At 69.2% G+C, this 55694-nt stretch carries 54 protein-coding genes and 1 tRNA gene (1 of these 55 running past the window's edge); 21 read left to right on the top strand and 34 right to left on the bottom strand.

Features of this window, described 5'->3' with window-relative positions:
- The 6 genes from BGO20_RS01320 to BGO20_RS01345 all read right to left on the bottom strand — a co-directional run.
- Positions 1–281, bottom strand: partial view of a CpaE/TadZ family protein gene (locus BGO20_RS01320; protein WP_291662860.1) — the start only. 985 nt of this gene lie to the left of the window's left edge; 281 of the gene's 1266 nt are visible here — the first part of the coding sequence; it begins with the start codon at positions 279–281; its stop codon lies off the left edge, out of view.
- Positions 278–1021, bottom strand: coding sequence for a CpaD family pilus assembly protein (locus BGO20_RS01325; RefSeq protein WP_291662861.1), 744 nt, complete (start codon positions 1019–1021; stop codon positions 278–280). The genes BGO20_RS01320 and BGO20_RS01325 overlap by 4 nt, the downstream gene beginning before the upstream one ends.
- Before the next feature lie 30 nt (positions 1022–1051).
- A complete protein-coding gene (locus BGO20_RS01330) occupies positions 1052–2509 on the bottom strand; it encodes a type II and III secretion system protein family protein (protein ID WP_291662862.1) in 1458 nt (485 codons plus the stop codon).
- Positions 2506–3291, bottom strand: coding sequence for a Flp pilus assembly protein CpaB (gene cpaB / locus BGO20_RS01335; protein ID WP_291662863.1), 786 nt, complete (start codon positions 3289–3291; stop codon positions 2506–2508). Before cpaB ends, BGO20_RS01330 begins: the two co-directional genes overlap by 4 nt.
- 124 nt (positions 3292–3415) lie before the next feature.
- A complete protein-coding gene (locus tag BGO20_RS01340; protein ID WP_291662864.1) occupies positions 3416–3928 on the bottom strand; it encodes an A24 family peptidase in 513 nt (170 codons plus the stop codon).
- Positions 3929–4073: 145 nt separating this feature from the next.
- A complete protein-coding gene (locus tag BGO20_RS01345; protein WP_291662865.1) occupies positions 4074–4241 on the bottom strand; it encodes a Flp family type IVb pilin in 168 nt (55 codons plus the stop codon).
- Positions 4242–4656: 415 nt separating this feature from the next.
- Here BGO20_RS01345 and BGO20_RS01350 point away from each other — a divergent pair, with 415 nt between their 5' ends.
- From BGO20_RS01350 to BGO20_RS01360, 3 genes are all read left to right on the top strand, one after another.
- Complete coding sequence (locus BGO20_RS01350) at positions 4657–5175, top strand: pilus assembly protein N-terminal domain-containing protein (protein WP_291662866.1); 519 nt, start codon at positions 4657–4659, stop codon at positions 5173–5175.
- A 170-nt stretch (positions 5176–5345) separates the two neighbouring features.
- A complete protein-coding gene (locus BGO20_RS01355) occupies positions 5346–5957 on the top strand; it encodes a TadE/TadG family type IV pilus assembly protein (RefSeq protein WP_291662868.1) in 612 nt (203 codons plus the stop codon).
- Complete coding sequence (locus BGO20_RS01360; RefSeq protein ID WP_291662869.1) at positions 5954–6550, top strand: TadE/TadG family type IV pilus assembly protein; 597 nt, start codon at positions 5954–5956, stop codon at positions 6548–6550. Before BGO20_RS01355 ends, BGO20_RS01360 begins: the two co-directional genes overlap by 4 nt.
- Before the next feature lie 40 nt (positions 6551–6590).
- Here BGO20_RS01360 and BGO20_RS01365 read toward each other — a convergent pair whose 3' ends face one another.
- From BGO20_RS01365 to BGO20_RS01375, 3 genes are all read right to left on the bottom strand, one after another.
- Positions 6591–7115, bottom strand: coding sequence for a retropepsin-like aspartic protease family protein (locus BGO20_RS01365; RefSeq protein ID WP_291662870.1), 525 nt, complete (start codon positions 7113–7115; stop codon positions 6591–6593).
- A gap of 173 nt (positions 7116–7288) precedes the next feature.
- Positions 7289–8206, bottom strand: a complete 918-nt coding sequence (locus BGO20_RS01370; RefSeq protein ID WP_291662872.1) for a ribokinase — start codon at positions 8204–8206, stop codon at positions 7289–7291.
- Positions 8203–9099 (bottom strand): 2-dehydro-3-deoxygalactonokinase, encoded by an 897-nt coding sequence (locus BGO20_RS01375; RefSeq protein WP_291662874.1) that lies wholly within the window; start codon positions 9097–9099, stop codon positions 8203–8205. Before BGO20_RS01375 ends, BGO20_RS01370 begins: the two co-directional genes overlap by 4 nt.
- A 156-nt stretch (positions 9100–9255) precedes the next feature.
- Here BGO20_RS01375 and BGO20_RS01380 point away from each other — a divergent pair, with 156 nt between their 5' ends.
- Positions 9256–10140 (top strand): aldose epimerase family protein, encoded by an 885-nt coding sequence (locus tag BGO20_RS01380; protein ID WP_291662876.1) that lies wholly within the window; start codon positions 9256–9258, stop codon positions 10138–10140.
- Positions 10141–10143: 3 nt separating this feature from the next.
- Here the strand turns inward: BGO20_RS01380 and BGO20_RS01385 are convergent, their stop codons facing one another.
- From BGO20_RS01385 to trpA, 5 genes are all read right to left on the bottom strand, one after another.
- Entirely contained in the window at positions 10144–10863 is a 720-nt protein-coding gene (locus BGO20_RS01385) for a L,D-transpeptidase (RefSeq protein WP_291662878.1), read from the bottom strand.
- Positions 10864–10993: 130 nt separating this feature from the next.
- Positions 10994–11836: an aldo/keto reductase gene (locus tag BGO20_RS01390; RefSeq protein WP_291662879.1), complete on the bottom strand. Its 843-nt coding sequence runs from the start codon at positions 11834–11836 to the stop codon at positions 10994–10996.
- Positions 11837–11907: 71 nt separating this feature from the next.
- Positions 11908–13230, bottom strand: coding sequence for a bifunctional folylpolyglutamate synthase/dihydrofolate synthase (locus BGO20_RS01395; protein ID WP_291662880.1), 1323 nt, complete (start codon positions 13228–13230; stop codon positions 11908–11910).
- Between the two features lie 126 nt (positions 13231–13356).
- Positions 13357–14262 (bottom strand): acetyl-CoA carboxylase, carboxyltransferase subunit beta, encoded by a 906-nt coding sequence (gene accD, locus BGO20_RS01400; protein WP_291662882.1) that lies wholly within the window; start codon positions 14260–14262, stop codon positions 13357–13359.
- 97 nt (positions 14263–14359) lie between these two features.
- Positions 14360–15205 carry a tryptophan synthase subunit alpha gene (trpA, locus tag BGO20_RS01405; RefSeq protein WP_291662883.1) on the bottom strand — a complete coding sequence of 282 codons (846 nt, stop codon included), beginning with the start codon at positions 15203–15205 and terminating at the stop codon, positions 14360–14362.
- 78 nt (positions 15206–15283) lie between these two features.
- Here trpA and hrpB point away from each other — a divergent pair, with 78 nt between their 5' ends.
- Positions 15284–17788: an ATP-dependent helicase HrpB gene (gene hrpB / locus BGO20_RS01410; protein WP_291662885.1), complete on the top strand. Its 2505-nt coding sequence runs from the start codon at positions 15284–15286 to the stop codon at positions 17786–17788.
- Between the two features lie 9 nt (positions 17789–17797).
- On the opposite strand, the gene BGO20_RS01415 is transcribed toward hrpB, so the two are convergent.
- From BGO20_RS01415 to aroA, 3 genes are all read right to left on the bottom strand, one after another.
- Positions 17798–18607: a DUF1194 domain-containing protein gene (locus BGO20_RS01415; protein WP_291662887.1), complete on the bottom strand. Its 810-nt coding sequence runs from the start codon at positions 18605–18607 to the stop codon at positions 17798–17800.
- A 125-nt stretch (positions 18608–18732) separates the two neighbouring features.
- The gene (gene cmk / locus BGO20_RS01420; RefSeq protein ID WP_291662888.1) at positions 18733–19380 is read right to left on the bottom strand and encodes a (d)CMP kinase; all 648 of its coding nucleotides are present in this window, start codon (positions 19378–19380) and stop codon (positions 18733–18735) included.
- Positions 19377–20720 (bottom strand): 3-phosphoshikimate 1-carboxyvinyltransferase, encoded by a 1344-nt coding sequence (aroA, locus tag BGO20_RS01425; RefSeq protein ID WP_291662889.1) that lies wholly within the window; start codon positions 20718–20720, stop codon positions 19377–19379. Before aroA ends, cmk begins: the two co-directional genes overlap by 4 nt.
- 228 nt (positions 20721–20948) lie before the next feature.
- Between aroA and BGO20_RS01430 the strand changes: the two genes are divergently transcribed.
- Both BGO20_RS01430 and BGO20_RS01435 read left to right on the top strand, forming a co-directional pair.
- Positions 20949–21341, top strand: a complete 393-nt coding sequence (locus BGO20_RS01430) for a TIGR02300 family protein (RefSeq protein ID WP_291662891.1) — start codon at positions 20949–20951, stop codon at positions 21339–21341.
- Positions 21342–21506: 165 nt separating this feature from the next.
- Positions 21507–21582: transfer RNA gene (locus BGO20_RS01435), tRNA-Ala, on the top strand.
- Positions 21583–21645: 63 nt separating this feature from the next.
- Here BGO20_RS01435 and BGO20_RS01440 read toward each other — a convergent pair.
- Together BGO20_RS01440 and BGO20_RS01445 are read right to left on the bottom strand one after the other, a co-directional pair.
- A complete protein-coding gene (locus BGO20_RS01440; RefSeq protein WP_291662892.1) occupies positions 21646–22854 on the bottom strand; it encodes an MFS transporter in 1209 nt (402 codons plus the stop codon).
- Positions 22855–22944: 90 nt separating this feature from the next.
- Complete coding sequence (locus BGO20_RS01445; protein WP_291662894.1) at positions 22945–23391, bottom strand: VOC family protein; 447 nt, start codon at positions 23389–23391, stop codon at positions 22945–22947.
- Between the two features lie 450 nt (positions 23392–23841).
- On the opposite strand from BGO20_RS01445, the gene BGO20_RS01450 reads away from it, so the two are divergent.
- The 11 genes from BGO20_RS01450 (at position 23842) to BGO20_RS01500 (ending at position 35111) form a co-directional block, all read left to right on the top strand.
- On the top strand, positions 23842–23931 hold the full coding sequence (locus tag BGO20_RS01450; protein WP_291662896.1) for a K(+)-transporting ATPase subunit F: 90 nt from the start codon (positions 23842–23844) through the stop codon (positions 23929–23931).
- A 30-nt stretch (positions 23932–23961) separates the two neighbouring features.
- Complete coding sequence (gene kdpA, locus BGO20_RS01455; protein ID WP_291663484.1) at positions 23962–25665, top strand: potassium-transporting ATPase subunit KdpA; 1704 nt, start codon at positions 23962–23964, stop codon at positions 25663–25665.
- A gap of 11 nt (positions 25666–25676) precedes the next feature.
- Positions 25677–25853: a hypothetical protein gene (locus BGO20_RS01460; protein ID WP_291662898.1), complete on the top strand. Its 177-nt coding sequence runs from the start codon at positions 25677–25679 to the stop codon at positions 25851–25853.
- 35 nt (positions 25854–25888) lie between these two features.
- The gene (gene kdpB, locus BGO20_RS01465; protein WP_291662900.1) at positions 25889–27952 is read left to right on the top strand and encodes a potassium-transporting ATPase subunit KdpB; all 2064 of its coding nucleotides are present in this window, start codon (positions 25889–25891) and stop codon (positions 27950–27952) included.
- Between the two features lie 12 nt (positions 27953–27964).
- The gene (locus BGO20_RS01470; protein WP_291662902.1) at positions 27965–28570 is read left to right on the top strand and encodes a K(+)-transporting ATPase subunit C; all 606 of its coding nucleotides are present in this window, start codon (positions 27965–27967) and stop codon (positions 28568–28570) included.
- A 50-nt stretch (positions 28571–28620) separates the two neighbouring features.
- Positions 28621–31326 (top strand): sensor histidine kinase, encoded by a 2706-nt coding sequence (locus BGO20_RS01475; RefSeq protein WP_291662904.1) that lies wholly within the window; start codon positions 28621–28623, stop codon positions 31324–31326.
- Positions 31323–32015, top strand: coding sequence for a response regulator transcription factor (locus BGO20_RS01480; RefSeq protein WP_291662905.1), 693 nt, complete (start codon positions 31323–31325; stop codon positions 32013–32015). The genes BGO20_RS01475 and BGO20_RS01480 overlap by 4 nt, the downstream gene beginning before the upstream one ends.
- Before the next feature lie 42 nt (positions 32016–32057).
- Positions 32058–32504: a PTS sugar transporter subunit IIA gene (locus tag BGO20_RS01485; protein WP_291662907.1), complete on the top strand. Its 447-nt coding sequence runs from the start codon at positions 32058–32060 to the stop codon at positions 32502–32504.
- A gap of 136 nt (positions 32505–32640) precedes the next feature.
- Positions 32641–33096, top strand: a complete 456-nt coding sequence (locus tag BGO20_RS01490) for a hypothetical protein (protein ID WP_291662909.1) — start codon at positions 32641–32643, stop codon at positions 33094–33096.
- A gap of 73 nt (positions 33097–33169) precedes the next feature.
- Positions 33170–34189 carry an MraY family glycosyltransferase gene (locus tag BGO20_RS01495; RefSeq protein WP_291663485.1) on the top strand — a complete coding sequence of 340 codons (1020 nt, stop codon included), beginning with the start codon at positions 33170–33172 and terminating at the stop codon, positions 34187–34189.
- Positions 34182–35111: an NAD-dependent epimerase/dehydratase family protein gene (locus tag BGO20_RS01500; protein WP_291662911.1), complete on the top strand. Its 930-nt coding sequence runs from the start codon at positions 34182–34184 to the stop codon at positions 35109–35111. The genes BGO20_RS01495 and BGO20_RS01500 overlap by 8 nt, the downstream gene beginning before the upstream one ends.
- On the opposite strand, the gene BGO20_RS01505 is transcribed toward BGO20_RS01500, so the two are convergent.
- The 3 genes from BGO20_RS01505 to BGO20_RS01515 form a co-directional block, all read right to left on the bottom strand.
- Positions 35035–36990, bottom strand: a complete 1956-nt coding sequence (locus tag BGO20_RS01505) for an SDR family NAD(P)-dependent oxidoreductase (protein WP_291663486.1) — start codon at positions 36988–36990, stop codon at positions 35035–35037. The two genes, BGO20_RS01500 and BGO20_RS01505, sit on opposite strands and share 77 nt — an antisense overlap.
- 191 nt (positions 36991–37181) lie before the next feature.
- Complete coding sequence (locus BGO20_RS01510; protein WP_291662912.1) at positions 37182–37778, bottom strand: TetR/AcrR family transcriptional regulator; 597 nt, start codon at positions 37776–37778, stop codon at positions 37182–37184.
- 153 nt (positions 37779–37931) lie between these two features.
- Positions 37932–39398: a cobyric acid synthase gene (locus tag BGO20_RS01515; protein ID WP_291662913.1), complete on the bottom strand. Its 1467-nt coding sequence runs from the start codon at positions 39396–39398 to the stop codon at positions 37932–37934.
- Positions 39399–39730: 332 nt separating this feature from the next.
- Between BGO20_RS01515 and BGO20_RS01520 the strand changes: the two genes are divergently transcribed.
- Positions 39731–40882: an aminotransferase gene (locus BGO20_RS01520; protein ID WP_291662914.1), complete on the top strand. Its 1152-nt coding sequence runs from the start codon at positions 39731–39733 to the stop codon at positions 40880–40882.
- A 10-nt stretch (positions 40883–40892) separates the two neighbouring features.
- On the opposite strand, the gene BGO20_RS01525 is transcribed toward BGO20_RS01520, so the two are convergent.
- From BGO20_RS01525 to mutS, 11 genes are all read right to left on the bottom strand, one after another.
- Positions 40893–42320, bottom strand: coding sequence for a hypothetical protein (locus BGO20_RS01525; protein ID WP_291662915.1), 1428 nt, complete (start codon positions 42318–42320; stop codon positions 40893–40895).
- Between the two features lie 78 nt (positions 42321–42398).
- Positions 42399–42749, bottom strand: a complete 351-nt coding sequence (locus BGO20_RS01530; protein WP_291663488.1) for a RidA family protein — start codon at positions 42747–42749, stop codon at positions 42399–42401.
- A gap of 132 nt (positions 42750–42881) precedes the next feature.
- A complete protein-coding gene (locus BGO20_RS01535; RefSeq protein WP_291662916.1) occupies positions 42882–43328 on the bottom strand; it encodes a YqaA family protein in 447 nt (148 codons plus the stop codon).
- A 59-nt stretch (positions 43329–43387) separates the two neighbouring features.
- Positions 43388–44362 carry a type I pantothenate kinase gene (coaA, locus tag BGO20_RS01540; protein WP_291663490.1) on the bottom strand — a complete coding sequence of 325 codons (975 nt, stop codon included), beginning with the start codon at positions 44360–44362 and terminating at the stop codon, positions 43388–43390.
- An 81-nt stretch (positions 44363–44443) separates the two neighbouring features.
- Entirely contained in the window at positions 44444–44764 is a 321-nt protein-coding gene (locus tag BGO20_RS01545) for a phosphoribosyl-ATP diphosphatase (protein WP_291662917.1), read from the bottom strand.
- Positions 44764–45528, bottom strand: a complete 765-nt coding sequence (hisF, locus tag BGO20_RS01550) for an imidazole glycerol phosphate synthase subunit HisF (RefSeq protein ID WP_291662918.1) — start codon at positions 45526–45528, stop codon at positions 44764–44766. The genes BGO20_RS01545 and hisF overlap by 1 nt, the downstream gene beginning before the upstream one ends.
- Entirely contained in the window at positions 45525–46271 is a 747-nt protein-coding gene (gene hisA / locus BGO20_RS01555) for a 1-(5-phosphoribosyl)-5-[(5-phosphoribosylamino)methylideneamino]imidazole-4-carboxamide isomerase (protein WP_465245981.1), read from the bottom strand. Before hisA ends, hisF begins: the two co-directional genes overlap by 4 nt.
- Positions 46268–46924, bottom strand: coding sequence for an imidazole glycerol phosphate synthase subunit HisH (gene hisH, locus BGO20_RS01560; protein ID WP_291662919.1), 657 nt, complete (start codon positions 46922–46924; stop codon positions 46268–46270). Before hisH ends, hisA begins: the two co-directional genes overlap by 4 nt.
- Positions 46921–47403, bottom strand: a complete 483-nt coding sequence (locus BGO20_RS01565; protein WP_291662920.1) for a DUF2628 domain-containing protein — start codon at positions 47401–47403, stop codon at positions 46921–46923. The genes hisH and BGO20_RS01565 overlap by 4 nt, the downstream gene beginning before the upstream one ends.
- A gap of 10 nt (positions 47404–47413) precedes the next feature.
- On the bottom strand, positions 47414–48001 hold the full coding sequence (gene hisB, locus BGO20_RS01570) for an imidazoleglycerol-phosphate dehydratase HisB (protein ID WP_291662921.1): 588 nt from the start codon (positions 47999–48001) through the stop codon (positions 47414–47416).
- Positions 48002–48181: 180 nt separating this feature from the next.
- A complete protein-coding gene (mutS, locus tag BGO20_RS01575; protein ID WP_291662922.1) occupies positions 48182–50908 on the bottom strand; it encodes a DNA mismatch repair protein MutS in 2727 nt (908 codons plus the stop codon).
- Positions 50909–51014: 106 nt separating this feature from the next.
- On the opposite strand from mutS, the gene BGO20_RS01580 reads away from it, so the two are divergent.
- Complete coding sequence (locus BGO20_RS01580) at positions 51015–52838, top strand: methyl-accepting chemotaxis protein (RefSeq protein WP_291662923.1); 1824 nt, start codon at positions 51015–51017, stop codon at positions 52836–52838.
- Between the two features lie 123 nt (positions 52839–52961).
- Positions 52962–55244 (top strand): NADP-dependent malic enzyme, encoded by a 2283-nt coding sequence (locus tag BGO20_RS01585; protein WP_291662924.1) that lies wholly within the window; start codon positions 52962–52964, stop codon positions 55242–55244.
- Positions 55245–55271: 27 nt separating this feature from the next.
- Here BGO20_RS01585 and BGO20_RS01590 read toward each other — a convergent pair whose 3' ends face one another.
- Positions 55272–55574, bottom strand: coding sequence for a plasmid stabilization protein (locus tag BGO20_RS01590; protein ID WP_291662926.1), 303 nt, complete (start codon positions 55572–55574; stop codon positions 55272–55274).
- Positions 55575–55694 lie beyond the last annotated feature (120 nt).

A 55694-nucleotide genomic window follows, 5' to 3' on the forward strand; every position in this document is an offset into this window, starting at 1 on the left:
GCATCGAGATTGGCGACCAGCGTCGCCGGGTCCGACACCGTCTCGAGAACGATGATGTTGGGCGTCGGCGCGGCCCGGAAGGCTTCCACAGCTGCCGCCGGCCCGCCCATCTGGATGCGGGCATGAGCCTTGTCCATCCGGCGATCGGCGACGACCGCCTGCATCGCGGCGGCCACCGCCGGGGTCTCGCAGAAGGCCTGGAGCGTGATGCGCGGCAGCGGCGCGATGACTTCCTCGCTGCCGGCGAAGGCCGGATGCCGCTCTGATTCCGGCAGCGTCATGTCCCGCCTCCGACCGTGGCGTTGATCTGGGGCGTCGTCGACCGGTATTCCGTCGAGGGATCCTTGCCCTGGCGGATCTTGGCGATGGCGTTCATGCGCTTGACGATGTCGGGCCGGCCCTCGTCGCGGGCGCGGACCAGATCGACCGGATCGGCGACCTGGGCGGCGAGCGTCGCCTGCGTCGAACAGCCGAAGTTCCAGTAGGGCTCGTTCGAGGCCGAGAACTTGAAGTCCGAGCTGCCGAGATCGGTCGGCCACTGCCCGCATTCATGCGGCAGCCTGGCCTGCAGCGAGGCGAAGGTCAGCCGGATCGGCGAGGCGAGCTCCGGGTCCTGGACGGGATAGCCGCGGACCGAGAGCGCGCGGGGCGAGACGCCGCCTTGCGCCAGCGCGTGGCGGATGCCCGCGAGCGTGTCGCGCGTCGCGCGTCCGCGCCGGTCCCCGGTCGGAACCTCGGCGACCAGCCCGCCGCGGCCGCTGCGCCGATATTCCTGCGCGAAGGCGACGACATCCTGGTTCTGCCGGGGGTCGAGTGCCGCGCCGCTGCGGCCGACGAAGACGTCTAGCGAGCGCGGCGCGTCCTTGAGCACGATCGGGTGCCGCTCGCGCACATCGTCGGGGGCGAACGAGGCGGTGGTGTCGCCCTTGCTGGCGCAGCCGCCGGCGAGCGCCGCCGCGACGAGCAGCCCGGCAGCCAATGCGGCGGAGGTCCGGGAGCGCGATGGGGGATATGCGGTCATCGTCAAGCCATCCATGTGTCCCTGCCGCGCTCAGTCGGTGATGAAGCCGACCCGGCCCTTGTAGGCCTGGGGGGCCGCGCCGCCGCCGCTGCCGTAGATCTTGTTCAGGCGCCCGAGCAGGATCGCCTGCGTGTCGTGCGACTCGACGAAACCGTCATCGGGGCGCTGGACCTGCGTCGGCTGCATCGGCTTGGCGATGTAGGGCGTCGCCGTGATCATCAGCTCGGTCTCCTCGCGCTGGTAGTCGCGCGAGCGGAACAGCGTGCCGATGATCGGCAGGTTCATCAGGCCGGGCAGCCCGTTCAGCGACTGCTTGGTGACGCGCTGGATCAGGCCCGCCGTCGCCAGCGTGCCGCCGGAGGGCAGCTCGACGGTCGTATCCGACTTGCGGACCCGGAAGGCCGGCATGTTGAGGCCGGCGTCTTCGGAGCCGCTGAGCCGGAGCTGGTTCTCGAAGTCGAGCTCGGTGACCTCGGTGGCGATCCGCATGCTGATCTTGTTGTCGGACAGCACGATCGGCGTGAAGTTGAGGGTGACGCCGACCGGCTTGTATTCGATCTGGATCGAGCAGCTCCGGCGGTTGAAGGTATCGTAGGAGCAGTTCTGGCCCTTCGGGATCGGGACCTCGCCGCCGGCGGTGAACTTTGCGGTCTCGCCGGAGATCGCCGTCACGGTCGGCTCTGCCAGCACGCGGGCCAGGCCGGCGCGCTCGAGCGCGCGCAGCGTGAAGTTCTGGGCATTGCCGAGGCCGGCCGTGATCGCCGTGGCGGAGAGCGCCTGCGGCTGGAGCGGCAGCGGGTTGTCGATCGACGGGGTGACGGAGAACTTGCCGAGCTTCCATTCGCCGGTCGAGTTGATGCCGAGCTGCTTGATCGCCTTGCGCTGGACCTCGGAGACGACGACCTTGACCATGACCTGGTCGCGGTCGCGGATCGTCAGCGAGTTGATCACCGCTCCCTTCTTGTCCGATTTCTCGGAGACGCCGACGAAGGCGTTGGCGATGTCGACCGCCTGGGTGGCTTCCGAGGCGTTCGGCACCGAGCCGATCAGCAGGATCGAGTCTCCCGCCGGCTTGATCTCGATCTGCGAGTTCGGCAGAGCGGTCCTGAGGGTCTGGCGCAGCACGTTGAGATCGCGCCCGACATTGATCTCGAGGGCGGTGATCTGGCGGCCTTCGCCATCCATCACGAACATCGAGGTCGCGCCGTCGGCGATGCCGATGATGAAGAGCTTCCGGGCGGTGCGAACCACGGCGTTCGCAACCTTCGGATTGGCGACGAAGACTTCCTTGGCGTCCCGCGGCAGCTCCACCACCAGCGACCGGCCGATGGAGAGGTCGAGCTTGCGCGAAATCGCGTACTCGCTGCTTCCGACATTGAGGACCGGCGCAGGCCCCGTCGACTGAGCGAGCGCTGCCTGGGACGATGCGCAGAGCAAGAGGGCCGCGGCGAGACCGGCGGAGGCGAGATGGGCGGGGAAACGGGTCATGGCTTAACGCTCTTGGTCGTGACGCCGTAGCGCACCAGGGTCATCGCGTTGTCGTTGCGGGCCGGCGCCGCGGCATTGTCGCCGGCATCCTTGAGGCTGCGGAGCGCGAGTGAGAGCGTGCCGGTCTTCTGGCCCTGGATCAGGACCTCGACCTGGCCCGGGTCGACCTCGAGCGTGGCGGTCTCGCCCACGACGACCTTTTCGCCGTTGCGCTCCTGGACGTTCTGGCCGATGGCGAGGACCCGGATGTTCCGCAGCAGCGTCTCGCTGACGAAGGCTTCGCCGCCGCGCCCGTTCGCGGATTCGCCGCGCCAGGTGCAGATCACGTCGACGCGGTCGTTGGGCAGGATGAAGCCGCCGGCGGTGCTGGCGCCGCGGCTGTCGGTGGAGATCGCCACCGCCCGCATGCCGGAGGGCAAGACGGCCGAGAGGAAGCCGGTCCCGTCGGTCTTGATCAGCTTCTCGCGGCGGATCGGCTCGGCGGCGAGCAGGGCGTAGCGCGCAACCTGCCCGGTGATTTCCTTTTCGGCATCGGGCGCTTCATCCTTGCGGATGACGCCGGTCGGCACGCTGGCCAGCGGCCAGTCGAGCCAGCGCAGGTCGTTGCCGGAAACGGTGTTGCCGATCGGGATGTCGCTGGCTGCGACCAGGACGGGCACGGTCGGAGCCGGCTCGACCTTCGCGGCCGGCGCAGGAGCCCGCGACGGCCTCTGCACGAGCACGGCGGCCCCCAGCCCGGCTGCCAGCGCGACGACGAGAATGATGATGCGTGCAGGGCTCATTGACGTCCGATCCCTGGCCAGTCGAAGCTGGCCCTCGCCGAGGATCGTCTTCGGGAAACGTCAATTTATAGTTAATGGGTCGTATACTTTTCGATCATGTTGCCGCAGCGGAAGCGGGGCGTCGTCACAGACCCAGGGCGGCCCGCCAGATCGAGGTCTCCGGCAGCACGAACAGGGCGGAGAAGGCCAGCGCGATGCCATAGGGCACGCCCTGGTTCGCGGCGTGAAGGCGCTGCGCCCAGCCCCAGTTCGCCGCCGGCGACGGCAGGGGGCGCGCCCGGAGCATCAGGATCAACCCGGTGAGCACGCCGCCGAAGATGGCGGCGAACAGCAGGTAGGGCATCAGCTGGTCGAAGCCGAACCACAATGCAGTGGCGGCGACCAGCTTCGCATCCCCTCCTCCGATCCAGCCCGCGGCGAAGAGGCCGAAGGCGACGACCAGGACAAGCCCGCCGGCGGCCAGATGCTGGCCGATCTCCGCAAGGCTGAGCCCCAGCACCATCGCGCAGGCCGCGAACCCGCCGGCCAATGCCAGGCACAGCCGGTTCGAGATCGTCATCGAGACGAGGTCGCTGGCGGCCGCATAGGCCATGGCGAGCGGGAACAGGCCGAGGACGAGAATGAGGGACGGCGACATGGAAGCAGGCTCCGGATACGCGTCATTCTGGCGGCGATTGGTCACCGAAAGCTTTATGCGGATCGCAAAAGGCTTCGTGCAAAGACAAAAAAGGGCGCTCCGGATCGACCGGAGCGCCCTGACGGCCGTCAATCGACGGCAGCGATTACTGGTTCAGCGTCGTGGCGATGGTCGTGAACTTCCCGATCAGGGCAGTGCCGACGCTGGTCATCGCGGTGATCGCGGCGACGGCGATCAGGGCGGCGATCAGGCCGTATTCGATGGCGGTGGCGCCGGACTCGTCCTTGGCGAAGCGAGCGAAGATCTTGGTCATGTTGGAAACTCCTCTTACCACGGTTTGACTGCTGCCTTCGCTCTGAGCGGCTTCGGTCAGCGACAGGACCGACATTAGCGGCGGCGTCTTGCCGAACTGTTAAACGAACTGAAGAATTGGGCCGATTGCGCAGGGGTTTATTCTGTGGTTAATGGCCAATTTACGAGCAAAAATCGAGATATAACTTAGTAAGATTGTCCGTATCCGAAGTCGATTACGGTAAACAACTCATTTAGGCAATTCCGGAAACGGAGTTGATTTGTGCGGGCCGCGTATCCGACCGGGTGCTGGGCGACGTAATTCCCCTTGGTTAGATCGGCATCATTACAGCGCAAGCCGTCGATTCCGACAGTTTAGGGTTTGATTCATCATTTTGGGCTTTGTTGCTGAGGTCGCAAACTTCGAGGCGCCGCCCATGTCCATTCTCCGGAGCTTGGCAGGACATCGTTCCCGCATCTCGCGGACCCTTGCGGGCCTGTCGCTGGTGCCGTTCCTGGCGGCCGGCGCCGCGTCCGCCGCCCAGCCGTCCGGGGCACCGGAAAGCGTCGTCGTGCTGGTCGATCAGGCCAAGGTCGTCCGCCTGCCGGAAAACGCGCAGACGGTCATCGTCGGCAACCCGGCCATTGCGGATGTCGCCGTCCAGCGCAACGGCGTGATGGTCGTGACCGGGAAGAGCTTCGGCGTCACCAATCTGATCGCGCTCGATGCGGGTGGCACCCTCCTGGCGGAATCGCTCGTGCGCGTGAGCGCGGCTTCCGATTCCGTCCTGACCGTCCAGCGCGGCATGGACCGCGAGAGCTATTCCTGCACGCCCCAGTGCCAGCCTTCGGTGCAATTGGGCGATGCGCAGAAATATTTCGGCGAGGTCGGGGCTCAGTCTACCGCCCGAAACGCGCTCGCTGTCGGCGGCCGCGCCGGCCCCGCGCCGCAATAGGCGGAAGTCCGGCCCGGCATTGCCGATGGGGGCGCGGGTCGTTGGTAAACAAAGCCTTGCGGGTGCCGTTGAGTAAGGCAGGGCCCCTCTAACCGATCCGAAATTCTTTCGCGGTAAGGCTGTGCTCCATCGGGCGCCGTGCCCGTAAGCAACAATGGATTGCGCATCGGATGACGGCCAATCTCCAGACCGGCGACAGCCCGCGAAAGCGCGGGAAGAGGCGATCGCTGCTGACATTCGGTCGCGCCCAGGAGGGGGCCGCGGCCATCGAGTTCGGCATCGTCGCCGTGCCGTTCTTCGCGCTGCTGTTCGCGATCTTCGAGACCGCCCTGATGTTCTGGACGAACGAGGTGCTCGAGGAATCTCTCTCCCAGGCGTCGCGGCGCCTGCTCACCGGCCAGGCGGTCAGCCGCTATACTTCGTCGAATCCGGCCGTGAACGCCCAGGCCTTCCGCGACGACATCTGCGCGGTCGCGCCGATGGGCCTGATCGACTGTTCCAAGCTCTATGTCGACGTCAAGATCTATACGAACTTTGCCGGCGCGAACTCCGGAACGGGCAATCCGGTGGCCAACGGGGCGCTGAACACCAACGGCTTCTCCTACAATCAGCCGCAGCCGGGGCAGATCGTCGTGGCGCGGGCGGTGCTGGACTATCACCTGTTCCTGACGGCCTGGGCTTCGAGTGCGCTGGCCAATATCGGTTCCGGCCATCGGGCGCTGGTCGCGACGACCACCTTCCGGGCAGAGCCGTTCACGACCGGTTCGGGAGCCGGCACATGAGGCGGATTGGCCACGGCCGCCGCTGGCGCGGCTTCCGGCGCGACGACAAGGGCTTCGCGCTGGTCGAGTTCGCGATGGCCCTGCCGGTCATGCTCGTCGCCTATTGCGGCATGGTCGATGTCGTCCAGATGGTGATGGCGAACCGCAAGGTGACGCAGCTGACGCTGGCGCTCGCCGACCTGACCGCCCGCGCCGCCGCCGTCGCGCCTGCCGATGTCGAGAACATCTTCGACGCGGCGCAGAGCGTACTGATGCCGTTCGACGCCTCCAATGCGAGCATGGTGATCTCCAGCGTGGTCGTTGATGCGAACGGCAATGCGCGGGTGTGCTGGAGCAACCAGCGCAACGGCCAGGCACTCGTGCGCGGCGCGACGGTGCTCCTGCCCGACAGCATCCGCGTGCCCAGCACGTCGGTGATCATGGCGACCGCCAGCTATCGCTACACGCCGCAGACGGGCTACGTCCTGACCGGCAGCTTCACGCTCGGCGACAATCCGATCTATTCGCGTCCGCGCGCCGGGCAGGCGGTCGGGACCGGCAATATCGAGCAGGTCGTCCGGACGGGAACGAAACCCTGCCCGGACTTCAACTAGAAACGGTCACCGGCGGCCCGGCGGATTCGCCGCCGGCCCGTCAGCCGCGCAGCACCATCCGCCCGGTCTGGACCTCGTAGCCGCGCAGCTTGCCGAGGAAGGAGTTCCCGAGCAGGCTCACCGACAGCGCGCCCGGCGGCATCACCACCGCATCGACGTTGCGCACGACGATGTCGCCGAGCCGGACCTCGCGCAGCGTGGTGCGCGTTGCCGTCACCGTGCCGTTGGCGGTGCTCAGCAGCATCTGGCGCGCGCCCCTCTCGGGCCTGATCCCGAGCGCCCTGGCATCGTCGGCCGTGAGCGCGACGATGCTGGCGCCCGTATCGACCATCATCTTGATCCGGTAGTTGTCGATCGTCGGGTGGACGACGTAATGGCCGCGATAATCGGCCGCGACGGCGAGCAGGGCGGGGCCGCGGCGCTCCGGCTGGGCCGGCGACGTTGCCACGGACGCCGCGCGCGCAGGCTCGGCATCGACCCGCGGGGCGAGCCACTGCGTGTAGCCGAGCGCGACGCCGATCACGGTTGCCGCCACGCCCAGGGCCCAACTCGACGGATTCGCCACCTTGCCCCGCTCCGGTTGTCGCGTGTCGTCGAGCGCGGCGGATGGCGCTCGCGACGACGCTGCTCGCTCGAAGCCTGGCCGGTCAGGCCTGACGAAGCGTGAACGTCATGCCCGGGATTGGCGACAAATCGGGTTGAGCACCGTCGTTCCGTGCCCTCAGCCTTAATCGAGCCTTACCCCGCTTGCGAAAAGGAGCGTTCGACGAGCGCTGCGATGTCCTGGGCATAGGGAATGCTCGGCTGCGCCCCGGCGCGCATGCAGGCGAGCGAGCCGGCAGCCAGCCCCCGACGCAACGCATCGGGCAGGCTCGCTCCGGCCGCGAGTGCGGCGGCGAAGGCGCCCGTGAAGCTGTCGCCCGCCGCAACGGTGTCGACGACCGCGACCTGCGGCGCCTCGAGGCGCTGCCGCAGGCCGCCCTGCCAGCTCACGACGCCGGCCGCCCCCAGGGTCGCGACGCCCGTGATGCCCCGTTCCGCATCGAGCCGCCGGATGATGGCGTCCGGCTCGCGCTCCGGCCAGCCCAGGGCCTCGGCGAGCACCAGGGCCTCGTGCTCGTTCACGATCAGGATGTCGACGAGGTCGAGCAGCGCCGGTGACGGGGCGCCTGCCGGGGCGAGATTGAGGACGACGCGGCCACCGGCGCCTTTCATCAGCCGCGCGGCTTCGATGCAGGCCGGCTCGGGCACCTCCCGCTGCAGGAGCAGGATGTCGTCGGGGCCGACCGGCAGGTGCCGCAAGGCATCGGCGCGGGCTTCGGCATTGGCGCCGGCCGCGACGATGATCTGGTTCGCGCCTTGCCGGTCGATCGCGATGAAGGCCGCGCCCGTCGGCGCGTCGAGCCGCGCGACCTGGTTTAGGGCGACCCCGTCGGCCGCGAGCAGCGAGAGCGCCGTCTCGCCGAAGCCGTCCCGCCCGGCCGCTCCGACCAGCACGACCTCCGCGCCGGCGCGCCGTGCCGCAAGCGCCTGGTTCGCGCCCTTGCCGCCGGGATGGACCGCATAGTCCGGCCCCAGGACGGTCTCCCCGGCGCCGGGCAGCCGCTCGACCCGCGTCACGAGATCGATATTGATCGAGCCGAAGACGACGATCATCGGGAGAGACCCGAAGCAAGGCGCCGGACCCCGGCGACGAAAGCGGCTTCGGGGGTGGCGATGGTGGTTTCGAGACCCGCCGCCGCAAGCGCGGCGCCGTAGCTCTCGGCCAGCGCGCCATCCGCGACGAGATGCACACGGTGCGCCCTGCCGAACAGCGCCTCCGCGCCGGCGATCTCCTGCGCCACCAGCAGCGAGGACAGGAACGGGCCGACCTCGCCGGGGCGCATTCGTCCCGCCAGAACTTCGGTTCGCGCCGCAAAGGCCGCATTCAGCAGCCCGGCCGGGCCTCGTGCCGCGGCACGGCCGCGCTCGGCTCCGCGCCCCGCGTCGTCGGCGACCGGTTCCTCGGCCAGCCGCGCCAGGATCGACTGGTTGCGGAGCAACCCGTAGATCTCGCCGGTCATGAAGCTCGCGAACCGGGTGATCCGCCCGCCGCGGATCTCGGCCCATTTCGAATGCGTGCCCGGCAGGCAGGCGAGGCCATCGTCGAGGCCGAGCCCGACGATCAGCGTCTCCTCGCCGCGCATCACGTCGAAGGCACCGTCGTCGCAGCTCAGACCCGGCAGGATCGTCGCCCGGGTATCCGCCGCGAGATCGACGGTGATGCCGGCCGCCGCGATGTCTCCCGGAGAGGCGGGGCAGGCGACATAGGGCGCCTCGACCCAGCCGTTGCGGCTGCCGACCATGCCGGCGAGGACGATCGCGGCGTCGGGGGCAGCCCTCCGGAGCTCTCCCGCCAGTGCCTCGAAGGCGGCCGGGTATCCGCCGGCCGCGACCGACTGGATGCCCCGGTCGGTGAGACGCCGCTGCAGGACGCGGCCGTCCTCCGATATCAGGAAGGCACGCGCGCGGGTCGTGCCCCAGTCGAGCGCGATCAATGGCTTGAACATGGCAGGCTCCAGAAGGGGCGGGAAATCTCCTCGCCGCGGGCGGGCGGGTCAAGAGCCGTCCGGGCTGGTTTGCCGATCGTGCTTGCGGGCCAGGCTTGTATCTCTCGCGACGCGACGCGAATCTCGCCGCGCGATCCCCTTGATTCTGGATGCCCGATGCTCGAGCTCGAATCCGCCGGTCTGACGGCCGTCATCGTCCCGGAGGCGGGCGGCATCGTCTCCCGTCTCGATTGGCGCGGGCCGGACGGGCGCCTTCATGCCGTGCTGAAGCCGCCCGGTGAGATCGCGCCCTCGACGGCGGCGCCGAATTTCTGCGGCAGCTGGGCGATGCTGCCTTTCGCCAATCGCGCCTTCGGCTGCGTCATCGACGATGGCGAGAGGCGTTTCCTGGTTCCGTCCAACGATCCGAGCGGGGCCATTCACGGCTTCGGCTGGCAGGCGGCCTGGGATGTGCTGCGGTATGACCGCGGCCATACCGTGCTCGAACATCGCCGCGTGGCCGGTGCCGATCCGTACCGCTATCGTGCCCGGCAGGAGATCCTGCTCGACGAGCACGGGTTGACCATCCGCATCGCAATCGTGAACGAGGCGGACTCGGCACTACCCTTTGGAATCGGGCACCACCCCTGGTTTCCCTGCGCGGCCGATACACGCCTCGTCATGCGAGCGAGGGGCGCACTCGTCTTCGGCGAGGCGTTCCGGGCCACGGGGCAGGAGGGCTTCGACCAAGGCGGACCTTACGCGCTGCCAAGACCCTTTCGCAGCGAAGAGGTCACCGCCTGGAGCTTCCTCGGCTGGGACGGCACCGCCCGGATCGAAACGCCATCGGCCGGTCTCGCCACCACGCTGACCGCGAGCGAGAGCCTCGATTGCCCGGTGGTGTGGGCGCCCGCGCGGGCGGATTTCCTCTGCGTGGAGCCGCAGAGCCATGCCATCGGCGCACCGAGCGAGCCGGAGGCCCGCCTGGCCGCGCCGCTGCAGCGGCTCGCGCCGGGCGAGGTGCTGGAGGGCTGGCTGCGCATCCGGCCCGAAGCCCTCTGAACCTTAGCGCCAGCCGTAGCCGTATCCGCTCGGATAATAGGGCTGATAGCCGTAGGCGCGGGCAGGGAGCGCCGGCCGCAGCATGATCTGGCCGCGCGCCGTCTCCCAGCCGTCGCCGCGTCCCTGCCGGGCAAGGGCGGCCGGGTGACCGCGATGGCCCCCGGCCTTCGCGAGCTTAGCCTTGCCGTGATGGATCTTGCCGTGATGGATCCCGGCAAGATGGGCTGCTTTGGCCTTGTGCTGGGCGGCCTTGGTCTTGTGCGACGAGGCCCTGGCGAAGCGCGAGAGATTGTCCGGCGCGGCGCCGTGGAGGGCGATGCGCGTCTGGCTCGCGCCGTATTTCTTCACCAGCGCGAAGAGTTTCGCCGCATTGGCAGGGTGCAGCCGGATGCAGCCATGCGAGGCCGGGCGGCCGAGCGCGCCGACGGCGGTCGTGCCGTGGATGGCGTAGCCGCCGCGGAAGAACACGGCGTGAGGCATCGCGCCGCCGTATTTGCGCGAGTACCAGTTCTTCTCGAGCCGGGTCGGCCGGTAGACGCCGTTCGGCGAGCGGAAGCCCGTGCGGCCGGAGGAGATCTTCCAGTCGTAGACCTCGCCGTCGGGGGCGGTGACGGTCATGCGCTGGGCGGCGATGTCGACCTTCACCTCGACGCCGGCATGGGCTGCGGCGGCTCCGAGGACGGACAGGAACAGGGCGGCCAGGATGCCGAGAAAGCGACGCATCGTCCAAACTCCGAAAACGCAACTGTCGAGCGGGCGTTCGCGGGCTCTGGCGGCCTCGCCCTTGGCTTCAGCAAAGCGCGGGCGCCGAGAGGTGTAAAGCGGGAAGGCGGAACGTGGTTTCCGCGCGCCGTCAGATCATCGGCAGCGAGGACGGCTTGCCTCCGCGCGGGAAGGCGGCGTCGATCCGCGCGATCTCGCTCTCCGAGAGGGCGAGGTCCAGCGCGCCGGCATTGTCCGCGACATGGGCGAGGCTGCCTGCCTTCGGGATGGCGAAGACGGATGGCCGCCGTGTGAGGAAGGCGAGAGCGACCTGCCGTGACGTGGCGCCGCGGGCCGTGGCGATCTCCGCCAGGACCCTGCCCTGTGCGCTGCCCGGTTCCGGAAAGTCGTGATGGCCGAAGGGGCTGTAGGCGGTGACGGCGACGCCATGGCGCTCGCACCAGGGGATCACCGCATGTTCGATGGCGCGCTCGCGCAGATGGTAGAGCACCTGGTTGCAGGCGATCCGGCCCTTGCCGGCGGCGGCCAGCGCCTCGTCGAGATCGTCCTCGTCAAAATTGCTGACGCCCCAGGACAGGATCTTGCCCTCCTGCTTCAGCGCCTCGAAGGCGGCGAAGGTCTCGGCCAAAGCGTGCGGCCCGCGCCAGTGCAGCAGGTAGCAGTCGAGCCGGTCGGTTCCGAGTTGCCTCAGCGAGCCTTCGCAGGCGGCGCGCACGCCCTGCCGCGAGGCGTTGTGCGGCAGCACTTTCGAGACGAGGAAGACCTCGTCGCGCCGGCCGGCGATCGCCTCGCCGATGATCGCCTCGGAACGGCCGTCGCCATACATCTCGGCGGTGTCGATATGGCTGAGGCCGAGGTCGAGCCCGCGCTGCAAGGCGGCGATCGCTTCGCGCCTGTCGCCGCGCTCGATATACCAGCTGCCCTGGCCGATGCTGGGAACCGCCGGCCCGCCGGTGCCGAAGCTGCGCTGCATGGGAACCTCCTTCGTGGATTTCGATCCAGAACGACGCAGGCTCGCGCCGCCGAAGCTGCCGGCCTCCGGGTTCAGGTCGGCGGCGTGCCGTTGGCGGAAAGCACCTCGCCCGCCAGATAGAGCGAGCCGCAGATCAGGATGCGCGGCGGGGCAGGCCAGTCCTGCGCGGCGATGCTCCGCAGCGCCTGTTCGACCGAGCTTGCCACCTCGGCCTGCAGGCCGGCGCCGCGCCCGGCTTCCGCAACCTCTTCGGCCGGGCGGGCGGCGAGCGAGTTCTGGATCGGCACCGCATAGAGCATCTGGGCCAGCCCCTTGAAGTGGCCAAGCGTGGCGGCGGCGTCCTTGGTCGAGAGCAGGCCCGCGATCATGACGAGCGGCGCCGGATTGCGGTCGGCGAGGTCGGCCATGGCCTGCGCCAGGACGCGCCCGCCATCGGGATTATGCCCGCCGTCGAGCCAGAGCTCGGCGCGTTCCGGCACGAGTTCGGCCAGATGGCCGCGCGCCAGTCGCTGCAGCCGCGCCGGCCAGTCGGCGTTGCGCATGCCCTCCTCGAAGGCGCCGGTGGGCAAGCCGCCATAGCCGGCGGCCCGCAGCGCCGCGATCGCGGTGCCGGCGTTGATGTGCTGGTGGCGCCCGGCCAGGCGCGGCAGCGGCAGGTCGAGCAGCCCGTCCTGATCCTCGTAGACCAGCCGGCCGCCCGCCTCGTGGACGTTGAAATCCTGCGCGCCGATCAGGATCTTGGAGGCACCGGCGCGCTCGGCCGCCGCTTCCAGAACCGCGGTCGGCTCCGGCTCCTGCGGCGCGATCACGGCTGGCGCGCCGCGCTTGAAGATGCCGGCCTTTTCGCCGGCGATCTTGGTGACGGTGTCGCCGAGATATTCGGAATGGTCGAGCGAGACCGGCGTCACCACCGTGCAGGCCGGGTGCGCGATGACGTTGGTGGCGTCGTAGCGTCCGCCGAGCCCGACCTCGAGCAGCAGCACGTCGGCCGGGTTCTCGGCGAAGAGCAGCAGCCCTGCCGCCGTCGTCATCTCGAAGAACGTGATCGGGTCGCCGGCGTTGACGGCCTCGCAGCGTTCAAGTGCCTCGACGAGCTTGTCCTCGTCGACGAAGCGCCCGCCGCCGGGCGCGCCGAGCCGGATGCGCTCGTGGAAGCGCACCAGATGCGGCGAGATATAGACATGCACGGACAGGCCGGCCGCCTCGAGGATCGCCCGCATGAAGGCGATGGTCGAGCCCTTGCCGTTGGTGCCGGCGACATGGATCACCGGCGGCAGCTTCTTCTGGGGATCGCCGAGGCGTTCCAGCAGGGTCAGGATGCGGCCGAGCGAGAGATCGATCAGCTTCGGATGCAGCGCCATGAAGCGCGCCAGCAGCGTGTCGGAAGAGCCCATGAGGCGCGCTCCGGCCTACAGCATCGTCTCGAGCGGCGGCGGAGGCCGGTCCGCCCGAGCAACGCTTTGATGACAAGACATGGAGAATCTCCGCTCCGCGATGGGAAGCGGAGACGCTTCCGAGCTTCAGACGGCCTCGGCGACCAGCTGCGGCGGCAGGGCCGCGGCCTCCTTGGGTGCCGCCGCCGGCTGCCTGGTCAGCAGCCTTCCGAGGCGGGCGAGCGTCTCCGGCAGGTCGCGGCGATGCACGACCATGTCGACCATGCCGTGGTCCTTGAGATATTCGGAACGCTGGAAGCCGTCCGGCAGTTTCTCGCGGATCGTCTGCTCGATCACGCGCGGCCCGGCGAAGCCGATCAGCGCGCCGGGCTCGGCGATATGGATGTCGCCCAGCATGGCGTAGGAGGCGGTGACGCCGCCCGTGGTCGGGTTGGTCAGCACCACGAAATAGGGCAGGCCCGCGGCCCGCAGCCGCCGGATCGCGACGGTGGTGCGCGGCAATTGCATCAGCGAGAGGATGCCCTCCTGCATGCGCGCCCCGCCGGAGGCGGCGAACACGACATAGGGTGTCTTCTTCTCCAGCGCCGTCTCGGCGCCCTTGATGAAGGCCTCGCCGGCCGCCATGCCGAGCGAGCCGCCCATGAAATGGAAATCCTGCGCGGCGACGGTCATCGGCAAGCCCTTGACCCGGCCGTAGCCGACCTTGAAGGCGTCCTGCGCGCCGGTTTTGGCGCGGGCGTCCTTCAGCCTGTCGACATAGCGCTTCTCGTCGCGGAACTTGAGCGGGTCGGTCGTCACCTCGGGCAGGGCGACATCGACCCACTTGCCCTCGTCGAAGGTCAGCCGCAGCCGCTCCGGCGCGGTGACGCGCATATGGTGCTCGGAGCCGGGAATGACGTAGCCGTTGGCCTCGACATCCTTGTGGAAGACCATCTGCCCCGAATCCGGGCATTTGATCCAGAGGTTTTCCGGGCTCTCGCGCTTGAACAGCGTCTTGATGCGGGGCCGGACGACTTCGGAAATCCAGTTCATCGGATCATCCCTGATGGGCCTTGAGGCGGCCTCGGGCCGCCAGGCGAGAGATGGGGATCGGCTTTTCGCCGGCAAAGGCCCGGCGCGCAAGCCCTGTTCAGGCGGCCTTGGCCGCCGTGCGCACGCCCTGCGCGAGCTCGGCGACCAGCGAAGTGACAGCCGAAACCGTCTTTTCCGTGGCCTTGCCCTGGTCATCGAGCGAGAGGCGGACACGCTCGACGAGGGCCGAGCCGACGACGACGCCGTCGGCGCGGCTCGCGATGGTGGCTGCGTCCGCCGCGGTCTTGACGCCGAAGCCGACGGCGACAGGCAGGTCGGTATGGCGCTTGATGCGCGCCACCGCATCGCCCACCGCGCCGTAATCGGCGATGGCGCCGCCGGTGACCCCGGTCACCGAGACGTAGTAGACAAAGCCCGAGGTGTTCTGCAGCACCTTGGGCAGGCGCCGGTCGTCGGTCGTCGGCGTGGCGAGGCGGATGAAGTTGACGCCGGCCTTCAGCGCCGGGAGGCAGAGCTCGGCATCTTCCTCGGGCGGCAGGTCCACGACGATCAGCCCGTCGACGCCGGCCTTCAGCGCGTCCTTCAGGAAGGCGTCGACGCCATAGACGTAGATCGGGTTGTAATAGCCCATCAGGATGATCGGCGTATCGTGACCGGCCCTGCGGAAGTCGGCGACCATGGCGAGCGTCTTGCGCAGCGTCTGCCCGCCTTTCAGCGCGCGCTGGCCGGCGAGCTGCACCGGCACGCCGTCGGCCATCGGGTCGGTGAAGGGCACGCCGAGCTCGATCAGGTCGGCGCCGGCCGCCGGCAGGCCGGCGAGGATCGCGCTCGAGGTGGCGAGGTCGGGGTCGCCCGCCGTGACGAAGGTCACGAGCGCGGCCCGGCCTTCGCGGGCGCAGGCCTCGAAGCGGGACTGGATGCGGTTGGCAGCGATGTCGGTCATGAGCCTGCGGTTAGCATGACCGGGCCGTGCTGGCGAGTGGCTTGCAAGCGGACCGAGCCTGCGCCACATCGGCCGGACATGCGCGCCTTCCACCAAGCCCTGCCGATCGATGCCGTTCTCGGACGTCTCGCCGCCTCCTTGCGGTCGCAGCCGAACGCCGTGCTCGTCGCACCGCCGGGCGCCGGCAAGACCACGCGCGTGCCGCTCGCGCTTCTCGACGAGCCTTGGACGAAGGGCGGCAAGCTCATCCTGCTCGAGCCGCGCCGGCTCGCCGCCCGCGGCGCGGCCAGTCGCATGGCCCAGACGCTGGGCGAGCGGGTCGGCGAGACGGTCGGCCTGCGCGTCCGCCTCGGCTCCAAGATCGGCCCCAAGACGCGCATCGAGGTCGTGACCGAGGGCGTCTTCGCCCGGATGATCCTCGACGATCCCGCGCTCGACGGCGTCGCTGCCGTGCTCTTCGACGAGTTCCACGAACGCTCGCTCGATGCCGATTTCGGGCTCGCGCTGGCACTCGATGCGCAGGGCGGCCTGCGCGAGGATCTGCGCATCCTCGTGATGTCGGCGACGCTCGACGGCGCCCGCGTCGCCAGATTGCTGGGCGATGCCCCGGTGATCGAAAGCGAGGGCCGCGCCTATCCGGTCGAGACGCGTTATCGCGGCCGCGACCCGCTGAAGCGCATCGAGGACCAGGTCACCGAGACCGTGCTGCTGGCGCTGAACGAGCAGCCTGGCTCGCAGCTCGTCTTCCTGCCCGGCCAGGGCGAGATCCGCCGCGTCGAGGAGCGTCTGCGCGAAAGGTTGCGCGATCCGGCCGTCGAGATCGCTCCGCTCTATGGTGCGCTCGACCAGCGCGAGCAGGATCGCGCCGTGCTGCCGGCGCCGGCGGGCAGGCGCAAGGTCGTGCTCGCCACGGCCATCGCCGAGACCTCGCTGACCATCGAGGGCGTCCGTGTCGTCATCGATTCCGGCCTCGCCCGCGTGCCCGTCTACGAGCCCGATATCGGCGTCACCAGGCTGGAGACCCGCCGCGTCAGCCGCGCCGCCGCCGATCAACGCCGCGGCCGCGCCGGTCGCACCGAACCGGGCGTCTGCTACAGGCTCTGGGAGGAAGCCGCGACCGGCGCGCTCGAACCGTTCGCCCGGCCGGAAATCCTCTCTGCCGATCTGAGCCCGCTGCTGCTCGACTGCGCCGCCTGGGGCGTGGCCGATCCGACGACGCTCGCCTTCCTCGACCCGCCGCCGGCTCCCGCCCTCAAGGAGGCGCGCAGCCTTCTGGAAGCCATCCGTGCGCTCGATTCCGGTGGCCGCATCACGGCAGACGGCCGCGCCTTGCAGGCCCTGCCCTTGCCGCCTCGCCTCGCGCGCATGGTCGTGGCCGCCGCCCGCTTCGGGCAGGCCGGTGCGGCGGCCGATCTCGCCGCCGTTCTGGTCGAGCGCGGGCTGGGCGGCGATGCCATCGATCTCGCCGAGCGTCTGGATCGTTTCGGCCGCGAACGCGGCGGCCGGGCGGGCGACATGCGCCGCCTCGCCGAGGGTTGGGCAAGAACGGCAGAGCGCCACGCCCGCCGGGACGGAGCTTTCGCTGACGAGGCGCTGTCGCCGGGCCTGTTGCTCGCCTTCGCCTATCCCGACCGGATCGCGAAGGCGCGTAGCCCCGGTTCCGGCCAGTATCTTCTCGCCAATGGCCGTGGCGGGGCGCTGGAGTCGTCGCAGCGCCTTGCGCGCGAGCCCTATCTCGTCGTCGCGGAGATGACCGGATCAGCCCAGCAGGCCCGCATCATGGCCGCCACCGCGATCTCGGAGGCCGAGATCGGCTTGCTCGTCGGCCATGGCTCGGCGCCTTACGCCATCGTCGAACGCGAGGAAGCGGGCTTCGATCGGGCTTCGCGCGCCCTGCGTGTCCGGGCCGTGCGCCGCTACGGAGCGCTGTCGCTGGCGGAGCGGCCGATGCCCGTGGCGGACACCGCGGAGAACGCCGAGGCCTTGGCGAAAGGTATCGCGTCGCTCGGCATCGACCAACTGCCCTGGACCAGGGCGCAAAACCAGCTGCGCGAGCGCGCAGCCTTCCTGCGCAAGGCCGAGCCCGAAGGCGGCTGGCCCGACCTCTCGGATGACGGCCTGGCGCAGACGCCGGAACTCTGGCTGGCCCCGCATCTCATCGGCCGCGCTTCCGTCGCTGCGATCCAGCCTTCCGATCTCGATTCGGCACTGGCGAGCCTGCTGCCCTGGGAGCTGAAGCGCCGGCTCGATCTGGAGGCGCCGACACATTTCACCGCCCCGACCGGCTCCTCGCTTGCGGTCGACTACGCCGCCGAGGCCGGCCCGACGATTTCGGTGCGCGTGCAGGAGCTCTATGGGCTGGCGAGCCACCCGGCGCTCGCCGGCGGGCGCGTGCCGCTGGTGCTGGAATTGCTCTCGCCCGCACACCGGCCGATCCAGGTCACGCGTGATCTGCCCGGCTTCTGGCGCGGTTCCTGGACCGCGGTGAAATCCGAGATGAAGGGCCGCTACCCGCGCCATCCCTGGCCGGACGATCCGGCTGCCGCCGCGCCGACCACGCGGGCCAAGCCGCGCGGGAGCTGAGGCTCGTCCTCAATTGCCCATCCGCTCGCGCCATTGCCGCTCTCCGGCAAGGCATGTGGCTGGGTTGGTCGCCTGCGCCTTCTGGATCGTCGCTTCCGCCGGAGCGGCGGCGATCTCGCGCAGCAGCTTGGTGCGCGTCGCCTCGACGAACTGGCTCTTGTCGCGGATCGGGATGACGAAGGCACCGATGCCGGTGACGACGCAGTCCTTGTAGTAGACGTCGAGATTATCGATGTCGAAATAGCCCGCCTGCTTCAGCATCACCGGCAGGCCGTTGATGGCGATGCCCTTCGCTCCGGCCTCGTCGCGGGCGGCGGTGACGGGGCGCCCGTCATTGTTGGCGCCGTCGCCGGAAATGTCGATGACGCGACGCAGGGTCGTGACGTTGGCCTGTTCGAGCAGCTGCACGCCGAGATCGATCGCGCCGGAGATCGAGGTGCGCCGGCCCCGTCGCGTGGGTGCCTCGCCGAGCTCCTCCGCAAAGGCGGTGGCGGCTGCTGGGCTGTCGATGATCTTCCACGGCCGGACGACATACTGGAAATGGCCGCCGGCCCATTCGAAATAGGTCACGGCGATCTTGCCGATCGCACCGTTGACGATCGCGTCCTGCAGCGGTTTCGAGCGAAACGCCTCGATATAGCCGTTGCGCTGCAGGGCGAGCTCATCGAGATCCATCGAGTAGGAGACGTCGACGGCCAGCACCAGCGCGACGTCGACCTCTTCGGGCGGGGGCGCCGCGGACGGCTGCGCATTCGGGGCGGCGTGGGCCCACAGCACCGCCGCTGCCAGAGTCGAGACACCGTACAGCCAGCGCCGCATCGCCACCTCCGTCATTCTGTCGCGAAGGGAGTGTGCGCTCGCGCGTGAGCAAGGCCAAGGCCGAAAAAGCCGGCTCTCAGGCTCGCTGCGATAGCGATTTCGCGAGGAACGGAGGCAGGCTCGGGTCAGGCGGCCCGGCGGCGCTCGATGATGTCGATCGCTGCCGCGACGACCTCCTCGACGGTGAGGGCCGAGGTGTCGAGGACGACGGCGTCCGCCGCGGCCTTCAACGGCGCGTCGCTGCGCCCCGAATCGCGGGCGTCGCGGCGCCGGATATCGGCAAGGATGGCTTCGAAGGATGCATCGTCGCCCCTGCCGGCGAGTTCCTTGTGGCGCCGTGCGGCGCGGACCTCGGGGGTGGCGGTGACGAAGAGCTTGGCGGGTGCATCGGGGCAGATCACGGTGCCGATGTCGCGTCCGTCGAGCACGGCCCCGCCAGGCTGGCTCGCGAAGCGCCGCTGCCGGGCGAGCAGCCCCGCGCGCACCGCCGGCATCGCGGCGACCACCGAGGCGGCCTCGCCGATCTCGCGGCCGCGCAGCCTTTCCTCCGGAAAGCCGGCCTCGTCGAAGCTGCCGACGATCTGTTCGGCCGCCTCCGCATCGTGGATGTCGTGCCCGGCATCGAGCATCGCGCGCGCGACGATGCGGTAGAGCAGGCCGGTATCGAGGCAGGGCAGGCCGTAATGGGCCGCGAGCCGCTTCGCCAGCGTGCCCTTGCCCGAGGCGGCGGGGCCGTCGACGGCGATGACGAGGTCACGCCCGGCGGGCTTCATCCGATCCGGCCTCCGAGACCGTTCATTAGCGAAACGAAACTCGGAAAGCTGGTGGCGATCATCAGCCCGTCATCGACGATGACGGGCTCGCGCGTCGCTAGGCCCATGACGAGGAAGCTCATCGCGATGCGGTGGTCGAGATGGGTCGCGATCGGCCCGCCGCCGCGCACCGGCGCCCCGCCCGAGCCCTCGACGATCAGGTCGTCGCCCTCGATCGCGCAGCTCACGCCGGCGGCCCTCAGCCCGGCCTCGACTGCCGCGAGGCGGTCCGATTCCTTCACGCGCAGCTCCTGCAGGCCGCACATCCGCGTCGTGCCATGAGCGAAGGCGGCCGCCACGGCCAGCACAGGATATTCGTCGATCATCGACGGTGCCCGCTCCGGCGGCACGGTCACGCCCTTGAGCTGGGACCCGCGCACGCGCAGGTCGGCGACGGTCTCTCCGCCCTCGTTGGCCTCGCGTTCGACGGTGATGTCGGCGCCCATCTCGCGCAGCGTCGTCAGCAGGCCGGAGCGCAGCGGGTTGGTCATCACGCTTTCGAGCAGGATGTCCGAGCCCGGCACGATCAGCCCCGCGACCAGCGGAAAGGCGGCGGAGGAAGGGTCGGCCGGCACCACGATCGGCGCCGCCTGCAATTCGGGCTGGCCCTTGAGCACGATGCGCCGCCCATGCGCGCCTTCCGGCGTCACAGTGACCTCGGCGCCGAAATGGGTCAGCATCTTCTCGGTATGGTCGCGCGTCGCCTCCGCTTCGATCACCGTGGTCTCCCCCGGTGCGGCCAGCGCGGCCAGCAGCACGGCCGACTTGATCTGCGCCGAGGCGACGGGCGGACGATAGGTGATCGGGATCGCTTCCTTGGGGCCGCGCAGGGTCAGTGGCACGCGCCCGCCCTCCTGCTGCGAGACGACGACCGTGCCCATCTGCTCGAGCGGGTCGAGGATGCGCCGCATCGGCCGCTTGCGCAGCGAGGCGTCGCCGTCGAAGGTCGTGGTGATCGGGTGCGAGCCGCAGACGCCCATCATCAGGCGCGAGCCGGTGCCGGCGTTGCCGAAATCAAGGATATCGGCCGGCTGGCGCAGGCCGCCGACGCCGACGCCCTGCACGCGCCAGGCGCCTGGCCCGTCATGATGGACGACGGCGCCGAGCGCGCGCGCCGCGGCGGCGGTGCGCATCACGTCCTCGCCTTCGAGCAGCCCGCTGACCCGGGTCTGGCCGATCGCCAGCAGTCCGAAGATCATCGCCCGGTGCGAGATCGACTTGTCGCCGGGCACACGGACGCGCCCCCTGAGCGGGCCACCAGCGCGGGCGGCGACGGGAACGGGATCATGGTCGTGCGACACGGGGCGCTCGCCTCTTGAAGCTCATGCGAAACGGTACGCGGCAGGCCGTAGCATGCCCGCGCCCGGCAAGCCAATGTGCGGCCGGCGCAGGGCCGGGCCGCGCGCCGAATGCGGCTTCGCCGACCGCCGCGGGCCGGGTCGCGCAAATGAGTATTTGACAGCGCCGCGCGCCCCGACTAACGGACGCCCCTGCTTTTCAGAACATGAACGGTTGAAGGGTCCGACGCAGTGGCGAAACCGGAACTCGGAACGAAGCGCGTTTGCCCGGTGACGGGCCGCAAGTTCTACGACTTGAACAAAGACCCCATTGTCTCGCCCTATACGGGCCAGGCCTACCCGCGCGCGATGTTCGAGCCGCAGGCGAAGGCCGCAAGCAAGCCCGAGGCGGATGACGAGGACGAGACCGAGGCCGCCGACGGCGCGGTCGAGATCGTGTCGCTCGACGAGGCCGATGCCGAGGCGTCGGAGAAGGACGCCGTCGTGACCAGCGAGGAAGACATCGAGGTCGAGGATGTCGGCGGCGACGACGAGGACGACACCTTCCTCGAGGAGGATGAGGAAGGCGACGACGACGTCTCCGACCTGATCGATGGCGACATCGAGGGCGACGAGGACAACTGATCCTCGCCTCGAAAAAAGATGACGGCAAAGCGACATTAGGCGCTTGTGTCTTCAGCCCGGGCCGCCTATAGAGCGCTGCGTCGCCGGCAGGCGGCCCGGACCGGAACCGCCGAGGCGGTCGAAAAGTCCGGTTTGACGGCCGATCCCAACTCGGCCGTGACGCGTGGGGCCATAGCTCAGTTGGGAGAGCGCTTGAATGGCATTCAAGAGGTCGGCGGTTCGATTCCGCCTGGCTCCACCATCTCTCCAAAGCCTGTTTCCACAGATTTAGGGGCGACGCCGGCGGCTTGATCGCCGCGGCCTCCTAGGCCGCCGCTGTTTCGGCTTGCGTCTTCGGGAACGGCCGGAAGGCGACCAGGATCAGCATGGCCGTCAATCCCATCCCCCAGGAGCCGACATAGAGCGGCGCGTAGCTGTCGAAGCGGTCGTAGATCAGCCCGCCGATCAGCGGGCCGGTCGACATGCCCAGGCTACCGGCCATCGCAGTGCCGCCGATGATCGTTCCCATCATCCGGAGCGGGAAGTTCTCGCGGATGATCACCGCATAGAGCGGCATCGTGCCGGCATAGATGAAGCCGACGATCACCGCGACGGCGTAGAACCCCTCTAGCCGGGTGACGAAGGCATAGGCGAGCACGCCGAAGGCCTGCGCCATGAGCCCGATGACGAGGACGCGCTGCGCGCCGAATCGGTCGCCCGCAAGGCCGAAGCCGAGCCGGCCGAACATCCCGGCCAGCCCTTCGAGACTGTAGATCGACACCGCCGCGATCATCGGGATGCCGCAGGTCACCGCGTAGCTCACCGTATGGAAGATCGGGCCGGAATGGGTGGCGCAGCAGAAGAAGTTCGCCAGCATCAGGATCACGAATTGCGGCGAGCGCACGGCTTGCCCGACGGTCATCTCCGGGGCGGGCTCCTGCGCCATCATCGCCGGCGATCCGGCTTCGAGGGCGGGCGGCCGGCGCACCAGCAGCGCCGCCGGGATCATCAGCGCCGCCGCGATGCCGGCGACGATCAGCATCGAATCGCGCCAGTCGTGGATGGTGACGAGCCAGGCCGCGAGCGGCGCCATGGTCATCGGCGCCATGCCCATGCCGGCCGAGACGAGCGAGACGGCCAGGCTCCGCTGGGTGTCGAACCAGCCGGTGACGCAGGCCATCATCGGCGCGAACACGGCGGCCGTCGCCGCGCCGACCAGGAGACCGAACAGGAGCTGGAACGCGATCAGCGAATCGGCCTGGCTGGCCAGCGCCAGGCTCGCCGTCAGCACGATCGATCCGGTCAGCACGACCGGGCGCGGACCGAAGCGGTCGGAGAGATGGCCCCATGCCATGCTGGCGGCCGCCATCGCCAGGAAGCCGATCGTCATCGCCGTGGAGATGCCGGTGACGGACCAACCGGTCTCCTGCGCCATTGGGCGCAGGAAGACGGGCAGCGAGAACATCGCGCCGACCGCGGCGCAGCCCAGCAGGCCGCCCGCCGCGACGATCACCCAGCGATAGGAACGGTTCATCGTGATCTCCGAGGCGGGCGCGGGGTGCCGGATGCGGCTGTCGATGATGTCGACGGGCGGTGTTGCCGCCCGCAGACGGCGTCGGCCGGATCAGGCCTGCGCGGGCTTCCAGCCCGGGGCCGGCATGGTATTGACCATCCACGGAATGCCGAAGCGGTCGACGAGCGATCCGAAGCCGGGCGACCAGAAGGTCTCGGCGAACGGCATGACGGCGCGTCCGCCTTCGCATAGCTGGTCGAACCAGCGCCGGGCCTCGGCCGCGTCATGGCTGTGCAGGGTGACGTCGAAGCCGTTCTTCGGTTTGTCGATGTTGTGGGCCCAGCCGACATCCATGTCGGCGCCCATCAGCGCCTGATCGCCGACCTCGAGCCAGCAATGCATGAGCCAGCTCTTGTACTTCTCGTCGGTGATCGGCATCCCGGGAGGCCCGTCCCCATAGGGAAACGCGGCTGTGATCTTGCCGCCCAGCACCTTGGCGTAGAATTCGAACGCCTCGCGGCACTGGCCCTGGAAGCTGAGGCTGGTCACGATCTTCATGGTCGTCTCCTTGGGGTGGGGGGATTCACGTCGACGCTCGGGCGGTGCCGGCCTGCCGGGGTGGCAAGGCTGTCCGCCGTTCATCTAAGTTGATATCAACGTAATGACTTCGCCGATGTCAACCGGGCGAGGACTTGCTCCTGACAGAATCGGGCGGGGGTGCCCACACCCGGCCGCTCGGGCAAAATTCCTATAGGATTCCTATTCTGGAGGATTGCGGCCGGTCTCGAACGGCTATGCCCCGCACCCGATAATTCCACGCATCGACGATCTGGCCGCCGATCTCGCTTCCGCCTCGGGAGCGGCCCGGCCCCTCGTCCCCCCGCGACGCCTCGGCCGAAAGGACCACGGCAATGGATATCGTCATGATCGGGCTGAGCCTGGCCTTCTTCGCCGCCACCATCGCCTATGTCGCCGCCTGCGACGCGCTCTGAGTCAGGGAACATCACCATGATCGTCGATGACGTCCTCGGTGGAGCGGTAACGGCGCTCCTGCTCGTCTACCTCACCTATGCGCTGCTCCGCCCCGAGCGGTTCTGACCGCGCGAAGCGCAACCGGAAACGATGTCCATGACTCTCAACGGCTGGATCCAGATCCTCGTCTTCTGCGCCATCGTCGTCGCGCTGACGAAGCCGCTCGGCGGCTACATGACGCGCGTCTTCAACGGCGAGCGCACCTTCCTGTCGCCTGTGCTCGCGCCGGTCGAGCGCGGGCTCTACGCGCTGGCCGGCACGCATCCGCGCGAGGAGCAGCACTGGAGCGCCTATGCTGTCGCCCTGCTGCTGTTCAACCTCGCGGGCGTCCTCCTGCTCTACGGGCTGCAGCGCCTCCAGGGGATGCTGCCGCTCAATCCCGACGGCATGAGCACCGTCGCGCCCGATCTCGCCTTCAACACCGCCGTCAGCTTCGTCACCAACACGAACTGGCAGAATTACGGCGGCGAGAGCACCATGTCTTATCTGACGCAGATGCTCGGCCTGACCGTGCAGAACTTCGTCTCAGCGGCGACCGGCATCGCGATTGCGGTGGCGCTGATCCGCGGCTTCGCCCGCGCTTCCGCCAGATCGGTCGGCAGCTTCTGGGTCGACCTCACCCGCGCGACCCTCTATCTGCTCCTGCCGCTCTGCATGGTGCTGACGCTCGCCTATGTGGCGCTCGGCGTGCCGCAGACCCTCGATGGCGCCGTCACCGCGACCACGCTCGAAGGCGCGCAGCAGGCGATCGCGCGGGGGCCCGTCGCCTCGCAGGTCGCGATCAAGATGCTCGGCACCAATGGCGGCGGCTTCTTCAACACCAATGCCGCCCATCCCTTCGAGAATCCGGACGCCATCTCGAACCTGATCCAGATGGTCTCGATCTTTGCGATCGGGGCGGCGCTCACCAACGTCTTCGGCCGGATGGTCGGCAACCAGCGCCAGGGCTGGGCGATCCTGGCCGCGATGGGCACGCTGTTCCTGGCGGGCGTCGCCGTCTGCTATTGGGCCGAGGCCGCCGGCAACCCGCTCGTCCATGCGCTCGGTCTGCAGGGCGGCAACCTCGAAGGCAAGGAGATCCGCTTCGGCATCCCGCTCTCGGCGCTGTTTGCTGTCATCACCACCGCCGCTTCCTGCGGCGCGGTCAACGCCATGCATGGCAGCTTCACCGCGCTCGGCGGGCTGATCCCGCTGATCAACATGGAGCTCGGCGAGGTCATCGTAGGCGGCGTCGGCGCCGGCTTCTACGGCATCGTGCTCTTCGTGGTGCTGGCGATCTTCGTTGCCGGGCTGATGGTCGGCCGCACGCCGGAATATCTCGGCAAGAAGATCGAGGCCAAGGAGGTCAAGATGGCGATGCTCGCCATCCTCTGCCTGCCGGCCGGCATGCTGATCTTCACCGCGATCGCCGTTGTGCTACCCGGCGCCGTCGCCGCGGCCGGCAATGGCGGCCCGCACGGCTTCTCCGAGATCCTCTATGCCTATACCTCGGCGGCGGCCAACAACGGCTCGGCCTTCGCCAGCCTGTCCGGCAACACGCCCTGGTACAACATCACGCTGGGCATCACCATGCTGGTCGGCCGCTTCCTGGTCATCATCCCGGCGCTCGCGATCGCCGGCTCGCTCGCCGCGAAGAAATCGGTGCCCGCCTCGGCCGGTACCTTCCCGACCGACGGGCCGCTCTTCGTCGGCCTTCTCGTCGGCGTGATCCTGATCGTCGGCGGCCTGACCTTCTTCCCCGCCCTCGCGGTGGGCCCGATCGTCGAGCATCTGGCGATGATCGCCGGGCAGAGCTTCTGAGGAGGCGGTCCATGTCGAGCTGTCTTCGCAATCTGCGCCGCGACGCCCGCCCGCCCCGTCGCCAAGGTGGGGCGGGAGCGGGCGAGACATCGCTGCGCCCTGCCACGCTGATCCTTGCCGCTACGGTTGGCCTCGCCCTCTTCGTGCTCGCTATCCGGGCCTTGGCCGCGCTGTTCGCCGGCGCCTGACCGGCCGCGGCCCATTCTTTTCGCTGGAGCCTCTCATGAGCCAGTCCAAATCCGCGAGCCTGATCGACGCTCGCATCCTCGTGCCGGCGCTGGGCGATGCCTTCCGCAAGCTCGACCCGCGCAGCCTTGCGCGCAATCCGGTGATGTTCGTCGTCGCGGTGGTGTCACTGCTGACCACCATCCTGTTCCTGCGCGACCTCGCGATCGGTGGCGCCAATCTCGGCTTTTCGTTCCAGATCGTGCTCTGGCTCTGGTTCACCGTGCTTTTCGCCAATTTCGCGGAAGCGGTCGCGGAAGGCCGCGGCAAGGCGCAGGCCGATTCGCTGCGCAAGACGCGCACGGAAACACAGGCCAAGCTGCTCGCGGGCGAGGACCGCACGCAGTTCCGGCTCGTGCCGGGCACCTCGCTCAAGGTTGGTGACGTCGTTCTGGTCGAGGCCGGCGACATCATCCCCTCCGACGGCGAGGTCATCGAGGGCGTCGCCTCGGTCAACGAGGCCGCGATCACCGGCGAATCCGCTCCGGTGATCCGCGAATCCGGCGGTGACCGCTCGGCCGTGACCGGCGGCACGCAGGTACTTTCCGACTGGATCCGCGTCCGCATCACCGCCGCCGCCGGCTCGACCTTCATCGACCGCATGATCGCGCTGGTCGAGGGCGCCGAGCGCCAGAAGACGCCGAACGAGATCGCGCTCAACATCCTGCTCGCCGGCATGACGCTGATCTTCGTGCTGGCGACGGCGACGATCCCGAGCTTCGCCGCCTATGCCGGCGGCTATATCCCGGTGGTGGTGCTGGTCGCGCTGTTCGTGACGCTGATCCCGACCACGATCGGCGCTTTGCTCTCGGCCATCGGCATCGCCGGCATGGACCGGCTCGTGCGCTTCAACGTGCTCGCCATGTCCGGCCGCGCAGTCGAGGCCGCCGGCGATGTCGATACGCTGCTGCTCGACAAGACCGGCACGATCACGCTGGGCAACCGCCAGGCGACCGCGTTCAGGCCGGTCTCCGGCGTCGGCGAGCGCGACCTCGCCGACGCCGCCCAGATCGCCTCGCTCGCCGACGAGACGCCGGAAGGCCGCTCGATCGTCGTGCTGGCCAAGGAGAAATACAGCATCCGCGCCCGCGACATGGCCGCGCTCCATGCCAGCTTCGTGCCCTTCACCGCGCAGAGCCGGATGAGCGGCGTCGATCTCGACGGTTCGCAGATTCGCAAGGGCGCGGTCGACGCCGTGCTGAAGCATGTCGAGGCCGGCGCCATCGGGTCGCGCCCCCCGGCCGGCGTGGTACGCGAGATCCAGGCCATCACTGCCGAGATCGCCAAGGCCGGCGGCACGCCGCTGGCGGTCGCGAAGGACGGGCGCCTCCTCGGCGTCATCCATCTCAAGGACATCGTCAAGGGCGGGGTGCGCGAGCGCTTCGCGGAATTGCGCCGCATGGGCATCCGCACCGTGATGATCACCGGCGACAACCCGATGACCGCCGCCGCCATCGCGGCGGAGGCGGGAGTCGACGACTTCCTCGCCCAGGCGACGCCGGAGAACAAGCTCTCCCTGATCCGCGAGGAGCAGGCCAAGGGCAAGCTCGTCGCCATGTGCGGCGACGGCACCAACGACGCGCCGGCGCTGGCCCAGGCCGATGTCGGCGTCGCCATGAACACCGGCACCGTCGCCGCGCGCGAGGCCGGCAACATGGTCGACCTCGACAGCGATCCGACCAAGCTCATCGAGATCGTCGAGATCGGCAAGCAGCTGCTGATGACGCGCGGCGCGCTGACGACCTTCTCCATCGCCAACGACGTCGCCAAGTATTTCGCCATCATCCCGGCGATGTTCCTGGCCTTCTATCCGCAGCTCGGCGCGCTCAACGTCATGGGGCTCTCGACCCCGCAGAGCGCCATCCTGTCGGCCATCATCTTCAACGCGCTGATCATCGTCGCGCTGATCCCGCTGGCGCTGAGGGGCGTGAAGTACCGGGCTGTCGGCGCCGGCGCGCTGCTGCGCCGCAACATGCTCGTCTACGGGCTCGGCGGGCTCGTCGTGCCTTTCATCGGTATCAAGGCCATCGACATGGCCGTCACCGCGCTGCACCTCGTCTAAGGAGCCGCAACCATGCTCAAGCAGATCCGCCCCGCCCTGGTGATGATCGTGGCGCTCTCGGCCATCACCGGCCTCGCCTACCCGCTCGCCATGACCGGCATCGCCCAGGCCGTCTTCCCCCGCCAGGCCAATGGCAGCCTGATCGAGAAGGACGGCAAGATCATCGGCTCCAGCCTGATCGGCCAGAACTTCACCGGCGAGCGCTATTTCCACGGCCGCCCCTCGGCGACATCAGGCACCGACCCGAACGATAGTTCCAAGACGGTAGATGCACCTTACAATGCCGCCAGTTCGGGCGCCTCCAATCTCGGCCCGACCAATGCGAAGCTGATCGAGCGCATCAAGGCCGATGCCGAGAAGCTCAAGGCGGAGAACCCGGGCGCGCCGGTTCCGATGGATCTCGTGACCACCTCCGGCAGCGGGCTCGATCCGCACATCTCGCCCGAGGCTGCCTATTTCCAGGTTGCGCGGGTCGCCAAAGCGCGCCAGGCCGATCCGGCCGCGGTCAAGGCGCTGGTCGAGGCCCATGTCGAGCCGCGCAAGCTCGGCGTCCTCGGCGAGCCGGTCGTCAACGTGCTCGCGCTCAACCTTGCGCTCGACGGCGCAGCCTCGCGCTGACACAAAGGCAGCGGCGGCGCGCCGATCCGCCGCCGCCCCGTGAAGCCGCCATGCCACCCGCCGAGAACCATCGCGATAACAGGGCCAGGCCCTCGCCAGAGGCGCTGCTGGAAAGCGCCCGGCGGGAGGGCCGCGGCCGGCTGAAGATCTTCCTCGGCGCGGCGCCGGGCGTCGGCAAGACCTATGAGATGTTGACCTCCGGCCGGGCCCGCATGGCCGATGGCGTCGACGTCGTCATCGGCATCGTCGAGACCCATGGCCGCAAGGAGACGCAAAGGCTGGTGGACGGTTTCGAGATCGTCCCGCGCCGGAGCGTCGACTACAAGGGCCGCGCGCTCGAGGAGATGGACCTGGACGCCATCCTGGCTCGCCGTCCTGCGCTGGTGCTGGTCGACGAGCTCGCCCATACCAACGTCCCTGGCAGCCGCCATCCCAAGCGCTATCTCGATGTCGAGGAGCTGCTGTCGCGCGGCATCGACGTCTACTCCACGCTGAACATCCAGCATGTCGAGAGCCTGAACGACGTGGTCGCCCAGATCACCCGCATCCGGGTGCGCGAGACCGTGCCGGATTCGATCCTCGACCGCGCCGACGACATCGAGATTATCGATCTGACACCGGCCGACCTCATCAAGCGGCTGGAGGAAGGCAAGGTCTATCTCGGCAACACGGCCCGGCGCGCCATCGCGAATTATTTCTCGCCCGGCAACCTGACGGCCTTGCGCGAGCTGGCGCTGCGCCGCACGGCCCAGCGGGTCGACGAGCAGCTGCTCAGCCACATGCAGAGTCATGCGATCCCCGGCCCCTGGGCGGCCGGCGAGCGCATCCTCGTCTGCATCGACGACGGCCCCGGCGCCCGGGCGCTGGTCCGTCTCGCCAAGCGCCAGGCCGACCGGCTGCGGGCACCGTGGAGCGCGCTCTATATCGAGACGCCGCATGCCGCCGCACTGCCCGAGGCTGCCAAGACGCGCGTGGCCGGCGCACTCCGGTTGGCCGAGCAGCTCGGCGGCGAGGCGGTCAGTCTTCCTGGGCAGGACGTGGCTGGCGAGATCATTCGCCATGCGGCGGCCAGCAACGTCACCCAGATCGTCGTCGGCAAGCCGGCCAAGCCACGCTGGCGCGAACTGCTCGGCGGCTCGGTCTCGCACGACCTGATCCGCCGGGCCGGCGACATCAGCGTGCATGTCGTCTCCGTCGCCGACAACGACAAGGAGGCCCGCCTGCCGGCGAGCGGCGGCAAGCGGCCCTTCGGCCTGCGGCCTTATCTCGGCATGCTCCTGTCGGTCGCGGCCGCCCTCGCCGTCGCGGAACTGCTCAGCCAGGTCATGGACCTGCGCAACATCGCGCTGGTCTTCCTGATGAGCGTGCTGATCTCGGCGGTGACGGGAGGGTTCTGGCCGGCGCTCGGCGCCTCCGTGCTGAGCGCCTTCGCGCTGAACTTCTTCTTCATCCCGCCGCTCTACACCCTGACGATCAGCGACCCGGAGAACGTCGTCGCGCTCGGCTTCTTCCTGCTCGTCGCCCTGATCGCGAGCAATCTGACAGCGCGCGTCCAGCGCCAGGCTAATGCGGCCCGCCAGCGCGCCCGCACCACGGAAGACCTGTACCTGTTCTCGAAGAAGCTGGCCGGCACCGGCACGCTCGACGACGTGCTCTGGGCGACGGCGTTCCAGATCGCCTCGATGCTGCGGGTGCGCGTCGTCATTCTGATGCCGGAGGACGGCACGCTGGCGGTCCGCGCCGGCTATCCGCCCGACGATACGCTGGTCGATGCCGACATCGCCGCCGCCCGCTGGGCCTGGGAGCATGATCGCCCGGCCGGGCGCGGCGCCGACACGCTGCCCGGCGCCAAGCGGCTCTACCTGCCCTTGCGCACGGGGCGGACCGCCGTCGGTGTCATCGGCCTCGACGACGATCGCGAGGGGTCGCTGCTGACACCGGAGCAGCAGCGGCTGCTCGATGCGCTCGCCGATCAGGCGGCCGTCGCGATCGAACGCATCCAGCTCGTCGCTGATGTCGACCGGGCGCGGCTCGCGGCCGAGGCCGACCGCCTGCGCTCGGCGCTGCTGACCTCGATCTCGCACGACCTCAAGACGCCGCTGGCCTCGATCATGGGCGCGGCCGGTACCTTGCGCGACTATCGCAACGCCCTGCCGGCGGATGATCACGCTGCCCTGCTCGCGACCGTGATCGACGAGTCCGAGCGCCTCAACCGCTTCATCGCCAACCTGCTCGACATGACCAGGATCGAATCGGGCGCGATGGAGCCCAACGCCGCAGCCCTCGACCTGGGCGAGGTCGTCGGCAGCGCGCTGCGCCGCGCCGGCAAGATCACGGCCGGGCATCGCGTCGAGACCAGCCTGCCGGATGATCTGCCGATGCTCAGGCTCGATCCGGTGTTGTTCGAGCAGGTGCTGTTCAACCTGATCGACAATGCGGCCAAATACGCGCCGGCCGGCAGCCTCATCGCCATCCGGGCCCGGCAGGACGACGGCGCGGTCGTGGTCGAGGTCGCGGATGAGGGGCCGGGCCTGCCGCCTGCCGATCTGGAGCGCGTCTTCGACAGCTTCTACCGGGTGAGCAAGGGTGATCAGGTCCGGGCCGGCACCGGACTCGGCCTCGCCATCTGCCGCGGTTTCGTTGAGGCGATGGGCGGCACGATCGCGGCGGGCAACCGGAGCGATCGCAGCGGCGCCGTCTTCACCATTCGCATGCCCGTCGAGGCGCGGGCCGACAGCTTGGAGCCGTTGGCATGACGACATCGGACATCAAGGTGCTGGTGGTGGACGACGAGCCGGCGATCCGCCGCCTGCTGCGCGTCGGCCTCTCGACCGAAGGCTACGCCATCCGCGAGGCGGCGACGGCGCGCGAGGCGGTCGAGCGCCTCGCCGAGGATCTGCCTGACCTCGTCATCCTCGATCTCGGCCTGCCCGATCTGTCCGGCCAGGACCTCCTGCGGAAATGGCGCGCGGAAGCGCTCAATCTGCCGATCGTCATCCTGTCGAGCCGCACCGACGAGGCCGGCATCGTCGAGGCGCTCGAGACCGGCGCAGACGACTACGTCACCAAGCCTTTCGGAATGAAGGAACTCGCTGCGCGGCTGCGCGTCGCACTGCGGCACAAGCTGCAGCAGCAGGGTGAGAAGCCGATCTTCCAGACCGGCGAACTCTCGGTCGATCTGGTCAAGCGCATCGTCAGGCTGGCGGGCGAGGAGGTGAAGCTCTCGCCCAAGGAATATGATATCCTGCGCATCCTCGTGCAGCACGCCGGCAAGGTGCTGACGCACCAGTACCTGATGAAGCAGGTCTGGGGCGCCTCGGCCGATGTGCAGTACCTGCGGGTCTATGTCCGCCAGCTCAGGCAGAAGATCGAGCGCATTCCCGACCAGCCGCAATACATCACCACCGAGACCGGCGTCGGCTATCGCCTGCGCGAGGCCGAGTGAACCCGGCCGGCACGACAGGCCGACAGCCATGATGAATTTGCCATGACACCCGCCGACATCATCCGCCCGGGCTCGATCATCGGGATCGCCGCGCCGACGAAGGCCGCGCTCTTCCAGATCCTCGCCAGCAAGGCGGCGGAGCGGCTGGGCCTGCCTGAACATGTCGTCCTGGAGGCGCTGAGCCGGCGCGAATCGCTCGGCTCGACGGGAGTCGGCAAGGGCGTCGCGCTGCCGCATGCCTCGCTTCCCGGCCTGGCCGAGCCCTTCGGGTTGCTGGCGCGCCTCAAGCACCCGGTCGACTATGAAGCGATCGACGGCGAACCGGTCGATCTGGTCTGCCTGGTGCTGACGCCGCCGAATGGCGGCAAGGGACGAATCGACGCGCTCGCCTGCATCGCCAGGCGGCTGCGGTCCCAGGAGACCTGCGACCGCATCCGGACCGCGGCGGGTAGCGAGGGTGTCTACGACGTGCTGCTGGAAGGGATGTGACCGGAGGCGCGCTCTCGTGCCCGACATGACTGCGCAGCGCCGCAGGCATCGTTTGGTGCGGGCCGGGATCGAAATCGCTGCTCGCGCGTTGTCCGATGCGACGCCGCTGTAAGGCGCCCGGAACAGGACGACGAGAATGATCAGACAGAAGGCAGTTTCCGCAGCCGTTTCCCTGGCCGCCATCTTGACGGTGGCGAGCCCGGCGCTCGCGCAGCAGCGCAAGCTCGGTCCCTCGACCGGGACGGTCCGGCTCGAGCAGGTGCAGGCCGGCTTCATCGCCGGCGGCGAGGCCGGGGGCGGCACCTTGCGCTATCATGGCCGCACCTATCCGATCACCGTCGGAGGACTGGGCATCGGCACGGTCGGCGCCTCCAAGACGACCGCTTCCGGCACCGTCTACGGTCTGCATCGCGTCGGAGACTTCGCCGGCGCCTATGTCCAGCTCAAGGAAGGCTGGGCTGTCGGCGATCAGGGCCGCGGCACCGTCTGGCTTCGCAACGACAAGGGCGTGACTCTGCGTCTGCAGACCCGTCGCCAGGGACTGCAGCTCTCGCTCGGCGCCGACGGCGTCGTGATCGGGTTCAGGCACTAGGCCGTCCGGGCCGCGATGCGCGATAGCCTCTAGGCTTTTGGGCCGCCTCGATTATGGTGCGCCCACCTTGACGATCGCGCTCGCCTCTCTTGCCGTATTCGCCGCCGCCGCTTCAGCGGCGGCGCTTCTATGTGTGTTGCTGCGCCCGCTCCTGCAGCGCTATGCCCTGGCGCGCCCCAATGCGCGCTCGAGCCACAGCGTGCCGACACCGCAAGGCGGAGGCATCGCCGTCCTGGCCGGAGCCTTCCTCGCGCTGGGCCTCGCCTTCCGGCTTGTGCCGCTCGAAGGCGAGGCGTGGCGGGGTGTGCTCGTCGTTGCCACGGGAGCCGTCGCACTCGCCGTGGTCGGCGCCTGGGACGATATCAGGCCGCTGCCGGCAAGCCTGCGGCTTGCGCTGCAAGCCGCCTGCGTCGGTTTCGTCCTGTTTCGCGCGGCGCCGGAGCTGCGGCTGTTTCCGGAATTCCTGCCGCTGGCCGCCGAGCGCGTGCTGGCGTTGCTGGCGGGGGTCTGGTTCGTCAACCTCGTCAACTTCATGGACGGGCTCGACTGGATCACCGTCGCCGGCATCGTGCCGCTGGCAGCTGCGCTGGCCCTGGCCGGAAATGCGGGCGTCGTCGATCCGGCTACCGGCTGGCTCGCAGCCGGGCTGTGTGGCGGTCTCATCGGCTTCGCGCCGTTCAACCGGCCTGTGGCGAAACTCTTCCTCGGCGATGTCGGCTCTTTGCCGATCGGGCTTCTGACGGCCTATCTGCTCTTCCGGCTGGCCGGGGCGGGGGCCTTCGCGGCGGCGCTGATCCTGCCGCTCTACCATGTCGCCGATGCCACCATCACGTTGCTGCGGCGCTTGGCGCGCGGTGAGAGGGTCTGGGAAGCGCATCGTTCCCACTTCTACCAGCAGGCAACGACCAACGGGTTCGGCGTCCGCGCCGTGGTCGGCCGTGTCGCGGCCTTGAACGTGGCTCTGGCGGCGCTGGCGGGGCTCTCCATCGCCTGGCCCGCGCTCTGGGCGCAGGCCCTGTGCCTGGGACTGGCCATCCTGCTGACGGCGTCGCTGCTGCGCGCCTTCGCCACGCCCCGTGGCGGCCATGGCTAGCGGCACCGTGCTGGTTACGGGCGCGACGGGCTTCGTCGGGCCACATGTCGTGGACGCCCTGGCGGGGGCCGGCTGGCGCCTGCGGCTCGCGCTGCGGCGGCCGGTCCCCCTTCCCGACGGCGTCGAGGGGGTCGTGACGGGCGATCTCGCCCAGCCGGTGGACTGGAGCGAGGCCCTGCGCGGCGTCGATCACGTCGTGCATATGGCCGGCCTCGCCCATGCCGGCCCCGGGCTCGACGAGGCGCTCTATCGCCGCGTCAACACCGAGGCGACGCTCGCATTGGCGCGGGCGGCGTCGGCGGCCGGGGTCCGCCGCTTCGTCTATCTCTCCTCGATCAAGGCGTTGTCGGGCAGTTTCGACGGGCCGCCGCTCGCGGAATCTGCCGCCCCTGCCCCGACCGACGCCTATGGGCGCTCCAAGCTCGCCGCCGAGCAGGGGCTTGCCGCGCTGGATCTCGACTGGGTGAGCCTGCGCCCGGTGCTGATCTACGGGCCGGGCGTCAAGGCCAACATGGCGGCGCTGCTGAAGCTGGCTCTGTTGCCGGTGCCCTTGCCGCTGGGCGGGCTGAAGGCACCCCGTTCCCTGCTCGCCGTCGAGAACCTTGCCGCGGCCATCGTGTTCGCCCTGTTCCCGGCCTGTCCGGCCCGGCAGAGCTGCATCGTCGCGGACCCCGAGCCGATCAGCGTCGCCGGCATGCTGGCTGCGCTGCGCGCCGGCCTGGATCGCCGGCCCGGGCTGCTGCCGTTGCCGGAAGCCTGGCTGCGGCTTGCGGCCCGGCTGGCCGGGCGGGAGGAGACGTTCCTCAAGCTGGCCGGGAGCCTGGTGGCGCGCCCGGAGCGGCTGCTCAGGGCAGGCTGGCAGCCGCCGGTCGGGACAGAGGCTGCTCTGGCCCGTCTGGCAGCCTCTGCTCGCGGCGGCTGAAATCCGGGATCGCCTCGTCCAGCACGGCGTTCGCGGCCGTGCGGTCGTCCGCCCTGATCGCCTCGTCGAGGCGCGCGAGCCAGCTCTGGATCTTCGCGCGTCCGGCGAAGCTGGGCTTGGCGGCCATGACGCCGTCGAGCCCGGTTTCGGCCATCGGCTCGTCATGGGCGAACAGGATTTCGTTCAGGCGCTCGCCCGGCCTGACGCCGCTGACGATGATCTCGATATCCTCGCCGGGTTCGTAGCCGGCGAGCCGGATCATGCGCTCGGCCAGGTCCATGATCCGGACGGGCTGGCCCATCTTCAGCACATAGACGGCGGCACGCTCGGAATCGGCGCTCCGGGTCCCGGTATGGGAGGCGGCCGTCAGCACCAGGTCGCAGGCCTCGCGGATCGTCATGAAATAGCGGATCATGTCGGGGCTCGTCACCGTGACCGGCCCGCCGCGCGCAATCTGCGCCTTGAACTTCGGCACGACGGATCCGGCCGAGCCGAGCACGTTGCCGAAGCGCACCGCGACGAGGCGGACGCCCGACGCCGCCGAGACGAATTCGGCATCGCGCGACTGCGCGTAGATCTCGGCGAAGCGCTTGGTCGCGCCGAGCATCGAGACGGGCTCGATCGCCTTGTCGGTCGAGATCAGCACGAAGGTCCCGGCGCCGGCGGCGATCGCAGCGTCGGCGACGTTCACCGAGCCGAAGATGTTGGTCTTGATGCCCTCGCTCCAGTCGGCCTCGAGATAGGGCACGTGCTTCAGCGCCGCGGCATGCACGACGATGTCGGGCTTGAAGGCGCCAAAGAGAGGCATGATTCTTTCGCGGTCGCGCACATCCGCGAGCACGCCGGAGACGACCGTGTCGCGCTCCTGCACGGCGAGCAGCTCGGTGATCTGGAACAGGGCGGGTTCGGAACTCTCGACGACCAGGATCTCGGCCGCGCCGAAGGCCGCGCAGCGCAGGCAGATCTCGGAGCCGATCGAGCCGCCGCCACCCGTCACGATGACGCGCTTCCCCTTCAGGAAGGCGCCGAGTCGCTCGCGGTCGATCGCAACGGTCGACCGCACCAGCAGGTCCTCGATCTCCAGCGGCGCGATATCGGTGTCGCGCGCGCCTTCGCCGGCGGTATCGATCCGCGAGATCGGAATGGCGAGCCTGCGGGTCTGGGCGAGCCATTTCTCCGGCTCGGCCTCCGGCTGCAATGCGGACGGCGTCGCGACGATGCGGCGGAAGCCTTCGCCGCGCTCGGCCGCCTCACTGGCGATCACGCCGATGTCCGGGAGCAGCCCCAGCACGGGCACGCCGCGGATCGACTGGCCGAGATCGTCGGATCGCGGCGACAGGATGCCGGCAGGCCGCAGGCGGCGCATCGTCCCGGCCTCCATGGCCCGGATCACCATTTCGATCTCGACGCCGCGGCCGAGCAGCAGGGCCGGCAGCGTCGCGTCCCGCTCGGCGCTGGTGCGCGTGCGGGCATATTTGAAATAGCGGTAGGCCAGGCGTGGACCGCCGAGCAGCGCGATCTGCACCAGCCAGTAGAGCGCGATCGAGATCTTGCCGAAATAGAAGGCGCCGTAGAAGCGCGGGCCAATCAGGATGTAGTCGACCGCCAGCAGCGTGAACGTCAGGACCGAGACCGCCTTGACGATGTTCGAGAGGTCCGGCAGCGAGGCGAACCGCCACTTCGAGCGGTAGAGCGAGAAGAACCAGTAGACCACCCCGGCATAGAGCACGAAGAAGGGCAGGAAGCGCGGCAGGTAGCGCAAATGCTCGGTGAGCAGCGCGCCCTCGAAGCGCACGACGAAGACGAGCCAGATCGCCAGCGCCGTCATCACCAGATCGTGCAGGACGATGGCGGACTTCTTCAGATTCTGTTTGGGCAGGATGGCCATGTCAGGCGGGGTATCCCGCTCCCCCGAGAGCTTGTCAACGCGCATGGGCACCGAAGGTTGCCGCGGCGTGGGGACGATCCCGGCCGCGGCGGAGATGCCCGGAAGCGGCCAGGGAGGCAGCCTTCGCTGAAACCCGCGCCGCGGATCGTCCTGCGGCGGGTGGCCGCCGGCCTCGAAGCGATTTAGCTGCGTTCCGGACGCGCCTCGAGCGAACTCAGGATGAAGGCGACCATCTCCTCGGCCGAGGGGCCGGGAATGCACTCGCACTGGCTGATCAGCAACGGGTGCATGAAGCGGATCATTGCCGTCCGGATGCAGCCGGTCGCATGGGCGGGCTCGATCGCCCGGAACTCGCCGCGGGCGGTCCCGTCCGCCACGACGCGCCGCAGCACCGCGTCGAAGCGCTCGATATGGGCGAGGATGGCGTCCCAGCTCTCCTCCATCGCCGCGCAGACCATCTCTTGCATGCGGGCATGGCCGGCGAAACGCGCGGCATTGAGCCGGAACGAGGTGATCAGGATGTCGCGGAGCCTGTCGGCCGCGGGCCGGTCCTGATCCGCTATGGCGATGATCGCCTCTTCCTGCTCGCGCTTGTAGCGCTCGAGCACGGCCTCGTTGATCGCCTTCTTGGAGTCGAAGAAGCGATAGACATTGGCGGGGCTCATCCGTAGGGACTTGGCGATGTCCGCAACGGTCGTCTTCTGGTACCCGATATCGCGGAAGAAGCGTTCGGCGGTGTCGACGATGATCTGCCTGGTGTCGCGTTCGGGTTGATTCACGGCCTGGCCGCTATGCTCGTTTTCCAGTAAGGCGGTTCGGAATTGATCCATATGACGAATTTCGTCATTCGTCAACCTTATGGTGAATAAAGATTTTTGCCATGTCGGCAACAATGTCGACAAGGACAAGCGCCAGCGGACCGTCACCGGCCGCTAGCGCTCGCGCGCCAGCGCCAGCAGGGCGTCGACATCGAGATGCCGGGCCAGATGGGCGGCCAACTCGTCGAGCGTCCGGTCGATCAGCGCCTCGAAGCGCAGTTCCGTCCCCTGCGCGCTTCCGGCGATCGCGCCGAGCCACGCCGCCCGCACCGCGTCCGAGGCGAAGGCGCCGTGCAGATAGGTGCCGGCGACGCGGCCGTCGGGGCTGGCCGCCCCCTCGGGCCGCCCATCCACGATGAAAGAGGCCTGGCGGCAATCGTTTCCCGCGCTGCGGCCGAGATGGATCTCATAAGCAAGGCCCTGCGTTGCGCTGGGCGCATGACGGAAGCTCACTTCGCGAACCGTCTTGCCGGAATCGAGCGTCGTCTCGACGTCGAGCAGGCCAAGCCCGGCCGCTTCTCCCGCCGGCCCCTCGAGCCCGTCCGGATCGCGCACCACGCGGCCGAGCATCTGGTAGCCGCCGCAGAGCCCGAGCACATGGCCGCCGCGGCGGCGATGCGCAAGGATGTCGATGTCCCAGCCCTCCGCCCGCAAGGCCGCGAGATCGCGCAGCGTCGTCTTCGAACCGGGCAGGATGATCGCATCGCAGACCGGCAGGGCCCGGCCCGGCGGCACCATGACGAGATCCACGGCCGGCTCCAGCTTGAGCGGGTCGAGATCGTCGAAATTGGCGATGCCGGGCAGGATCGGGACGGCGATGCGGATGCGCGCATCGGCCCTCCGCTCTGCATGGAGGTCGAGTCCGTCCTCCGCCGGCAGGCGGTGCGCGGCCTGAAACCATGGCACCACGCCGAGGCAGGGCCAGCCCGTGGCGGCGGCGATGGTCTCGACCCCGGGTCGGAAGAGCTCGACCGCGCCGCGGAAGCGGTTGATCGCGAAGCCGCGGATCATCGCCCGGTCGTCGTGGTCGAGCACGGCATGGCTGCCGACGAGGCTCGCGATCACGCCGCCCCGGTCGATGTCGCCGACCAAGACGGCAGGCACCTGCGCGGCCCGGGCAAATCCGAGATTGGCGATGTCGCGGGCGCGCAGATTGGTTTCCGCGGGCGATCCGGCGCCCTCGACCAGGACGAGATCGGCATCGGCGCAGAGTCGCCGGAAGCTCTCGAGGACCTGCGGCATGAAATCGCCGCGGCGGGCGAAGTCGCGCGAGGCGAGGCGGCCGGCGACGCGGCCCTGCAGGATGATCTGGCTCCCCTGCTCGCCTTCCGGCTTCAGCAGCACCGGGTTCATGTCGGGATGCGGCGCGACGCGCGCGGCGCGCGCCTGCAGCGCCTGCGCCCGGCCGATCTCTCCGCCGGAAGTCGCGGCGGCGTTGTTCGACATGTTCTGGGGCTTGAAGGGGCGCACCCGCAGGCCGCGATCGCTGAAGAGGCGACACAGCCCGGCGACGATCAGGGACTTGCCGACATTGGAGCCGGTGCCGAGAATCATGATGGCGGGAGTACGGGCGCTGTCCATGCGCCTGCTTAGATCATCTGCGGCGGGAAATGACAGCTTTCGCGCATGCGTCCCGCTCGCAGGAGCCGACGCCAAGCGCGGCGGTCGGCGCACGCCCCTGACAAAATTCGCCGGCCTACTGCGGCATCCTGCTGCGCCAAAGGGGCGAAGTCGCAACAGGCGTCCGCCGTAGACCGGCTGAACGCGAATAAACACTGACCTATGACGAATGTCAACATTCATCAGTCGGTATTTTTTATATCGAACGGAATTGCCGGCAAACGAGGGTGCACCCGCCTCCGCGGCATGATAAAGCGGACGGCTGCGACAGCCCGCCGGATGCCGAAACGCCGATGAACCCGATTTTTTCCGCGCTTGAGACCAGTGTTTTCGAGGTCATGTCCCAGCTCGCGCGCGAGACCGGCGCGGTCAATCTCGGCCAGGGCTTCCCGGACGATCCCGGCCCGGAGGACGTACGGCGCAAGGCGGCGGAAGCGGTCGTCGAGGGCTGGAACCAGTACCCGCCGATGATGGGGCTGCCCGAGCTGCGCCAGGCGGTGGCGACTCACTACAAGCGCTGGCAGGGGCTCGATCTCGATCCCGACAGCGAGATCATGGTCACGTCCGGCGCGACGGAGGCGATCGCCGGAGCGTTGATGGCGCTGATCGCGCCGGGCGACGAGGTCGTGCTGTTCGAGCCGATGTACGATGCCTATGTGCCGCTCGTGCGGCGCGCCGGCGGCATCCCGAAATTCGTGACGCTGACGCCGCCGCATTTCGGCCTGACCGAGGAGGCGCTGGCGAAGGCGTTCTCGCCGAAGACGCGCGTCGTGCTGTTCAACAACCCGCTCAATCCGACGGCGACGATCTTCGGAGCGGCCGACCTCGACCTGCTGGCCGGCTTCTGCAACCGCTTCGACGCCATCGCGGTTTGCGACGAGGTCTGGGAGCATGTCGTCTTCGACGGTCACCGGCACGTCCCGGTGCTCGGCCGGCCGGACATGCGCGAGCGCACGGTCAAGATCTCCTCGGCCGGCAAGATCTTCTCGCTGACCGGCTGGAAGGTCGGGCTGGTCATGGCAGCGCCGGCGATCATGCGCGTGCTGGCCAAGGCGCATCAGTACATCACCTTCACCACCCCGCCGAACCTGCAGACGGCCGTCGCCTACGGGCTGGGCAAGGAGGACGGCTATTTCGAGGGGATGCGTGCCGATTTCCAGCGCTCGCGCGACCGCTTCGCCGCGGGCCTGCGCGATCTCGGCTTCCAGGTGCTGCCGAGCGCGGGGACCTATTTCCTCAACCTCGACATCGCGCCGCTCGGCGAAAGCGACGATGTCGATTTCTGCCGCAGGCTGGTGACCGAGAGCGGCGTCGCCGCGATTCCGGTCAGCGCCTTCTATGCCGAGGGCGCGGTGAGGACCGTCGTGCGCTTCTGCTTCGCCAAGCGCGATGCGACGCTGGATGCCGCGCTGGAGCGGCTGGCGACCCGCGGCCCGCGCCGCTGAGATCGCGTTTTCACTTGGCGAGCAGGCGTCCCGCCTGTTCGCCGGCGATCGCGAGCCGCTTCTGGAGCTCTGCCGCGATCGAGCCGCGGTCGGCCTTGCGGGCGGTCTCCACGGCCTCGACCATCTGTGCCAGCGCGCGCTGCGCCAGCTCGGGATCCTTGCTCCGGCGCGCGAGCAGCAGCATCGCCTCGGCCTGCGCGGTGCGCGTCTGCGCCCAGAGCAGCGGTTGCGCCTCGCGCCGGCGCTCTTCCAGTGCCATGGCGAAGGTCGCGATCGCCTCTTCGACCACGACAGGCTCGCTGTAGCGTTCGCCCATGGCGGCAAGCACACTGCCCATCTGGTCCTGCAGCTCGGCCCAGCGCAGCGGCTCGCGGCTCCGGTCGACCGCGCCCGCGACCCGGTTCAGCCCGTTGAAGGCGCGCTCGAGCAGGGCGAGGTCGTTCCGACGGCTGCCGAGCACGGTGCGCGCCCGGGCGATCATGTGCTCGGCACCGAGCCAAAGCGCCTCGTCGTTGCTGCGGTCCCAGCCGGCGAGCACCGTGGCAAAGGCGGAAATCGCCTCTTCGAGCAGCATCTCGTCCTGCTGCCTCTTGCCGAGAATCAGTGCGAGCCGCCCGAGGCGCAGCTTCAGGGCGCGCCAGAGCGCCGGGGCCTCATGGCGGTCGAAATGCTCCAGCCCACGCCGGCAATGCGCCAGGGCCTCGTCTTGCAGGGCCTTGTCGCCGGTGACCTGCACCAGCCCCTCGAGGGCGCCTGCCAGGGCCTCCTGCACCTCGGCGAAGGCGACCGTATCCTCGAGGCTGTCGAGCCCGTCGAGGAGCCGCCGCAGAGCGGCGGCGGCGGCGTCGTAGCCGTCTCGGCCGCCGAAATCCTCGCTGATGCGCGCCAGCGATCGTGCCTGCTCCAGCGCGACCTCGCGGCTGCGGTCGATGTCGACGAGCCCGATCAGCGCCGACGCCTCCCCATAGCGCGCGGCCGCCTCGCGATAGGCCTCGGGCGCAGCGCGCAGGAAGCTCAGGGCCGCCCGGTCGGCGCGGTTCTCGCCGATCCGCAACCGGCTGGCGGCCGACAGCGCGGAGAGATCGTTGACGTTTCCGATCAGATGCAGCTCGGTCTTGGCCAGCGCCTTGTCGGCCTCGCCGAGCCGGCCGGCGGCGATGGCGGCGGCGGCCTCGGCTCGCAGCCGCCGGATATCCAGATCATCGAGCGGTGCGGTGAGGCGCCGGGCGAGGGCGAGGAAATCGGCGGCTTTGCGGTCGAGAAGCGCCTCGCTCGGCGGCGCGGCATCGTTGCCGGTCAGCCATTCGGCCAGCATCGCCGGCAGGACGACGGGCGGCAGCCCGTGTCGTGCGGCGACCCGCGCCAGAAGCGGTGCGATCTGCTCCGGCCGGCTGATGGCCGCCTCCTTCTTTCGTGGTCGCCGGGGCGCCGGGCCCAAACTTGTCCGCGGCGCTCCGAACGGGGGTGCGAGCATCGGAACGGCGGCCCTGCGGCCGCCGACCCGATGCCCGCAATCTCATTTCGCCGCGATGACGGCGATCTCGACGGTGAACTGCGGCGCGGCCAGCTTGGCCTCCACCGTGGCGCGGCCGGGGGTGGCGCCGGCGACGACCCACTTGTCCCAGACAGCGTTCATCTCGGCGAAGGTCGACATGTCGGCGAGCCAGATGTTGACCATCAGCAGCTTCGACTTGTCCGTGCCGGCCTCCGCAAGGAGCCCGTCGATGATGCTCAGGATCTCCTGCGTCTGCTCGCCGACGCTCTTGCCGGCCGCCTTGTCGCAGACCTGACCGGCCAGATAGACGGTGTCGCCGTGGACCACGGCCTTGGACATGCGGGGGCCGGGCTGGATACGCTGGATGCTCATCATGTAGTCTCCTTGAACGGACAGTCTCGCTGGTAGCCCGCCGCGACCGGTTTCGCAATTGCCGGAAGCGATTCCGTGCCCCCCAACGGCATCGGCAGGCCGCTTACTCGCCTGCGACATCGCCGGCCCGCCTCAGACGAAGGTGGTCCATCCCGCCCATAGCGCCGCATAGCGCCCGGCCTTGCCCGCCAGCACCAGCAGCACGAAGCGTCCGAGCGGGAAGTTCAGCGTGCCGGCGACGAAGGTCAGCGGATCGCCGGCGACGGGCAGCCATGCGAAGAGCAGGGACGGCCAGCCGAAGCGGGCGAACCAGCCGCGCGCCTTGTCGAATTGCACCGGGTCGGGGCGAAGCCGCGCGGGCAGGGCCTCGACGCCGCGCCTCGCGATCAGCTGGCCCAGCCACCAGTTGAGGACGGATCCGGCCGTGTTGGCCAGGCTCGCGGTGACGAAGAGGGCGAGCGGATCGACGCGCCCGGCCGCCAGCAGCCCGACGAACACGGCCTCGGACTGGGCCGGCAGCAGTGTTGCCGCGACGAAGGCGGCCCCTGCCATGCCGGCGAGAGACCAGAAGGTCTCCATCAGCAGGCCGTGCCAGCGGAAGGGCCGGATCGGTCCATGGAACGCGCCGCGTCGCCGCTCTAGAGCCGCCGCAGGGCGACCTGCTGGATGCGGTGGCTCGCGCCCTTGGTCAGGATCAGGCTGGCGCGCTGGCGGGTCGGCAGGATGTTCTCCTGCAGATTGGGCAGGTTGATGCCGGTCCAGAGCCTTTCGGCGATGGCGAGAGCCTCGTCTTCGGCGATCTCGGCATATTTGCGGAAGAAGGAGCGCGGATCGCGGAAGGCGGTCTGGCGCAGCGTCATGAAGCGGTTGACATACCAGCGGTGCAGGTCATTCTCGTCGGCGTCGAGATAGACCGAGAAGTCGAAATAGTCGGAGACGAAGGGGATCAACGTTCCGTCCTTCGGCATCCGGCTCGGCTGCAGGACGTTCAGCCCCTCCAGGATCAGGATGTCCGGCCGCTCGACGGTGACCGTCTCGCCCGGGATGACGTCGTAGACGAGATGCGAGTAGACCGGCGCGGTCACCTGCGGCTTGCCGGCCTTCACGTCCGAGAGGAAGCGCAGGATCGCCGCGCCGTCATAGCTTTCGGGAAAGCCCTTCCGTCCCATCAGCCCGCGCCGCTCGAGCTCGGCATTCGGCAGCAGGAATCCGTCGGTGGTGACGAGCTCGACCTTGGGCGTGTTGGGCCAGCGCGAGAGCAGGGCCTTGAGCACGCGCGCCGTCGTCGACTTGCCGACCGCGACCGAGCCGGCGACGCCGATGATATAGGGCACCTTGGGCTCGGATTCGGCCAGCAGGAAGCGCTGCGTCGCCTTGAACAGCCCCTGCGTCGCAGCGACGTAGAGCGAGAGCAGCCGCGACAGCGGCAGGTAGATTGCGACGATCTCGTCGAGCGAGATCGGGTCGTTGAGCGATTGCAGCTTGGTCAGGTCGTCGACGGAGAGCGTCAGCGGCGCATCGGCGCGCAGATGCGCCCACTCGTCCCGCGAGAAGACGCGGTAGGGCGAGATCAGGTCGCGTTCCGGAGGGGTGGAGATCAGGCGCTGGTCCATGACGCGGCCCGCAATCCAGGCTTCGAGATTCAACGCGCGGTCATCCCTGGAAAGGTCATCCTCGGCGGGTCCTCGCGGTACTCAACGCGGCCGGGCGGCCTTTTCCGCCAGGCCGGAACGGGCCGTGCGGGCCTCAAGCTGGCTCAAGACGTCCTGCAATGCAACATCGCGTGCCCTGAGCACGACCAAAAGATGATACAGCACATCGGCACTCTCGGCGATCAGCTCGGCACGGTCGCCCTTCACGGCGGCGATGACGGCTTCGACCGCCTCCTCGCCGAACTTCTTGGCGGCCCGCTCGGGTCCGGCGGCCAGCAGCTTCGCCGTCCAGGATTCCTCGGGCGAGGCGGCGGCGCGCTCGGCGACGCGGGCCTCGAGATCGGCGAGCGTGAATCCGGCCATCAGACCAGCCTCATCCTGAGGCCGGCTTCGGCCATATGCGCCTTCGCCTGGCCGATGGTGTAGGTGCCGAAATGGAAGATCGAGGCGGCGAGGACGGCCGAGGCATGGCCTTCGCTCACCCCGGCGACGAGGTCGTCGAGATCGCCGACGCCGCCCGATGCGATGACCGGCACCGAGACCGCGTCCGCGATCGCCCGCGTCAGCCCGAGGTCATAGCCGGACTTGGTGCCGTCCTTGTCCATCGAGGTCACCAGCAATTCGCCCGCCCCGAGCGAGACGACCTCGCGCGCGAAGGCGGTCGCCTCGATGCCGGTCGCGTTGCGCCCGCCATGGGTGAAGATCTCCCAGCGGCCTGGCGTCACCTGCTTGGCGTCGATGGCGACGACGATGCACTGGTCGCCGAATTTCTCGGCCGCTTCCTTGACGAACTGTCGGTTCGTGACGGCGGCCGTGTTGATCGAGACCTTGTCGGCCCCGGCGAGCAGCAGCGCACGGATGTCCTCGACCTTGCGCACCCCGCCGCCGACGGTCAGCGGCATGAAGCAGGCCTCTGCCGTGCGCGTCACCACGTCGAGCAGGATGCCGCGGTCCTCGTGGCTCGCGGTGATGTCGAGGAAGCAGAGCTCGTCGGCGCCGGCCGCGTCATAGGCCTTGGCGGCCTCGACCGGGTCGCCGGCATCGACGAGGTCGAGAAACTTCACGCCCTTGACGACGCGGCCGTCCTTGACGTCGAGGCAGGGGATGATGCGGGTCTTCAGGGTCATGCCGCTGCTCCCTTGGTCGCTTCGGCCAACCGCGCGAGCGCCGCGGCCGGATCGATCCGCCCGTCATAGAGCGCCCGGCCCGTGATCGCGCCTTCGAGGATCGCCGCGTCGGCTGCGCAGAGGCGCTCGATATCGGCCATCGAGGCGAGCCCGCCAGAGGCGATCACCGGGATCGAGACGGCTTGCGCCAGCGCGATCGTGCCGTCCCAGTTGATACCCTCCAGCATGCCGTCGCGGGCGATGTCGGTGTAGATGATCGCGGCGACGCCGGCATCCTCGAAGCGCCGGCCGAGATCGGCGGCCGACAGCGTCGAGGTCTCGGCCCAGCCCTCGACCGCGACATAGCCGTCGCGCGCGTCGATGCCGACCGCGACCTGCCCCGGAAAGGCCTTGGCCGCCTCGCGCACGAAGCCGGGATCGCGCACCGCCGCCGTGCCGATGATGACGCGGCGGACGCCCTTTTCGAGCCAGCCCGCGACCGTTTTCATGTCGCGGATGCCGCCGCCGAGCTGCACCGGGAAGGCGACGCGGGCGAGGATCGCCTCGACGGCGGCCGCATTCATCGGCTTGCCGGCGAAGGCGCCGTCGAGATCGACGACATGCAGCCACTTGAACCCTTGCGCCTCGAAGGCGGCGGCCTGCGCGGCCGGGTCGTCGTTGAAGATCGTGGCCTGCGCCATGTCGCCCTGCTTGAGGCGGACGCAGCGGCCTTCCTTGAGGTCGATCGCGGGAAAGAGGATCACGGTTTCCAGCCCAGGAAATTGGCGATGAGCTTGAGGCCGAGCGTCTGGCTCTTCTCCGGGTGAAACTGCGTGCCGGCGACGTTGTCGCGTGCGACCATCGCGGTGACCGGCCCGCCATGGTCGGTCAGCGCGACCACATCCTCGGCTCGCGCCGGAACCAGCGCATAGGAGTGCACGAAGTAGGCGTGCAACCCCTGCGGGCCGGTCTCGATGCCGGCAAGCAGCGGATGCTCCTGCTGCTGGTGGAGCGTGTTCCAGCCCATATGCGGAATCTTCAGGCTTTCGTCCCGCGGCTTGATCAGCGCGACATCGCCCGCGATCCAGCCGAGGCCTTCGGTCACGGTGTATTCGAGTCCGCGCGAGGCCAGCAACTGCATCCCGACGCAGATGCCGAGGAAGGGGCGGCCCTTGGCCCGCACGACTTCTTCCAGCACCTCGACCATGCCCGGCACGGCGTCGAGCCCGCGCCGGCAATCGGCGAAGGCGCCGACGCCCGGCAGCACGATGCGGTCGGCAGCGCGCACGACCGCCGTGTCGCTGGTGACGTGGACGGTCGAAGCAATGCCGGATTCGGCTGCCGCGCGCTCGAAGGCCTTCGCCGCCGAATGCAGATTGCCCGAGCCGTAGTCGATGATGGCGACGGATTGAGTCATCGTCCCTGTGCCTCCGGGAAGAGACCGATGATCGGCAGCGGCCCGCTCGGTCGCACCGGCGCCGGCGCTCCGGCGTGCGGCGGCAAGGCCGGCCCGTCCGCAAGTGCACGCTCGAAATAGCGGCGTTCGGCCTCCGCCAGCGAGCGCGCCTCGACGACATCCGCGAGAACCCAGCCTTTCCGGCTGAGCTTGCGGACCACGAGGTTGCGTCCCTCGATGCCGAGGAACAGGGCGATGGTCCAGTAGATCAGCCCGAGAGCGGTCGGATGGAAGCCGATGCGGGTCTGCAGCAGGAACAGCGCCAGCCAGGCCAGCGTGAACAGCAGCGTCGCCAGCCAGAGGCGGCTGCCGAGCAGCCAGAGCCCCTGAAACAGGAAAGCTCCCCAGCTGAAGCCGTCCGGCATGACGCGGGCGCGCTCGATCGCCTCGTGTCCGCCGGCTTCGCTCGGGGGCGGCGTCATCACGGTGTAGAACGCCATCCTCGCCTCCTCAGAGCGCGCCCTTGGTCGAGGGAACCCGCCCGCCTTCGCGCGGATCCACCTCGAGCGCCTGCCTGAGCGCCCGCGCCAGCCCCTTGAAGCAACTCTCGGCGATGTGATGGGCGTTGTCGCCGTAGAGCGTCTCGACATGGAGCGTCAGCCCGGCATTGATCGCGAAGGCCTGGAAGAACTCGCGTACCAGCTCGGTGTCGAAGGTCCCGATCTTCTGCGCCGTGAATGCGGTGCGGAAGACGAGGAAGGGCCGGCCCGAGACGTCGACCGCGACGCGGGTCAGCGTCTCGTCCATCGGCAGATGCACGTCGGCATAGCGGCGGATGCCCTTCTTGTCGCCGAGCGCCTGCTTCAGCGCTTCGCCGAGCGCGATGCCGGCATCCTCGACCGAGTGATGGTCGTCGATATGGGTGTCGCCTTTCACCTTGACCTTGAGATCGATCAGCGCATGGCGGGCGAACAGATCGAGCATATGGTCGAAGAAGCCGATGCCGGTCGAGATCTCGGCCTTGCCGGTGCCGTCGATCGTGAGCGAGACCGCGATGTCGGTCTCGTTGGTGCGGCGCTTCACTTCGCCCGAACGCATGCTGGCCTCTCAAGCCCTGGCTGAAGACGGCCCCGCTTTAGCAGGGGCCGGCGGCGATGGCCACAGGCGCGGCCCACCGATCACCTTCTCGGGTCAAGCCGGAAAATGGACGAGCCCTCAATCCTTCGAGACGCGGCTTCGCGGCTCCTCAGGACGAGGGCTGCCATGGCGAGCCGACCCTCAGGCGAGGCCCTTCAGGCGATAGAGCGCTTCGAGCGCCTCGCGCGGGGTCATCTCGTCCGGCTCGACCCCGGCCAGCGCCTCGCGCAGTTCGTCGGGCTGATCGTCGGCGACGGCCGGCACCGGGCGCCGGACCGGCGCGGCGAAGAGCGGCAGATCGTCGACCAGCGAGGCGACCGGCTTCTCGCGCTCGGTCTTCTCCAGCTCGCCGAGGATGGCCCGCGCCCGTTCCACCACGGCCGGCGGCAACCCGGCGAGCTTGGCGACCTGGATGCCGTAGGAGCGATCGGCGGCGCCCGGAACCACCTCGTGCAGGAAGACGACCTCTCCCTTCCATTCGGTGACGCGCACGGTGGCATTGGCGACGCGGTCGAGCCGGTCCCCGAGCGCGGTGAGCTCGTGGTAGTGCGTCGCGAACAGGCTGCGGCAGCGATTGACCTCGTGCAGGTTCTCGATCGCCGCCCAGGCGATCGAAAGCCCGTCGAAGGTCGCGGTGCCCCGCCCGATCTCGTCGAGGATGACGAGCGCACGCGGGCCGGCCTGGTTCAGGATCGCCGCGGTCTCGACCATCTCGACCATGAAGGTCGAGCGGCCGCGCGCGAGGTCATCGGCGGCGCCGACGCGCGAGAACAGCCGGTCGACGATGCCGATATGGGCGCTCGCCGCCGGGACGAATGAGCCCATCTGCGCCAGCACAGCGATCAGGGCGTTCTGGCGCAGGAAGGTCGACTTGCCGGCCATGTTCGGACCGGTGATCAGGCAGATGCGCCCGCCCTTGGCCTCGGTGCCCGGCGGCGACAATTCGGTGTCGTTGGCGACGAAGGGCTTGCCGTCGCGCTTCAGCGCCGCTTCGACGACGGGGTGGCGGCCGCGCTCGATGGTAAAGGCCACGCTGGAATCGATGACAGGCCGGCTCCAGCCCTCGCGGGCGGCGAGGTCGGCCAGCGCCGCAACGACGTCCAGCCCTGCCAGCGCCAGCGCCGCCTCCTTGATCGGCTCGGCCTGCGCCAGCACCATCTCGGTCAACTGCGCGAAGATGGCGAGCTCGAGCTTCAGCGCCCGGTCGGCGGCGGAGGCGATCCTGGCTTCGAGCTCGGAGAGCTCGACCGAGGAGAAGCGCATCGCGTCCGACATGGTCTGGCGATGCACGAAGGTGGCGCGCCAGGGCTCCTTCAGGAACTCCTCGCCCATCGCCTGCGGCACCTCGACGAAATAGCCGAGCATGGCGTTGTGCTTGATGCGCAGCGTCCGGCAGCCGGTCTCGGTGGCATAGCGCGCCTGGAGCTGGGCGATGACCTTGCGTGAATCGACCTGCAGCAGGCGCAACTCGTCCAGCGTCGCGTCGTGGCCTTCGCGCACGAAGCGGCCGTCGCGACGGTTGAGCGGCAATTCCTCCGCCAGGGCCTCGGTCAGGCGCCGGGGCAGGTCGGGATCGGTCTCGCCGAGCGCCCGCGCAGCGCGGGCGAGTTCGGCCGGCAGATCGCCGCGGCGCACCAGCAGGGCGGCGACCTCGCGGGCGGCGGTGAGGCCGGCTCCGAGCGCGGCGAGATCGCGCGGACCGCCACGGTCGAGCGAGAGCCGCGCCAGAGCGCGGGCCACGTCGGGCACTTTTTCCAGCGCCCGCCGCAGATCCTCGCGCAGCGCGCCATTCGCGACCAGCAGCTCGACGGCATCGTGACGGGCTGCGATCGCGGCCGGGTCTGTCAGCGGGCCGGCGAGCCATTCGGCCAGCAGGCGGGCGCCGCCCGGCGTCACCGTGCGGTCGATGGTGGCGAGCAGGCTGCCCTGGCGCTCGCCGCCGAGCGTGCGCGTCAGCTCCAGATTCGCGCGGGTTGCAGCGTCGATCAGCATCGTCGCCGAGCCGGAATCGCGCACGGGGGCGGAGAGCGGCGGCCGCGCCCCGAGCTGGGTGCGTTCGACATAGGCCAGCGCCGCGCCGGCGGCGGCGATCTCGGCACGGCTGAAATGGCCGAAGGCGTCGAGCGTCGCGACGCCGAAGAACTCCTTCAGGCGCCGTTCGGCGGAAGCCGCGTCGAGCCCGTCGCGCGCGAGCGGCGTCACCGGCACCGCGATCTCGCGCCAGAATTCCTTCAGCTCGGGATCGTCATGGATCGCATCGGGGCAGATGATCTCGCGCGGCTCCAGCCGCGAGAACTCGATGCCGAGCCGCTCCTGCGGCGTCTCCATCACGGTGAAGCGGCCGGTCGAGATGTCGATGGCGGCGAGGCCGTAGAGCGAGGCCGCCTCGCCGGTCTTGCGCCGCGCGACCGCGATCAGCAGGCTGGCGCGGTCGGGCTCGAGCAGCCGCTCCTCGGTGATGGTGCCGGGGGTGACGAGGCGGACCACGTCGCGCTTCACCACCGATTTGTTGCCGCGCTTCTTGGCCTCGGCCGGATCCTCGGTCTGCTCGCAGACCGCGACGCGGTGGCCGGCAGCGATCAGGCGCTGCAGGTAGTCGTCGGCGCGATCGACCGGCACGCCGCACATCGGGATGTCGTCGCCCTGGTGCTTGCCGCGCTTGGTCAGCACGATGCCGAGCGTGCGCGAGGCAATCTCGGCGTCGCGGAAGAACAATTCGTAGAAATCGCCCATCCGGTAGAACAGCAGGCAGTCCGGATTGGCGGCCTTGATCTCGATGTATTGCGCCATCATCGGCGTCACGCGCTCGGGCGCAGCCTCGGCCGGCGCGGCGGAACGGGTGGCTTCGCTGGGAGGGCTGTGGCGCATCGCGCCGGCAAGCTAGCAAAATGCGTGGCCGAGGCCATCCGTTAGGACGGCTTTCAACAATTGAAAGCAGGATCGCGGCGCCGATTCCGGCAGAAGGCCGCTCCGCTTGCTGATCAATCTCGTCCAGAGCCTGTTCTTCCTGCTGTTCGCCGGGCTGGTGCTGACGGTGCTCGCTCCCTGGATCGCAGGGCGCGCCTGGCTGCGCGCCTGCGCCGTCGGCCTGCTCTTCGCCGCCGGCGCCCTCGTCAGCATGGCGAACCCGGTCGAGATGCAGCCCGGCCTGGTCGTCGATTCGCGCAACACCTTCGCCATCCTGGCAGGCCCGATCGGCGGGCCCTGGGCGGCGGTGCTGACGGCAGCGCCGCTCGTGCTGGCGCGCTACATGACCGGCGGCGTGGGCATGGCGACGGGCATCAGCGGCATCGTGCTGCGCATGCTGATCGGCATCGCCTTTTCGGTCTGGATGGCGCGGCGGCACCGGCCCCTGATGCTGCGCGACCTGATCCTGCTGTGCTCGCTCGACGCGGTCTGCCTGCTGGCGTCCGTACCCCTGATCCCCGGCGACGCGGGAGAGCGCTTTTTGCGCGAGGCCGTGCCGGCGATGATCCTGGTCAGCTCGGTCGGCATTATCCTCACCGGGATCGTCGTCATTCACGACAACGATCGCCGCGAGACGGCCTACCGGCTGCGGACATTGATCCAGCGGGCTCCGGGCACACTCTATCAGTGCCTCCTCAAGCCGGAGGGCGTGCTGTCCTATCAGTTCGCTTCCTTTTCCATCGACAAGGCGCTCGGCATCGCGCGCGCCGATGTCGAGCGCGATCCGGAGGTCTGGCTCGGCAAGATGTTCGCCGAGGATCGCGCGCGCTTCGACAGCCAGCGCCGCGAGGACATGGCCCTCAGCCAGGTCTGGCGCTTCGAGGCGCGCTATCACGCGCCCGATGGCGGCACCGTCTGGCTGCGCAGCGAGTCGACGCGCCGCCGCCTGGCCGACGGGAGCTTCGTTTGGGACGGCATCCTGCTCGACGTCACGGCGGAAAAGACGCTGGAGGCCCGTCGCAACGAGGTCGAAAGCCAGCGGAAGATCGCCCTCGACGAACTGGCGGGCGATCTGGAGCGCACGGTCGGCAAGGCCCTGGGCGATGTCGGCACGGCGATCCGGGACATGCATGCCGCAGCCGGACAGATGGTCGGCAGTGCCAACCAGACGACGCAGCGGGCCGACGGCGTGACCCAGGAGGCGGGCAGCGCTTCGCGGCGGGTCGGCAGCGTGGCGGTCGCGGCCGAGGAGATCGAGGCCTCGATCCGCGAACTCACCCGGCAGACCGACCATGCCGACGAGACGGTCCGGGCCGCGGCGAGCTATGTTCGCAGCACGCGGCAGGACGTCGCGGGCCTGGCGGAAGCCGCCGACAAGGTCCGCGCCGTACTCGACTTCATCGAGGAGATCGCGGCCCGCACCAATCTGCTCGCGCTCAACGCGACGATCGAGGCGGCGCGCGCCGGCGCTGCGGGACGCGGCTTCGCCGTCGTCGCGGGTGAGGTGAAGACGCTCGCCGAACAGACGCAGAAGGCGACGCGCGACATCGCCGCGACGTTGAGCGACATCCGGCAGGCCGCCGCCACCACCTTCGAGGCCGTCGCGCGGATCCAGGACACGATGACCACGATCGAGGAGACCTCCGGCGCGATCGCGTCCGTGGTCAACCGGCAGGCCGATATCGCCGGCGGCATCGCGGCCGACGCCCAGGCCGTCGCGGCGAGCACCGATTCGGTCAGCGTCAACATCGGCGCGGTCGGCGCCGAGGCGCGCGTCACCGGCGATGCGGCGATCCGGGTGGCGGAGGCTGCCCGCCGGGTCGACGAGCAGGCCGACGCCCTCGACCGCTATGTCGGCGAGTTCGTCCGGCGGGTCCGCAGCCGGCTCTGAGCCGGCCCGGCGATTTTATCGATTCCGGCATGGGTCCTGGCGAAGGCTGCTGCTTGTGGTGCGGCGCCGCGGTGCCCTATGGTCGGTCCCCCTGAGGAAACGCTCAAGAAAAAGACGCCGTTCATGACCGACCGCCCGAAGAAGCGCACCCGCCCGACCTTCACCGACCAGGAGGCGCTGCTGTTCCACTCGCAAGGGCGGCCCGGCAAGCTCGAGATCGTCCCGACCAAGCCGATGGCGACGCAGCGCGACCTCTCGCTGGCCTATTCGCCGGGCGTGGCGGTGCCGGTGCTGGCGATCGCGGAAGACCCGTCGCGGGCCTACGACTACACCACCCGCTCGAACCTCGTCGCGGTGATCTCCAACGGCACGGCCATCCTGGGCCTCGGCAATCTCGGCGCGCTCGCCTCCAAGCCGGTGATGGAAGGCAAGTCGGTGCTGTTCAAGCGCTTCGCCGACGTCGATTCGATCGACCTCGAGGTCGACACCGAGGATCCGGACAAGTTCATCGAGGCGGTGCGCTACCTCGGCCCCTCCTTCGGCGGCATCAATCTCGAGGACATCAAGGCGCCGGAATGCTTCATCATCGAGCAGCGCCTGCGCGAGCTGATGGACATTCCCGTCTTCCATGACGACCAGCACGGCACCGCGATCATCGCCGCCGCCGGCCTCGTCAATGCGCTCGACCTGACCGGCCGCGACATCATCTCGACGAAGCTCGTGATCAACGGCGCCGGCGCCGCCGCCATCGCCTGCATCGAACTGCTGAAGGCGATGGGCTTCAAGCCCGACAACGTCATCCTCTGCGACACCAAGGGCGTGATCTACCAGGGCCGCACCGAGGGCATGAACCAGTGGAAATCGGCCCATGCCGCCGTGACCGACCGGCGCACGCTGGCGCAGGCGCTGGAAGGGGCGGACGCCTTCTTCGGCCTGTCGCAGAAGGGTTCGGTGACGAAGGAAATGGTCGCCTCCATGGCGCCGAACCCGATCATCTTCGCCATGGCCAACCCCGATCCCGAGATCACGCCGGAGGAGGTCGCCGAAGTGCGCGACGACGCCATCATGGCGACCGGGCGCTCCGACTACCCCAACCAGGTCAACAACGTCCTCGGCTTTCCCTTCATCTTCCGTGGCGCGCTCGACGTGCGCGCCACGACGATCAACATGGAGATGAAGATCGCGGCGGCGGAGGCGCTGGCGATGCTGGCCCGCGAGGACGTGCCCGACGAGGTCGCGGCCGCCTATCAGGGATCGCGTCCGCGCTACGGCAAGGACTACATCATCCCGGTGCCGTTCGACCCGCGCCTGATCCAGGTGGTGCCGATGGCCGTGGCCAAGGCCGCGATGGAGACCGGCGTGGCCGGCAAGCCCATCGTCGACACCGCCGCCTACAAGGCGCAGCTCTCGGCCCGGCGCGATCCGATCGCCGGCACGCTCAACCGCATCTTCGAGCGGGTTCGCCGCTATCCGAAGCGGGTCGTCTTCGCCGAGGGCGAGGAGGAGCAGGTGATCCGTGCCGCCGCCTCTTTCGTCAACCAGGGGCTCGGTCAGGCCATCCTCGTCGGCCGCGAGGACCGCATCGCCGAAGCCGCCGCCTTTCTCGGCGTCGATCTGGAGGGCAAGGGCATCGAGATCCAGAACGCCCGGCTGTCGCATCGCAACGCCGCCTACGCCCAGTATCTCTATGAGAGGCTGCAGCGCGAGGGCTATCTGTTCCGTGACTGCCAGCGCCTGATCAACCAGGACCGCAACCATTTTGCCGCGGCCATGGTGGCGCTGGGCGATGCCGATGCGATGGTGACCGGCGTGACCCGCAACTACTCGATCGCGCTGGAAGAGGTCCGCCGCGTCATCGACGAGAAGCCGGGGCACCGGGTCATCGGCGTCTCGATCGTGATCTCGCGCGACCGCACCGTGCTGGTGGCCGACACCGCGATCACCGAGATGCCGACGGCGCGGGAGCTGGCCGACATCGCGATCGAGGCGGCGGGCGTCGGCCGGCGCCTCGGCTACGAGCCCAAGGTCGGCATGCTCGCCTTCTCGACCTTCGGCCATCCGGCCGGCGAGCGCTCGGAAAAGGTCCGCGAGGCCGTGAACATCCTCGACGGCCAGCGCGTCGATTTCGAGTATGACGGCGAGATGGCGGCCGATGTCGCGCTCAACCGGGAACTGATGAGCCAGTATCCGTTCTGCCGCCTTTCGGGGCCGGCCAACGTCCTGGTGATGCCGGCCTTCCACTCCGCCTCGATCTCGACCAAGCTTCTGCAGGAGCTGGGCGGCTCGACCGTGATCGGCCCGCTGATCGTCGGCCTCGACAAGCCGATCCAGATCGTGCCGCTCGGCGCCAAGGACTCCGACATCGTCAACATGGCGGCGCTGGCGGCCTTCAACATCGGGGGCTGAGGCCGGGGCAACTGCCGCGGAGCCGGTTCAGGAGGCGTGCTTCCGGCGGGTTTCCGCCGCCTTCTTCGCCGAGGCCGAGCGTTCGGCGGCAGGCCGCGCGGCGGAGGCCTCTCCGCCCCGCTTGCCGCCGCGCTTCGCGGCGGCGTTCGTGTCGGGCTTGCCGCGGCCGGAGCCCGATTTGTTGCCGCCGCCACTCTCCTTGTTCACCGTCGCCCAGGCGCGTCGCTCCGCCTCCTCGTGGGAGACGCCGCGTTCCTCGTAGCCGTCCTCGATATGCTCGGCCTTGCGCTTCTGCTTGTCGGTGTAAGCGGATTTGTCGCCGCGTGGCATGGCATCGCTCCTTGCTGAATCCCCGGCCGACGCTCCTGCAGGCGCAACGTCGGTGGCGGCCCGAGGTTCCGGACACGCGACCGGTCCGGCCGGCAAGAGGGCAAGGGCCGTTCACGTCCC

It is taken from the genome of Allobosea sp. 67-29 (assembly GCF_001898115.1).
Taxonomy (GTDB): domain Bacteria; phylum Pseudomonadota; class Alphaproteobacteria; order Rhizobiales; family Beijerinckiaceae; genus Allobosea.

Excerpts from the sequence above, each read along its gene's own strand:
- BGO20_RS01325 (WP_291662861.1), bottom strand. The coding sequence starts at position 1,021 with ATGACCGCATATCCCCCATCGCGCTCCCGGACCTCCGCCGCATTGGCT.
- BGO20_RS01330 (WP_291662862.1), bottom strand. The coding sequence starts at position 2,509 with ATGACCCGTTTCCCCGCCCATCTCGCCTCCGCCGGTCTCGCCGCGGCC.
- cpaB (WP_291662863.1), bottom strand. The coding sequence starts at position 3,291 with ATGAGCCCTGCACGCATCATCATTCTCGTCGTCGCGCTGGCAGCCGGG.
- BGO20_RS01340 (WP_291662864.1), bottom strand. The coding sequence starts at position 3,928 with ATGTCGCCGTCCCTCATTCTCGTCCTCGGCCTGTTCCCGCTCGCCATG.
- BGO20_RS01345 (WP_291662865.1), bottom strand. The coding sequence starts at position 4,241 with ATGACCAAGATCTTCGCTCGCTTCGCCAAGGACGAGTCCGGCGCCACC.
- BGO20_RS01350 (WP_291662866.1), top strand. The coding sequence starts at position 4,657 with ATGTCCATTCTCCGGAGCTTGGCAGGACATCGTTCCCGCATCTCGCGG.
- BGO20_RS01355 (WP_291662868.1), top strand. The coding sequence starts at position 5,346 with ATGACGGCCAATCTCCAGACCGGCGACAGCCCGCGAAAGCGCGGGAAG.
- BGO20_RS01360 (WP_291662869.1), top strand. The coding sequence starts at position 5,954 with ATGAGGCGGATTGGCCACGGCCGCCGCTGGCGCGGCTTCCGGCGCGAC.
- BGO20_RS01370 (WP_291662872.1), bottom strand. The coding sequence starts at position 8,206 with ATGATCGTCGTCTTCGGCTCGATCAATATCGATCTCGTGACGCGGGTC.
- BGO20_RS01375 (WP_291662874.1), bottom strand. The coding sequence starts at position 9,099 with ATGTTCAAGCCATTGATCGCGCTCGACTGGGGCACGACCCGCGCGCGT.
- BGO20_RS01380 (WP_291662876.1), top strand. The coding sequence starts at position 9,256 with ATGCTCGAGCTCGAATCCGCCGGTCTGACGGCCGTCATCGTCCCGGAG.
- BGO20_RS01385 (WP_291662878.1), bottom strand. The coding sequence starts at position 10,863 with ATGCGTCGCTTTCTCGGCATCCTGGCCGCCCTGTTCCTGTCCGTCCTC.
- BGO20_RS01390 (WP_291662879.1), bottom strand. The coding sequence starts at position 11,836 with ATGCAGCGCAGCTTCGGCACCGGCGGGCCGGCGGTTCCCAGCATCGGC.
- BGO20_RS01395 (WP_291662880.1), bottom strand. The coding sequence starts at position 13,230 with ATGGGCTCTTCCGACACGCTGCTGGCGCGCTTCATGGCGCTGCATCCG.
- accD (WP_291662882.1), bottom strand. The coding sequence starts at position 14,262 with ATGAACTGGATTTCCGAAGTCGTCCGGCCCCGCATCAAGACGCTGTTC.
- trpA (WP_291662883.1), bottom strand. The coding sequence starts at position 15,205 with ATGACCGACATCGCTGCCAACCGCATCCAGTCCCGCTTCGAGGCCTGC.
- hrpB (WP_291662885.1), top strand. The coding sequence starts at position 15,284 with ATGCGCGCCTTCCACCAAGCCCTGCCGATCGATGCCGTTCTCGGACGT.
- BGO20_RS01415 (WP_291662887.1), bottom strand. The coding sequence starts at position 18,607 with ATGCGGCGCTGGCTGTACGGTGTCTCGACTCTGGCAGCGGCGGTGCTG.
- cmk (WP_291662888.1), bottom strand. The coding sequence starts at position 19,380 with ATGAAGCCCGCCGGGCGTGACCTCGTCATCGCCGTCGACGGCCCCGCC.
- BGO20_RS01440 (WP_291662892.1), bottom strand. The coding sequence starts at position 22,854 with ATGAACCGTTCCTATCGCTGGGTGATCGTCGCGGCGGGCGGCCTGCTG.
- BGO20_RS01445 (WP_291662894.1), bottom strand. The coding sequence starts at position 23,391 with ATGAAGATCGTGACCAGCCTCAGCTTCCAGGGCCAGTGCCGCGAGGCG.
- BGO20_RS01450 (WP_291662896.1), top strand. The coding sequence starts at position 23,842 with ATGATCGTCGATGACGTCCTCGGTGGAGCGGTAACGGCGCTCCTGCTC.
- kdpA (WP_291663484.1), top strand. The coding sequence starts at position 23,962 with ATGACTCTCAACGGCTGGATCCAGATCCTCGTCTTCTGCGCCATCGTC.
- BGO20_RS01460 (WP_291662898.1), top strand. The coding sequence starts at position 25,677 with ATGTCGAGCTGTCTTCGCAATCTGCGCCGCGACGCCCGCCCGCCCCGT.
- kdpB (WP_291662900.1), top strand. The coding sequence starts at position 25,889 with ATGAGCCAGTCCAAATCCGCGAGCCTGATCGACGCTCGCATCCTCGTG.
- BGO20_RS01470 (WP_291662902.1), top strand. The coding sequence starts at position 27,965 with ATGCTCAAGCAGATCCGCCCCGCCCTGGTGATGATCGTGGCGCTCTCG.
- BGO20_RS01475 (WP_291662904.1), top strand. The coding sequence starts at position 28,621 with ATGCCACCCGCCGAGAACCATCGCGATAACAGGGCCAGGCCCTCGCCA.
- BGO20_RS01480 (WP_291662905.1), top strand. The coding sequence starts at position 31,323 with ATGACGACATCGGACATCAAGGTGCTGGTGGTGGACGACGAGCCGGCG.
- BGO20_RS01485 (WP_291662907.1), top strand. The coding sequence starts at position 32,058 with ATGACACCCGCCGACATCATCCGCCCGGGCTCGATCATCGGGATCGCC.
- BGO20_RS01490 (WP_291662909.1), top strand. The coding sequence starts at position 32,641 with ATGATCAGACAGAAGGCAGTTTCCGCAGCCGTTTCCCTGGCCGCCATC.
- BGO20_RS01500 (WP_291662911.1), top strand. The coding sequence starts at position 34,182 with ATGGCTAGCGGCACCGTGCTGGTTACGGGCGCGACGGGCTTCGTCGGG.
- BGO20_RS01515 (WP_291662913.1), bottom strand. The coding sequence starts at position 39,398 with ATGGACAGCGCCCGTACTCCCGCCATCATGATTCTCGGCACCGGCTCC.
- BGO20_RS01520 (WP_291662914.1), top strand. The coding sequence starts at position 39,731 with ATGAACCCGATTTTTTCCGCGCTTGAGACCAGTGTTTTCGAGGTCATG.
- BGO20_RS01530 (WP_291663488.1), bottom strand. The coding sequence starts at position 42,749 with ATGAGCATCCAGCGTATCCAGCCCGGCCCCCGCATGTCCAAGGCCGTG.
- BGO20_RS01535 (WP_291662916.1), bottom strand. The coding sequence starts at position 43,328 with ATGGAGACCTTCTGGTCTCTCGCCGGCATGGCAGGGGCCGCCTTCGTC.
- coaA (WP_291663490.1), bottom strand. The coding sequence starts at position 44,362 with ATGGACCAGCGCCTGATCTCCACCCCTCCGGAACGCGACCTGATCTCG.
- BGO20_RS01545 (WP_291662917.1), bottom strand. The coding sequence starts at position 44,764 with ATGGCCGGATTCACGCTCGCCGATCTCGAGGCCCGCGTCGCCGAGCGC.
- hisF (WP_291662918.1), bottom strand. The coding sequence starts at position 45,528 with ATGACCCTGAAGACCCGCATCATCCCCTGCCTCGACGTCAAGGACGGC.
- hisH (WP_291662919.1), bottom strand. The coding sequence starts at position 46,924 with ATGACTCAATCCGTCGCCATCATCGACTACGGCTCGGGCAATCTGCAT.
- BGO20_RS01565 (WP_291662920.1), bottom strand. The coding sequence starts at position 47,403 with ATGGCGTTCTACACCGTGATGACGCCGCCCCCGAGCGAAGCCGGCGGA.
- hisB (WP_291662921.1), bottom strand. The coding sequence starts at position 48,001 with ATGCGTTCGGGCGAAGTGAAGCGCCGCACCAACGAGACCGACATCGCG.
- mutS (WP_291662922.1), bottom strand. The coding sequence starts at position 50,908 with ATGCGCCACAGCCCTCCCAGCGAAGCCACCCGTTCCGCCGCGCCGGCC.
- BGO20_RS01585 (WP_291662924.1), top strand. The coding sequence starts at position 52,962 with ATGACCGACCGCCCGAAGAAGCGCACCCGCCCGACCTTCACCGACCAG.
- BGO20_RS01590 (WP_291662926.1), bottom strand. The coding sequence starts at position 55,574 with ATGCCACGCGGCGACAAATCCGCTTACACCGACAAGCAGAAGCGCAAG.